Source organism: Anoxybacillus sp. FSL W8-1294, from assembly GCF_037965005.1.
Lineage (GTDB): Bacteria > Bacillota > Bacilli > Bacillales > Anoxybacillaceae > Anoxybacillus > Anoxybacillus flavithermus_G.
The window spans coordinates 1,680,073-1,737,743 of sequence record NZ_CP150179.1 but is presented as its reverse complement, the minus strand read 5'-3'; the positions used below and the strand labels follow the sequence as shown (position 1 = coordinate 1,737,743).

General features: G+C 42.0%; 61 protein-coding genes (2 of these 61 only partly in view). All 61 read left to right on the top strand.

Annotation, left to right across the window (positions count from 1 at the left end; genetic code table 11):
* A protein-coding gene (locus tag NSQ23_RS09220) for a flagellar hook-length control protein FliK (protein WP_339170349.1) crosses the window boundary here: on the top strand, positions 1–1,106 show its 3' portion. The gene continues 247 nt to the left of window position 1, outside the view; 1,106 of the gene's 1,353 nt are visible here — the last part of the coding sequence; its start codon lies off the left edge, out of view; its stop codon occupies positions 1,104–1,106.
* Between the two features lie 10 nt (positions 1,107–1,116).
* Entirely contained in the window at positions 1,117–1,584 is a 468-nt protein-coding gene (gene flgD, locus NSQ23_RS09215) for a flagellar hook assembly protein FlgD (protein ID WP_339170347.1), read from the top strand.
* 13 nt (positions 1,585–1,597) lie between these two features.
* On the top strand, positions 1,598–1,960 hold the full coding sequence (locus NSQ23_RS09210) for a TIGR02530 family flagellar biosynthesis protein (RefSeq protein WP_339170344.1): 363 nt from the start codon (positions 1,598–1,600) through the stop codon (positions 1,958–1,960).
* 76 nt (positions 1,961–2,036) lie between these two features.
* Positions 2,037–3,347 carry a flagellar hook-basal body complex protein gene (locus NSQ23_RS09205; protein WP_339170342.1) on the top strand — a complete coding sequence of 437 codons (1,311 nt, stop codon included), beginning with the start codon at positions 2,037–2,039 and terminating at the stop codon, positions 3,345–3,347.
* 45 nt (positions 3,348–3,392) lie between these two features.
* The gene (locus NSQ23_RS09200; RefSeq protein WP_004891058.1) at positions 3,393–3,620 is read left to right on the top strand and encodes a flagellar FlbD family protein; all 228 of its coding nucleotides are present in this window, start codon (positions 3,393–3,395) and stop codon (positions 3,618–3,620) included.
* Position 3,621: 1 nt separating this feature from the next.
* Positions 3,622–4,035, top strand: a complete 414-nt coding sequence (fliL, locus tag NSQ23_RS09195; RefSeq protein ID WP_004891056.1) for a flagellar basal body-associated protein FliL — start codon at positions 3,622–3,624, stop codon at positions 4,033–4,035.
* Positions 4,036–4,066: 31 nt separating this feature from the next.
* Positions 4,067–5,065: a flagellar motor switch protein FliM gene (gene fliM / locus NSQ23_RS09190; protein ID WP_339170339.1), complete on the top strand. Its 999-nt coding sequence runs from the start codon at positions 4,067–4,069 to the stop codon at positions 5,063–5,065.
* Entirely contained in the window at positions 5,055–6,206 is a 1,152-nt protein-coding gene (gene fliY / locus NSQ23_RS09185; protein WP_339170336.1) for a flagellar motor switch phosphatase FliY, read from the top strand. The genes fliM and fliY overlap by 11 nt, the downstream gene beginning before the upstream one ends.
* 19 nt (positions 6,207–6,225) lie before the next feature.
* Positions 6,226–6,585: a response regulator gene (locus tag NSQ23_RS09180; RefSeq protein WP_003394872.1), complete on the top strand. Its 360-nt coding sequence runs from the start codon at positions 6,226–6,228 to the stop codon at positions 6,583–6,585.
* Between the two features lie 12 nt (positions 6,586–6,597).
* On the top strand, positions 6,598–7,224 hold the full coding sequence (gene fliZ / locus NSQ23_RS09175) for a flagella biosynthesis regulatory protein FliZ (protein WP_339170335.1): 627 nt from the start codon (positions 6,598–6,600) through the stop codon (positions 7,222–7,224).
* Positions 7,217–7,882, top strand: a complete 666-nt coding sequence (gene fliP, locus NSQ23_RS09170) for a flagellar type III secretion system pore protein FliP (protein WP_339170333.1) — start codon at positions 7,217–7,219, stop codon at positions 7,880–7,882. Before fliZ ends, fliP begins: the two co-directional genes overlap by 8 nt.
* 14 nt (positions 7,883–7,896) lie before the next feature.
* Complete coding sequence (gene fliQ, locus NSQ23_RS09165; RefSeq protein ID WP_035018732.1) at positions 7,897–8,166, top strand: flagellar biosynthesis protein FliQ; 270 nt, start codon at positions 7,897–7,899, stop codon at positions 8,164–8,166.
* Positions 8,163–8,942: a flagellar biosynthetic protein FliR gene (gene fliR, locus NSQ23_RS09160; RefSeq protein WP_339170332.1), complete on the top strand. Its 780-nt coding sequence runs from the start codon at positions 8,163–8,165 to the stop codon at positions 8,940–8,942. The genes fliQ and fliR overlap by 4 nt, the downstream gene beginning before the upstream one ends.
* Before the next feature lies 1 nt (position 8,943).
* Positions 8,944–10,026, top strand: a complete 1,083-nt coding sequence (flhB, locus tag NSQ23_RS09155) for a flagellar biosynthesis protein FlhB (RefSeq protein ID WP_339170330.1) — start codon at positions 8,944–8,946, stop codon at positions 10,024–10,026.
* Positions 10,027–10,058: 32 nt separating this feature from the next.
* A complete protein-coding gene (gene flhA, locus NSQ23_RS09150) occupies positions 10,059–12,095 on the top strand; it encodes a flagellar biosynthesis protein FlhA (RefSeq protein ID WP_339170328.1) in 2,037 nt (678 codons plus the stop codon).
* Complete coding sequence (gene flhF / locus NSQ23_RS09145) at positions 12,092–13,198, top strand: flagellar biosynthesis protein FlhF (RefSeq protein WP_339170325.1); 1,107 nt, start codon at positions 12,092–12,094, stop codon at positions 13,196–13,198. The genes flhA and flhF overlap by 4 nt, the downstream gene beginning before the upstream one ends.
* Positions 13,195–14,064 (top strand): MinD/ParA family protein, encoded by an 870-nt coding sequence (locus NSQ23_RS09140; protein ID WP_064214588.1) that lies wholly within the window; start codon positions 13,195–13,197, stop codon positions 14,062–14,064. The genes flhF and NSQ23_RS09140 overlap by 4 nt, the downstream gene beginning before the upstream one ends.
* Before the next feature lie 12 nt (positions 14,065–14,076).
* On the top strand, positions 14,077–15,147 hold the full coding sequence (locus tag NSQ23_RS09135; protein WP_339170322.1) for a chemotaxis response regulator protein-glutamate methylesterase: 1,071 nt from the start codon (positions 14,077–14,079) through the stop codon (positions 15,145–15,147).
* 14 nt (positions 15,148–15,161) lie between these two features.
* Positions 15,162–17,171 carry a chemotaxis protein CheA gene (locus NSQ23_RS09130; protein WP_339170319.1) on the top strand — a complete coding sequence of 670 codons (2,010 nt, stop codon included), beginning with the start codon at positions 15,162–15,164 and terminating at the stop codon, positions 17,169–17,171.
* Between the two features lie 25 nt (positions 17,172–17,196).
* Complete coding sequence (locus NSQ23_RS09125) at positions 17,197–17,628, top strand: chemotaxis protein CheW (RefSeq protein ID WP_077429643.1); 432 nt, start codon at positions 17,197–17,199, stop codon at positions 17,626–17,628.
* A gap of 7 nt (positions 17,629–17,635) precedes the next feature.
* Positions 17,636–18,271, top strand: a complete 636-nt coding sequence (locus NSQ23_RS09120) for a chemotaxis protein CheC (RefSeq protein WP_171699795.1) — start codon at positions 17,636–17,638, stop codon at positions 18,269–18,271.
* The gene (locus NSQ23_RS09115; RefSeq protein WP_077429645.1) at positions 18,264–18,764 is read left to right on the top strand and encodes a chemotaxis protein CheD; all 501 of its coding nucleotides are present in this window, start codon (positions 18,264–18,266) and stop codon (positions 18,762–18,764) included. The genes NSQ23_RS09120 and NSQ23_RS09115 overlap by 8 nt, the downstream gene beginning before the upstream one ends.
* On the top strand, positions 18,764–19,078 hold the full coding sequence (locus tag NSQ23_RS09110; protein WP_339170315.1) for a hypothetical protein: 315 nt from the start codon (positions 18,764–18,766) through the stop codon (positions 19,076–19,078). Before NSQ23_RS09115 ends, NSQ23_RS09110 begins: the two co-directional genes overlap by 1 nt.
* 59 nt (positions 19,079–19,137) lie before the next feature.
* Positions 19,138–19,878: a FliA/WhiG family RNA polymerase sigma factor gene (locus tag NSQ23_RS09105; protein ID WP_339170313.1), complete on the top strand. Its 741-nt coding sequence runs from the start codon at positions 19,138–19,140 to the stop codon at positions 19,876–19,878.
* Between the two features lie 37 nt (positions 19,879–19,915).
* On the top strand, positions 19,916–20,173 hold the full coding sequence (locus NSQ23_RS09100; RefSeq protein ID WP_339170311.1) for a hypothetical protein: 258 nt from the start codon (positions 19,916–19,918) through the stop codon (positions 20,171–20,173).
* A gap of 10 nt (positions 20,174–20,183) precedes the next feature.
* Positions 20,184–20,639, top strand: coding sequence for a hypothetical protein (locus NSQ23_RS09095; protein ID WP_339170309.1), 456 nt, complete (start codon positions 20,184–20,186; stop codon positions 20,637–20,639).
* A 139-nt stretch (positions 20,640–20,778) separates the two neighbouring features.
* The gene (gene rpsB / locus NSQ23_RS09090) at positions 20,779–21,486 is read left to right on the top strand and encodes a 30S ribosomal protein S2 (protein ID WP_004891029.1); all 708 of its coding nucleotides are present in this window, start codon (positions 20,779–20,781) and stop codon (positions 21,484–21,486) included.
* 125 nt (positions 21,487–21,611) lie between these two features.
* The gene (gene tsf, locus NSQ23_RS09085) at positions 21,612–22,493 is read left to right on the top strand and encodes a translation elongation factor Ts (RefSeq protein ID WP_339170306.1); all 882 of its coding nucleotides are present in this window, start codon (positions 21,612–21,614) and stop codon (positions 22,491–22,493) included.
* A 62-nt stretch (positions 22,494–22,555) separates the two neighbouring features.
* On the top strand, positions 22,556–23,278 hold the full coding sequence (pyrH, locus tag NSQ23_RS09080) for a UMP kinase (protein WP_088223349.1): 723 nt from the start codon (positions 22,556–22,558) through the stop codon (positions 23,276–23,278).
* A 1-nt stretch (position 23,279) separates the two neighbouring features.
* Positions 23,280–23,831 (top strand): ribosome recycling factor, encoded by a 552-nt coding sequence (gene frr / locus NSQ23_RS09075; protein ID WP_006322344.1) that lies wholly within the window; start codon positions 23,280–23,282, stop codon positions 23,829–23,831.
* 93 nt (positions 23,832–23,924) lie between these two features.
* Complete coding sequence (locus NSQ23_RS09070; protein WP_339170303.1) at positions 23,925–24,689, top strand: isoprenyl transferase; 765 nt, start codon at positions 23,925–23,927, stop codon at positions 24,687–24,689.
* Positions 24,690–24,695: 6 nt separating this feature from the next.
* Positions 24,696–25,463: a phosphatidate cytidylyltransferase gene (locus NSQ23_RS09065; protein WP_339170300.1), complete on the top strand. Its 768-nt coding sequence runs from the start codon at positions 24,696–24,698 to the stop codon at positions 25,461–25,463.
* Between the two features lie 6 nt (positions 25,464–25,469).
* Positions 25,470–26,624 (top strand): 1-deoxy-D-xylulose-5-phosphate reductoisomerase, encoded by a 1,155-nt coding sequence (gene dxr / locus NSQ23_RS09060; protein WP_339170297.1) that lies wholly within the window; start codon positions 25,470–25,472, stop codon positions 26,622–26,624.
* Between the two features lie 15 nt (positions 26,625–26,639).
* Positions 26,640–27,896 (top strand): RIP metalloprotease RseP, encoded by a 1,257-nt coding sequence (rseP, locus tag NSQ23_RS09055; RefSeq protein ID WP_004891020.1) that lies wholly within the window; start codon positions 26,640–26,642, stop codon positions 27,894–27,896.
* A 25-nt stretch (positions 27,897–27,921) separates the two neighbouring features.
* Complete coding sequence (locus NSQ23_RS09050; protein WP_064220592.1) at positions 27,922–29,616, top strand: proline--tRNA ligase; 1,695 nt, start codon at positions 27,922–27,924, stop codon at positions 29,614–29,616.
* 83 nt (positions 29,617–29,699) lie between these two features.
* The gene (locus tag NSQ23_RS09045; protein WP_339170292.1) at positions 29,700–33,992 is read left to right on the top strand and encodes a PolC-type DNA polymerase III; all 4,293 of its coding nucleotides are present in this window, start codon (positions 29,700–29,702) and stop codon (positions 33,990–33,992) included.
* 148 nt (positions 33,993–34,140) lie between these two features.
* On the top strand, positions 34,141–34,611 hold the full coding sequence (rimP, locus tag NSQ23_RS09040; RefSeq protein WP_339170289.1) for a ribosome maturation factor RimP: 471 nt from the start codon (positions 34,141–34,143) through the stop codon (positions 34,609–34,611).
* Between the two features lie 27 nt (positions 34,612–34,638).
* The gene (gene nusA / locus NSQ23_RS09035; protein ID WP_004891014.1) at positions 34,639–35,742 is read left to right on the top strand and encodes a transcription termination factor NusA; all 1,104 of its coding nucleotides are present in this window, start codon (positions 34,639–34,641) and stop codon (positions 35,740–35,742) included.
* 1 nt (position 35,743) lies between these two features.
* A complete protein-coding gene (locus tag NSQ23_RS09030) occupies positions 35,744–36,028 on the top strand; it encodes a YlxR family protein (RefSeq protein WP_004891012.1) in 285 nt (94 codons plus the stop codon).
* Entirely contained in the window at positions 36,018–36,317 is a 300-nt protein-coding gene (locus NSQ23_RS09025) for a YlxQ family RNA-binding protein (protein WP_004891011.1), read from the top strand. Before NSQ23_RS09030 ends, NSQ23_RS09025 begins: the two co-directional genes overlap by 11 nt.
* An 18-nt stretch (positions 36,318–36,335) precedes the next feature.
* Entirely contained in the window at positions 36,336–38,519 is a 2,184-nt protein-coding gene (gene infB, locus NSQ23_RS09020; RefSeq protein ID WP_339170285.1) for a translation initiation factor IF-2, read from the top strand.
* Positions 38,516–38,794, top strand: a complete 279-nt coding sequence (locus NSQ23_RS09015) for a DUF503 domain-containing protein (RefSeq protein ID WP_004891008.1) — start codon at positions 38,516–38,518, stop codon at positions 38,792–38,794. Before infB ends, NSQ23_RS09015 begins: the two co-directional genes overlap by 4 nt.
* Before the next feature lie 14 nt (positions 38,795–38,808).
* On the top strand, positions 38,809–39,168 hold the full coding sequence (gene rbfA, locus NSQ23_RS09010; protein ID WP_003394813.1) for a 30S ribosome-binding factor RbfA: 360 nt from the start codon (positions 38,809–38,811) through the stop codon (positions 39,166–39,168).
* 47 nt (positions 39,169–39,215) lie between these two features.
* Complete coding sequence (gene truB, locus NSQ23_RS09005) at positions 39,216–40,112, top strand: tRNA pseudouridine(55) synthase TruB (protein WP_339170282.1); 897 nt, start codon at positions 39,216–39,218, stop codon at positions 40,110–40,112.
* Between the two features lie 9 nt (positions 40,113–40,121).
* Positions 40,122–41,093: a bifunctional riboflavin kinase/FAD synthetase gene (gene ribF, locus NSQ23_RS09000; protein ID WP_004891006.1), complete on the top strand. Its 972-nt coding sequence runs from the start codon at positions 40,122–40,124 to the stop codon at positions 41,091–41,093.
* Positions 41,094–41,175: 82 nt separating this feature from the next.
* Entirely contained in the window at positions 41,176–41,445 is a 270-nt protein-coding gene (gene rpsO / locus NSQ23_RS08995) for a 30S ribosomal protein S15 (RefSeq protein WP_004891005.1), read from the top strand.
* 109 nt (positions 41,446–41,554) lie between these two features.
* Entirely contained in the window at positions 41,555–43,663 is a 2,109-nt protein-coding gene (gene pnp / locus NSQ23_RS08990) for a polyribonucleotide nucleotidyltransferase (RefSeq protein WP_004891003.1), read from the top strand.
* Between the two features lie 120 nt (positions 43,664–43,783).
* On the top strand, positions 43,784–44,746 hold the full coding sequence (locus tag NSQ23_RS08985; RefSeq protein ID WP_339170280.1) for a polysaccharide deacetylase family protein: 963 nt from the start codon (positions 43,784–43,786) through the stop codon (positions 44,744–44,746).
* Complete coding sequence (locus NSQ23_RS08980; protein ID WP_004891001.1) at positions 44,739–45,980, top strand: pitrilysin family protein; 1,242 nt, start codon at positions 44,739–44,741, stop codon at positions 45,978–45,980. Before NSQ23_RS08985 ends, NSQ23_RS08980 begins: the two co-directional genes overlap by 8 nt.
* Positions 45,981–46,038: 58 nt before the next feature.
* Positions 46,039–46,275, top strand: coding sequence for a YlmC/YmxH family sporulation protein (locus tag NSQ23_RS08975; protein WP_004891000.1), 237 nt, complete (start codon positions 46,039–46,041; stop codon positions 46,273–46,275).
* Positions 46,276–46,389: 114 nt separating this feature from the next.
* A complete protein-coding gene (gene dpaA / locus NSQ23_RS08970) occupies positions 46,390–47,292 on the top strand; it encodes a dipicolinic acid synthetase subunit A (protein ID WP_004890998.1) in 903 nt (300 codons plus the stop codon).
* Complete coding sequence (dpaB, locus tag NSQ23_RS08965; protein WP_004890997.1) at positions 47,289–47,882, top strand: dipicolinate synthase subunit B; 594 nt, start codon at positions 47,289–47,291, stop codon at positions 47,880–47,882. The genes dpaA and dpaB overlap by 4 nt, the downstream gene beginning before the upstream one ends.
* Positions 47,883–47,987: 105 nt before the next feature.
* The gene (gene asd, locus NSQ23_RS08960; protein ID WP_339170279.1) at positions 47,988–49,037 is read left to right on the top strand and encodes an aspartate-semialdehyde dehydrogenase; all 1,050 of its coding nucleotides are present in this window, start codon (positions 47,988–47,990) and stop codon (positions 49,035–49,037) included.
* Between the two features lie 22 nt (positions 49,038–49,059).
* Positions 49,060–50,289, top strand: coding sequence for an aspartate kinase (gene dapG, locus NSQ23_RS08955; protein ID WP_339170278.1), 1,230 nt, complete (start codon positions 49,060–49,062; stop codon positions 50,287–50,289).
* Between the two features lie 12 nt (positions 50,290–50,301).
* Positions 50,302–51,171: a 4-hydroxy-tetrahydrodipicolinate synthase gene (gene dapA, locus NSQ23_RS08950; RefSeq protein WP_339170275.1), complete on the top strand. Its 870-nt coding sequence runs from the start codon at positions 50,302–50,304 to the stop codon at positions 51,169–51,171.
* A 102-nt stretch (positions 51,172–51,273) separates the two neighbouring features.
* Positions 51,274–52,935 (top strand): ribonuclease J, encoded by a 1,662-nt coding sequence (locus tag NSQ23_RS08945; RefSeq protein ID WP_339170273.1) that lies wholly within the window; start codon positions 51,274–51,276, stop codon positions 52,933–52,935.
* Between the two features lie 112 nt (positions 52,936–53,047).
* Complete coding sequence (locus NSQ23_RS08940) at positions 53,048–53,761, top strand: ClpP family protease (protein ID WP_339170270.1); 714 nt, start codon at positions 53,048–53,050, stop codon at positions 53,759–53,761.
* Positions 53,758–53,982 (top strand): YlzJ-like family protein, encoded by a 225-nt coding sequence (locus NSQ23_RS08935; protein WP_004890988.1) that lies wholly within the window; start codon positions 53,758–53,760, stop codon positions 53,980–53,982. The genes NSQ23_RS08940 and NSQ23_RS08935 overlap by 4 nt, the downstream gene beginning before the upstream one ends.
* 64 nt (positions 53,983–54,046) lie before the next feature.
* Complete coding sequence (locus tag NSQ23_RS08930) at positions 54,047–56,281, top strand: DNA translocase FtsK (RefSeq protein ID WP_339170267.1); 2,235 nt, start codon at positions 54,047–54,049, stop codon at positions 56,279–56,281.
* Between the two features lie 201 nt (positions 56,282–56,482).
* A complete protein-coding gene (locus NSQ23_RS08925) occupies positions 56,483–57,208 on the top strand; it encodes a GntR family transcriptional regulator (protein ID WP_006322278.1) in 726 nt (241 codons plus the stop codon).
* Positions 57,209–57,320: 112 nt separating this feature from the next.
* Positions 57,321–57,671: the 5' portion of a BMP family protein gene (locus NSQ23_RS08920; protein WP_339170264.1), read on the top strand. The gene runs 723 nt beyond the window's last position; only the first 351 of its 1,074 coding nucleotides appear in the window; the start codon lies at positions 57,321–57,323; the stop codon falls past the right edge of the window.

Genomic DNA, 57,671 nt, shown 5'->3' with positions numbered 1-57,671 from the left:
TGATTCAATCGTTTCTTTCTCTTTTACCAGAAGAAACGAAAGAACAAATCGTTCAACAATTTTCAGCCGAACAGCCGTTTGAAACGATGTTTTCATCACAGGATGATCATGATGAAAAAGATGAACTGATGCTCATCATTGCTTTGTTTCAACTTGAACAAAAGCAATGGACGATTCCAGAGCCGATCATTGAATATGCGCGCGCAACGTTACGCCATTTGTTTGAGGCACATGATGAGCGAAGTGGAACAATTACAACGATGATTCAAACGATGATAGACAGCCAAAAACGATTAGTCAACGAGTTTCGAACGGATAGCGATCAAAGCAAAGCGGTCCAATTGATGCCGGAAACAACGATAGACAGCCAAAAACGATGGGAAACGAATGAAAACATACAACATGGTGAAACATGGAAATCACTTTTATTTGCTCGTGAGCGGTTAGCTCCAAATGTCGAACAACGTTTAACAGATGGAAACGTAAACGATGAAGCGTTGCAAAAATATTCAGTACGTTCTTATGCGCAATCAACAAATACACGTTTCCAAACAGAACAATCACCTGATTCTGTACAGAAGAAAGTTGTACAATTGCCACAAGAGCGCAAACAATGGACGAGTCAGTTGTCTCATTTGGTGCACGCTGTTCAACAATCAGATGATAAACATGTACCGTTTGAACTACGAACAATTGATATGACAAATGAAACACCGTTTGTCGCACAGTTTGAGCGAATTGTTCGTTCAAGTCAATTCACGCGATGGAAAAACGGCAATGCACAAATGCTTATTCGCCTTCATCCTGAACATTTAGGATATATAACAATTAAGCTTATTCAACAAAAAGGAAAGCTAACGGCAAAAATGATTACATCGACCGAAGCGGCGAAACAGCTAGTGGAACAACATATTCATCAGCTTGCGCATATTGCCGATCACATTACGGTTGAACAATTTAACGTATTTGATCAAGCGAAATTTCGCGATCATTCATTCCAGCAACAAAAGCAGCAACAGCAACAACAAGAGCAACAAAGAGAAGAGAAAAGTGAGCGTGATCAATCGTTTGATGAGTGGTTAAAAGAGTGGTTTGACTTTGAATAGAGGTGATCATATGACTGCGATCGATCCAAGTTTGCTTTTATCGCAACGCCAAGTCGCGCAGCGTGAAACAGGGAAAAGCTCGCTAGGAAAAGACGATTTTTTAAAAATTTTAATTGCGCAATTGCAACACCAAGATCCGTTAAATCCGATGGAAGACCGGGAATTTATTTCACAAATGGCAAACTTCTCATCGCTTGAGCAAATGGTCAATATGTCAAATATGATGAGCAAGTTTATTGAGACACAAACGGGTACATCGGAAAAACTTACAGGCACATTAGATGCATTGCAAAAGCTTATCCAGCAACAGTCTGCGCCGTCGCTTGCTCAATATAGTGAATGGATCGGCAAGACGGTAACATGGGATGAAAAAAGCGGTGTTGTTCAAGCGGTCGTTCAAAAAGGAACGGATATATGGTTAGAGCTTGAACAAGGAGAAACGGTGTTAGCCTCTCGCGTCACAAAAGTGTCGCAATAAAGGAGGTGAGAAAATGAATCGCATTCAGTTTTTTCCGCACACCCCATTGATTCCGGCGAAAAAGCAGACGGTTGTTTCAACGGAGCGGCAATCGTTTCGCGATGCGCTTGCTGAAGCAGGACAAGCATTAAAAATAAGCAAACATGCGCAGCAGCGGTTGCAAGAACGAAATATTCACATTAACGATGAACAATGGGCGGTCATCGGGCAAAAAATTGTAGAAGCAAAACAAAAAGGTGTGCGCGACTCGCTCGTCATTACAGATGAAGCTGCCTTAATTGTGAGCGCTGCTAATCAAACGGTTATTACGGCGATGCATCGTGAAGAAGCACAGAGCCAATTGTTTACAAACATTAACGGAGCCATTATTATATAAGGCTGGACCTTTATCGGAAGCCTTCGAGCGTGCGGAATGACAGAAGCCGCTCAAACAACGAAAAGGAGAGGATTATATGTTACGTTCAATGTTTACTGGCATTGGTGGCATTCGCAACTTTCAATATAAATTAGACGTCATTGGTAACAATATTTCTAACGTCAACACGTATGGCTACAAAAAAGCGCGCGTCACATTTAAAGATCTCGTTTCGCAACAAATTTCAGCTGCGACATCATCAACAGGGACACGCGGGGGAATTAACGGAAAACAAATCGGATTAGGAAGTGGACTTGGTTCGATCGAAACAATTCATACGCAAGGCTCGACGCAAACGACGGCACGTCCGCTCGATTTGGCGATCGGTGGCGACGGCTTTTTCGTCGTTGGATCGATTAATGATGTGACGTTAATTAGTATGGATGGACCGGCTGGAAAGCTCGGAACGAATAAAGTGAATACAGGTGTGCCGATCGACCGCGTGTTTAACTTAAGCTTTACACGTGCAGGTAACTTTTATTTAGATGAATACGGTTATATTGTAAACTCGGACGGGCAATATTTAATCGGGGAAGCAGCAATTAAGACATTACCTTCTGCCACAAACCTTAATCAAGTTAACACTTTAAGAAATCAACTCGATAACTTTGTAAACGGGTCTGGGGGGCTAGTTAATTTCGTTCAGAATTGGAAAAATAATTTCGATCCTCCTTCTAGCTTTAATACTTTTATCAATAATTTTAATACACAAATTAATACTATGAATACGAATATAGGTAACTTTAATAATAATGTTTCTCCAAAAGCAAGCATTAATAACATGACAACAATTCCAACTAGTGGATGGCCGAATACGTTAGATCAGGCCGAAAAAATGATGGGACCGTACTTAGAGCAAATTAGCGGTTTTGTTGAAAGCGTCCAGCAAGTATTACAAGATTATAGTGAGCCAAAATACGGAAATGTGACTAGCTTTGAGCCAGGACTCATTCAAATTCCAAAAACAGCGAAAAGCTTCGGGATTACAGCGGATGGAAAAGTGACGTTCATCGATAGCAACGGACAATTGAAAATTGCGGGACAAATTTTATTGGCGCAATTTCCGAATCCAACAGGGTTAGAGAAAATGGGCGGTAATGCATTTAAAGAAACGAATAACTCAGGTAAGCTTGATCGAAACGCAAACGGCTTGACCCTTGATGAGTTAACACGCCCAGGTTTAAACGGTGCCGGTGAAATTATTTCTGGTGCGCTTGAAATGTCGAACGTTGATCTTTCTGAAGAGTTTACAGAAATGATCGTTGCGCAACGCGGATTCCAAGCAAACACGCGCATTATTACAACATCGGACGAGATTTTACAAGAATTAGTTAACTTAAAGAAATAATAAGGGAGGGGAGGGCACTAGGCTCTGTCTAGTGCCCGCATACATATGATTACATTAACGCGGTTAAATGGAAAACAATTCACACTAAACGCGATATACATAGAGCAAGTTGAAGCGTTCCCAGACACGACCATTACGTTAACGAATGGCAAAAAGTTTGTCGTGCGGGAGTCTGTAGAAGATGTTATGTCATTAGTAGAAACGTTTTATCGTAACATTTCTGTTCTCGGATTAAGGAGAGAGGCGGAGGGATCCGACGTTGAAAGACAATAAAATGTTAAAAATGATGCTAATTATTATGGGAGTGATTACGCTTGTTAGCGTCGTTGCCCTTGTTGTCGTTATGAAATTTATGGGGAATGATGAACCGAAAGAGCCGTCGGTCGATGAAATTGTTGCAAGCTCGTTTGACGTGCCCGAAATGATGACGAATTTAATGGATGGAAGCTTTATTAAAATCGCGTTTAAAATTCAAACAGATAGCGAAAAGGCAAAAGAAGAAGCAGAAAAACGAGATTTTCAAATTAAAAGTATCATTATTGAAGAGCTGTCAGAAATGACGGCGGAGCAGTTTAAAGGAAAGCAAGGAAAACTTCTTTTAGAGAAAAAACTTCGCGAACGCATAAACGAGCTTATGCAAGAAGGAAAAGTTGAGAAAATTTATATAACCTCCTTTATTCTCCAGTAAATAAAATGAATAGGAGTAGGAGGTGAGAACAGTGTCAGGAGAAGTTTTATCGCAAAGTGAAATAGACGCCCTGCTTGCAGCGCTATCCGCGGGAGAAATGAGCGCTGATGAACTGAAAAAAGAAGAAGCAGAAAAAAAAGTGAAAGTGTACGACTTTAAACGGGCGTTGCGGTTTTCAAAAGACCAAATTCGCAGTTTGACGCGCATCCATGAAAACTTTGCTCGGCTATTAACGACGTTTTTTTCCGCACAACTGCGTACGTATGTGCAAATTTCTGTCGCATCGGCTGACCAATTGCCATATGAAGAATTTATTCGCTCCATTCCGAAAATGACGATTTTAACAGTATTTGAAGTCCCGCCTCTTGATGGGCGCGTACTGTTAGAAGTCAATCCTAATATCGCCTATGCGATGCTTGATCGCGTACTAGGTGGCAGAGGTGTGAGTTTAAATAAAATTGAAAATTTAACAGAAATTGAAACGAAAATTATGTCCAATTTGTTTGAAAAAGCGTTTAGCAATTTGCGAGAAGCGTGGGAGTCCGTCGCAGACATCGACCCGATGCTGATAGATTTCGAAGTCAATCCACAATTTTTACAAATGGTATCACCAAATGAGACGGTTGTCGTTATTTCGTTAAATACACAAATTGGTGATACGAGCGGAATGATTAACATTTGTATTCCGCACGTTGTGTTAGAACCAATCATTCCGAAATTATCTGTTCATTACTGGATGCAAACGCAAAAAAAGGCTCGTGAACCTGAAGAAGTTGCGACGTTGCAAAAGCGATTAAAGAAAACGAAAGTGCCAATGATCGCAGAGCTCGGTACATCGACGATCTCCATTCAAGAATTTTTGCAACTCTCTGTTGGTGATGTCATTCAACTCGATCAAACGGTACGTGATCCACTCGTGATTAAAGTAGGAGATGTGCCGAAATTTATCGGGCAGCCAGGAAAAATGAATAAACGATTAGCTATACAAATTTTAGATGTGATAAAGGGGGAAGACGGCGATGATGAGTGACGATATGTTATCTCAAGATGAGATTGATGCGTTGTTGCGAGGAATTGACGAAGACCCGATGCCGTCTAGCACAATGTCGATCGATGAAGTATTAACACCAATCGAGCAAGATGCGCTTGGTGAAATTGGAAATATTTCGTTTGGTAGTTCAGCGACAGCGTTATCGATGTTATTAAATCAAAAAGTTGAAATTACGACGCCGAGCGTTTCACTCATCGAACGTGCGCGCGTAGCAGAAGAGTTTCCGCATCCGTACGTTGCGATTCAGGTCAGCTATACCGAAGGATTTTTAGGAACAAATTTACTTGTCATTAAACAATCTGACGCTGCGATTATCGCAGATTTAATGATGGGGGGAGATGGCACAAATCCACCCGATTTTATGGATGAAATTCAATTGAGTGCTGTACAAGAAGCGATGAACCAAATGATGGGTTCGGCTGCGACGTCGATGTCGACGATCTTTAGCAAGAAAGTTGATATTTCGCCACCAAGTTTACACTTACTTGATTTATCGGAAGGCGAAGGATTTGAATATTTACCGCCGGACGATGTATTTGTTAAAGTATCGTTCCGTTTAAAAGTAGGCAATTTAATTGATTCGAATATTATGCAACTGTTGCCAATTCATTTTGCGAAAGAATTAGTCGAAAATTTATTAAATCCGTCTAGTACAAAGACCGAAACATCAGCTACAATAAATACGAACGAGCCACATCAAACCGCGCCATCCGCACAGACGAAACCAGCGCCTTCATCGGCTCAACAAACGCAAAAAGAAGCTCCTCAACATTTTGGGACGGGAGCTGTGCAGCAGCCTGTCAACGTCCAGCCTGTTGCTTTTGCAAGTTTTGAACCAGCGCCATTGCCAGAAGCGGAATCACGCAATCTTGATATGTTGCTTGATATTCCGTTGCAAGTGACGGTGGAACTCGGGCGAACGAAGCGCTCTGTGCAAGATATTTTAAGTTTATCATCAGGCTCCATCATTGAACTTGATAAGCTGGCTGGTGAACCGGTTGACATTTTAGTCAATAACAAATTGATCGCGAAAGGTGAAGTTGTCGTCATCGATGAAAATTTCGGCGTGCGTGTGACGAGCATTATTAGCCAAAGCGATCGGTTAAACAAATTACGATAATTCGGGAGGTTTTTGGAGAATGGCGAGAATTTTAATTGTTGATGATGCAGCATTTATGAGAATGATGATTAAAGATATTTTAACGAAAAATGGGCACGAAGTCGTCGCGGAAGCAGCTGATGGGGCGCAAGCGGTCGAAAAATATAAAGAGTTTCGCCCAGACTTAGTCACAATGGACATTACGATGCCAGAGATGGATGGCATTACGGCGCTGAAAGAAATTAAAAAAATTGACAGCAACGCCAAAGTCATTATGTGTTCAGCCATGGGGCAACAAGCGATGGTTATTGATGCGATTCAAGCAGGAGCAAAAGATTTTATTGTCAAACCGTTCCAAGCAGATCGCGTCATTGAAGCGATTAATAAAACGCTCGGTTAGAGGTGGAATTCATTGCGCTATATTCGCATCATCATGTTGTGCGCGTTCGTTGTTCTGCAAGCAGTTTCCCCTGCTTTTGCAGAACAAACGAACAGCGTAAAAGAATGTGTAGAACATCCAGAAAAGTGTAAAGAACAACAAACAAATGAGGCAACTCAAACGGCAACAGTTTCGGAATCGACTCCGATTACTGTTTGGGATTTCGTTAAACTGATTGGTGCAACTGCTTTTGTTATATTTTTGTTATATGCGCTTTTAAAATGGTTAAATAAACAAAACCGATTTTATGAGCGAAAAGGGCTCATTCAACATTTAGGTGGGACAAGTTTAGGTACAAACCGAACGATTCAAATTGTAAAAGTCGGTCGGCGTGTGTTAGTTGTTGGTGTAGGTGAATCGATTCACTTATTAAAGGAAATTACGGATGAGCAAGAAATTGAGGAGTTGCTTAAGCAACATGAAGCGCGTCTTGATTCGTTGCTTGATACGAGCGTATGGAAATCGCTCCAATCGCTTTTGCAACGAAAAACGAGCGAATCCCGTTTTCGCCAGTTGTTCGATCGGGAGTTACAACAGTTGGCGGATGAGCGAAAAAAAGCGATGAGAGCGCTAGAAAAAGAAAGGGATCGACATGAATGAAGTGATGCAATTTTTTAACAATAGCGCCCCCGAAAATGTAGCGACATCTGTGAAGCTGTTATTGTTGTTAACCGTCTTATCGATTGCGCCAGGCATTTTAATTATGGTGACATCGTTTACGCGCATCGCGATCGTCTTATCGTTTGTCAGAACAGCGCTCGGCACGCAACAAATGCCGCCGAACCAAGTCATTATCGGGCTATCTTTATTTTTAACATTTTTTATTATGGCACCGACATTTCAACAAATTAATCGTGATGCCTTGCAGCCGCTGTTTGATGAAAAAATTAATTTAGAGCAAGCATATGAACGAGCCGAAGCACCATTAAAAGAGTTCATGAGCAAACATACGCGACAAAAAGATTTAGCTTTATTTTTAAGCTACGCAGGGGCTGAACAGCCAAAAACAGTACAAGATATTCCGATGTCAGCGCTCGTCCCTGCTTTTGCGATTAGCGAATTAAAAACAGCGTTTCAAATCGGTTTCATGCTATTCATTCCGTTTTTAGTCATTGATATGATTGTGGCAAGCGTATTAATGTCGATGGGAATGATGATGTTACCGCCGGTCATGATTTCGTTGCCGTTTAAAATTTTACTGTTTGTTCTTGTGGATGGTTGGTATTTAGTTGTGAAATCATTATTAGAAAGCTTTTAAAGTAGGTGGGAAAAATGAGTCCCGATTTTGTCATTCAAGTTGCGGAACGCGGTGTGTACATGGTGCTTGTCGTATGCGGACCGCTCATGTTGCTTGCGCTTGCGGTCGGACTATTGATTAGCATTTTGCAAGCGACGACGCAAATTCAAGAACAAACGTTAGCGTTTGTTCCTAAAATTGTTGCCGTGTTACTCGGTCTTGTGTTTTTCGGACCGTGGATGCTTTCGCGCATGGTGTCATATGCATACAATATTTTTAGCAACTTAAGTAAATTTGTAGGATGAAGCGTATGGAGCTATACACGTATGTACCAACTTTTTTACTTATTTTTGCGCGCGTCGCTTCATTCTTTGTGACGATGCCGCTTTTCTCATATCGAAACGTGCCAAACGTTCATAAAATCGGTTTTGCCTTTTTTATTAGTTGGCTCATGTTTTTTTCGCTTGACCCAAAGCCATTGGATATTGACGGGACGTATATGATGTTGTTAATTAAAGAAGTGCTTGTCGGGTTATTGATTGGGCTTGTCGCATTTATCATTATGTCGGCTATTCAAATTGCGGGCGGATTCATCGATTTTCAAATGGGGTTTGCGATTGCAAACGTCATCGATCCGCAAACAGGCGCCCAAAGCCCATTAATGGGACAATATTTATACACGATCGCTTTGTTTTTTTTACTCGCCGTCAATGGACATCATATGTTGCTAGACGGTATTTTTTATAGCTATCAATTCATTCCGCTCGATCATCTCGTTTCGTTTGGAAATGAACAAGTCGCAGAACAAGTTGTTCGTTTATTTCAAGCGATGTTCGTCATTGCTTTACAAATGGCTATTCCGATTGTTGGATGTTTGTTTTTAGTCGATGTAGCCCTTGGCATTGTCGCGCGAACTGTTCCACAAATGAACATTTTTGTGATCGGTCTTCCTGTAAAAATTATCGTTAGTTTTGTGCTCTTTGTCATCGTATTTTCAAGTATGTTTGCTGTCACAAAGCAATTGTTTGAATTCGCTTTTATGTCGATGCGCGGCATGATGAAATTGTTAGGGGGGGCGTAGCGTGAGTTGGTTGTCGGTCGATCTGCAGTTTTTTGCAGGAGAAAAAACAGAAAAAGCGACGCCAAGAAAACGGCAAGAAGTGCGTAAAAAGGGACAAGTAGCAAAAAGTGCAGATGTAACAGCTGCCTTTTTAATGCTTATCGTTTTTCTCGTCCTCTCTTTTTCTTCCGGTATGTGGGGAGATGCAATCGTTCGATTATTTCGCCAATCGTTTCAACATTATTTTTTCATGGATGTGACGATTGACTCTGTACAGCTCATTTTCGTTGATCTCCTACAGCAACTTGCATTGCTCGTTGGAACTATTTTTTTAGCGGCAATTGCGGCGGCGTTATTTGCTAATTTTGTGCAAGTTGGTTTTTTATTCACAACGGAACCGCTGCAAATGAAGTTAAGTAAACTCGATCCGATTCAAGGGTTTAAGCGCATCTTTTCGCTTCGTGCCCTTGTAGAATTGCTAAAATCGATTTTAAAAGTATTATTTGTTAGTATTGTCACATTTTCTGTTTTATGGTTGCACATCGATGATATTTTATCGTTGTCGCATAAATCGATTGGGGCAATTGCCGCGACGCTTGGACGTTTAACGATTCAAATGGGGCTTGTTGCTTCTGTCGCTTTATTATTTCTTGCGCTGTTCGATTATTTGTATCAACGGTATGATTTTGAAAAAAATATTCGTATGTCAAAACAAGATATTAAAGACGAATACAAAAAGACAGAAGGAGACCCGTTAATTAAATCACGCATTAAGCAAAAGCAACGAGAAATGGCGATGCGCCGCATGATGCAAGAAGTGCCGAAAGCAGATGTCGTCATTACAAACCCGACGCATTTTGCTGTGGCGTTAAAGTACGATGAACAGCAAGCAGACGCTCCGATCGTTGTTGCGAAAGGAGCAGATTATATGGCACAAAAAATAAAAGATATCGCGAAAAAAAATGACGTCATGATCGTTGAAAATCGGACGCTTGCACGTGCATTATATGATCAAACAGATATCGGAATGGTCATTCCAGAAGCTTTTTTCAAAGCAGTAGCAGAAATTTTGGCGTACGTTTATAAAACGAAAAATAAGCTTTAATATTTTATGTGTGCGAACAGGAGAGAACGTTTATGTCGGCAAGGGACTTATCTGTATTAATTATGGTTGTATTAATTGTAGCGATGCTCATCATTCCTCTACCATCATGGTTGCTTAGTGTCCTCATTATTATGAACATTTCTGTTGCGTTGCTCGTTCTCTTAACGTCGATGAATATGCGCGAACCGCTCCAATTTTCGATCTTCCCTTCGCTCCTCCTTTTGCTTACCTTATTCCGTCTCGGTTTAAACGTTTCAACGACCCGCTCAATTTTAAGCAAAGGAGAAGCAGGAGGGGTTGTTGAAACGTTCGGAACGTTTGTCATTGGTGGTAATGTTGTTGTCGGTTTCGTTGTGTTTTTAATTTTAATTATTATCCAATTCGTTGTTATCACAAAAGGGGCAGAGCGCGTATCAGAAGTGGCTGCACGTTTTACGCTTGATGCGATGCCAGGAAAACAAATGAGCATTGACGCCGATTTAAATGCTGGCATCATTTCCGAACAACAAGCGAGAGAACGACGTGAAAAAATCGCGCAAGAAGCGGATTTTTACGGTGCAATGGACGGAGCAAGTAAATTCGTGAAAGGTGATGCCATCGCAGGAATTATCATCGTATTAATTAATATGTTATTTGGCATGGTCATTGGGATTGTACAACAAGGTATGGATATAGGTGAAGCAGCGAAACGATATACGTTGTTAACGGTTGGTGATGGGATTGTGAGCCAAATTCCTGCATTATTAATTTCAACTGCAACAGGAATTGTCGTTACACGCGCCGCTTCGGATGACAACTTAGGCGCCGATATTATGCGGCAATTGTTTGCGTACCCAAAAATGTTATACGTTACAGCAGGAACGATTTTTTTACTCGGGTTGTTGACCCCGATTAACGACTTGTTAACGATCCCAATTGCTGCTTTGCTCGCGTTTGGTGCACATCAATTTACAAAACAAGCAAACGTGCCACAAACCGCAACAGAAGAGACAGAAGAAGAAATAGAAATGGATCAAATGAAAAGCCCAGAAAGCGTCGTTAGTTTATTAAGCGTCGATCCGATTGAGTTTGAATTTGGATACGGGTTAATTCCGCTTGCTGATGCGAATCAAGGCGGAGATTTATTAGACCGCATCGTCATGATTCGTCGACAACTCGCTTTAGAGCTCGGCATCGTTATTCCCGTTGTCCGCATTCGCGATAACATTCAGCTGCAACCAAATGAGTACCGATTAAAAATTAAAGGCAATGAAGTGGCGCGTGGCGAGTTGTTACTTGATCATTATTTAGCGATGAGCCCTGGCATTGATGACGATGCCATTGAGGGAATTGATACAGTAGAACCAGCGTTCGGATTACCAGCAAAATGGATTTCTGAAGATATGAAGGAACGGGCTGAAATGTTCGGATATACAGTCGTTGACCCGCCGTCCGTCGTATCAACGCACATAACGGAGCTGCTAAAAGCGCATGCCCATGAATTGCTCGGCCGTCAAGAAACGAAGCAGTTAATCGATCATGTGAAAGAATCGTATCCGATTTTAGTCGAAGAAGTGACACCAAATCCGTTATCGGTTGGTGATATTCAAAAAGTACTTGCAAATTTATTGCGCGAAAAAGTATCGATTCGCAATTTGCCGGTCATTTTTGAAACGCTTGCGGATTTCGGTCGAATGACGACAGATCCAGATCTTTTAACGGAATACGTTCGTCAGGCGCTCGCTCGTCAAATTACGAGCCAATATGTTGTTGAAGGTCAGCCGTTGCGCGTTATCACATTGTCAGGGAAAGTTGAAAAAATGATTGCTGAAGGTGTACAGCAAACTGAACACGGCAATTATTTAGCGCTCGATCCGGTCGTTTCCCAATCTATTATCGAAGCAATTGCCGTGCAAATTGAACAATTCCCGTTTCAAGATCAATCGCCAATTTTGCTTTGTTCCCCTGCTGTGCGCATGTATGTGAGACAATTGACTGAACGATATTTCCGTCACGTTCCCGTGTTGTCGTATAATGAACTTGAAGCAAACGTGGAAGTTCAAAGTGTTGGGGTGGTGAATGTGGAATGAAAGTAAAAAAGTTTGTCGCTTCGTCTATGCCAGAAGCGATGAAAATGATTCGAGCGGAACTTGGCAATGACGCCGTTATTTTAAATTCGAAAGTTGTGCAAAAAAAAGGTTTTCTTGGGCTATTTTCCCGAAAAAATATTGAAGTGATCGCTGCTGTTGATCCAAAACCAGCCACTCCGCCCGTTCAAAAAATAAAAGAAAAACGAAAAGAGCGCACAGAATCGATGCGTGATGAACAGTTATTAAAGGAAATCCATGAATTAAAAGCAACGATTCGTCAATTATCGCAAGGGGGAGGAGTTGAGCATTATCCTACTCCATTAAAAGCAATCGATGCGCATTTAATCGACCAAGAAATAAGCGACGATGTGCGAGCGATGTTCATGTCTGCATTGTTGCAACGATGGTATACGTCCGGGGCGAACGCTTCAGACGACGAAGTGAAAAAATGGCTTCACGATGATATCGTCAAAACATTATCGTCCTTTTCGTTTGGTGGGATTTCATTTCAAAAAAAATACGTCAACGTTGTTGGACCAACGGGGGTTGGCAAAACGACGACGCTTGCGAAAATGGCCGCTGATTGCGTCATTACACATCGGAAAAAAGTGGCATTTATCACGACAGATACGTATCGTATTGCCGCGATTGACCAATTGAAAACATACGCAAAAATTTTAAACGTTCCTCTTGAAGTATGTTACAATCTCGACGATTTTCGTCAAGCGAAAGAGAAGTTAGCATCGTATGACATTGTATTTATTGATACGGCAGGACGAAATTTCCGAAACGTCCAATATGTAAATGATTTAAAAGAAATGATCGACTTTAATGAGGAAATGGAAACATTTCTCGTCCTATCGTTAACGGCAAAATGGCGAGATATGAAAGACATTTATACACAGTTTTCACTCATTCCGATTCATAAATTTATTTTTACGAAAGTAGATGAAACAAGCCGACACGGTGCGATGTTAAATATGATGATTCAATGCCGTATCGGCGCAGCGTACATGACGCACGGACAAAACGTGCCAGATGATATTGTTGAAGCTACTCCACAGCTTGTTGCAAATATGGTTACCGGGGTCGAGCTACGATGATGAGAGATCAGGCTGAAAGTTTACGTTTACGCGTGAAAAAAATGCAGCACGGAACAGAAACGAAAACGATTGCTGTACTAAGCGGCAAAGGCGGAGTTGGAAAATCGAACGTTTCGTTAAACTTTTCATTGGCGTTACGCCAACGCGAAAAACATGTATTGCTGTTTGATATGGATATTGGTATGGGGAATATCGATATTTTACTTGGACAATCGTCATCTTATACAATGATCGATATTTTTCGTCCAAACGTTACCATTCATGATACTATAAAGACAGGACCTGAACAGTTATCGTTTATTGCTGGCGGAACAGGGTTCACAGAAATTTTTCATATGGACGAACAAAAAGTCGAGTATTTTATTGAACAATTGCAACTCGTTTCCGAGCAATACGATTATCTTATTTTCGATATGGGAGCAGGGATGTCCGAAGATCGTCTGCAGCTGCTCAAAGCGGTTGATGATATTTTTATCATAACAACTCCGGAACCAACCGCTTTGACAGATGCATATGCAACGGTGAAATACATTCACTTAGCAGATCCGCAACTCCCGATTTATGTGTTAGTCAATCGCGCACGTTCGGATAAAGAAGGAGTAGAGACACTCCAGCGTTTAAAACAAGTGGCAAAACGTTTTTTAGGAAAAGAATTACACGCATTAGGATATGTACCTGAAGACCGAACGGTAAGTAACGCTGTCATTCGTCAAACGCCTTTCCTTTTATTTGATCCGAGTGCAAAAGCAAGCAAGGCGCTTATGCGAATGACTGATCGCTACTTAGCGAACGGGGAACACGAGGAGCAAACGAAACGTCCGTTTCACTTTTTTGCAAAGCTTCGCCAATACTTTTTAGAAAGGTAGGTTATCATCGCTATGAATAAGGTGAAAGTGCTCGTCGTTGATGACTCTGCTTTTATGCGAAAATTAATTAGCGATTTTTTGTCAGAACATCCGCGTTTGCACGTCGTAGGTACAGCGCGCGACGGACAAGAAGCGTTGCAAAAAATTGAGCAACTCAATCCGGATGTCGTGACGTTAGATGTTGAGATGCCTGTCATGAACGGGCTTGAGACGTTAAAACATATTATGCAAAAACACCCGCTTCCTGTCGTCATGATTTCAAGTACGACGACAGAAGGAGCGGAAAATACAATTTTAGCGTTGCAATACGGGGCGGTTGACTTTATTGCGAAGCCTTCAGGAGCCATCTCACTAGATTTATATAAAATTAAAGATAAGATGATCGAAAAAGTGCTCTTAGCAAGCGAAGCGAATTTGCGAACAGTCAAAATAAAGCAAAAAATGTCTATGTTGCCACAAAAGCAATATAGTAAAATAGGAGTAAGCGAACGGAACAACGCAATCGGAAAGAAAAAAATTATCGCCATTGGCACATCAACAGGAGGACCACGCGCGCTTCAACACGTATTAACGAAATTTCCAGCGACCATTGACGCGCCGATTTTAATCGTCCAACATATGCCGAAAGGGTTTACAAAATCGTTAGCGACAAGACTTGATTCGTTGTGCAACATTCGTGTCAAAGAAGCAGAAGATGGAGAAGTGATTCAAAAAGGGACAGCATATATCGCCCCAGGTGGGAATCATTTATATGTGAAACGCGTGGGTACATCGCTTGCGATTCATCTCGATGAAGCAGCGCCGCGCAATGGGCATCGACCTTCTGTTGACGTGATGTTTGAATCGTTAAGCGCTTTAACAGATTACGAAAAAGTAGCTGTCATTATGACAGGCATGGGGTCAGACGGTACGGCAGGATTAAAACAGTTAAAGGCATCTGGCAACACGTTTGTCGTTGCAGAATCTGCTGAATCTTCCGTTGTGTTTGGTATGCCTAAGTCAGCCATTGCTGCAAACGTTGTTGATGAAATCGTTCACGTTGACGATATTGCTGAAGCGGTAATGAGACACGTACAAGTTTGAGGGGGATAGGAACAATGGACATGAGCCAATACCTCGAAGTGTTTATTGATGAAAGTAGAGAACATTTACAAACGATTAACGAACAATTGTTAGAGCTTGAAAAAAATCCAGATGATGTGTCGATCGTTAATGAAATTTTCCGCTCTGCCCATACGCTAAAAGGAATGTCAGCAACGATGGGATTTGAGGACTTAGCAAATTTAACGCATCAAATGGAAAATGTACTTGATGCCATTCGCAATGAGAAAATTTCGGTCACACCTGAACTGCTTGATGTCATTTTTCGCGCTGTCGATGATTTAGAAGCGATGGTCGTCTCTATTTCAGAAGGTGGAGACGGAAAGCGTGACGTCACCGAAGTCGTTGCGCAGTTAAAGCAAATTGAAAAAGGAGATGTTGTTGCAGTCCGTCAAAAAAGCAACTCAACGTATGAACAAACGTATGATGAATTTGAATATACCATTTTAAAGCAGTCCGCTGAACAAGGATTCCACAGTTATGAAGTCACGATCAAACTACGTTCTGACTGTCTATTAAAAGCTGCTCGTGTGTTTATGATTTTTGAAGTGATTGAACAAATTGGAGAAGTGATTAAATCTGTTCCGACCGTTGAGATGCTAGAAGCAGAACAGTTCGATGATCAATTTGTCGTGACCGTCGTGACAAAAGTGTCACAAGATGAATTACAAAAGCGCATTATGAAAGTGTCGGAAGTGGAGCAAGTTATCGTTCAACGAGTGAACTTACATCGATCTACAGAAGAAGAAAAAACGACGGAAACAAAACACGAACAAAAAGAAGAACAGCAAGCAGTAGAGCAAGCGGTTGAGAAAAAACAAGAAGCACAAGAAGAAAAAGCAACTGGAAAACAAGTAAGCAACAAGACGATTCGCGTCAACATTGAACGTTTAGACGTACTAATGAACTTGTTTGAAGAGCTTGTTATTGATCGCGGACGATTGGAGCAAATTTCGCGCGAACTGAACAATCCAGAATTACACGAAACGGTTGAACGGATGTCACGCATTTCCGGAGACTTGCAAAACATTATTTTAAATATGCGCATGGTACCGGTCGAAACGGTATTTAACCGCTTTCCGCGCATGGTACGGCAATTAGCTCGCGATTTAGGAAAGAAAATTAATCTTGAAATTATTGGAGCAGAAACGGAGCTTGACCGCACAGTCATCGACGAAATTGGCGATCCGCTCGTTCACTTGTTGCGCAACGCCATCGATCACGGCATAGAAACGCCAGATGTACGTCGCGCAAAAGGAAAACCGGAAGAGGGAACAGTCAAATTAAAAGCATATCATAGTGGCAATCATGTATTTATTGAAATTGAAGACGACGGCGCAGGCATTAGTCGCGAAAAAGTGCTGAAAAAAGCCATTAGTAAAGGCATTATTTCTGAACAAAATGCGGCGAACTTAACGGATAAACAAGTATATGAGCTTATTTTTGCTTCAGGTTTTTCTACAGCGGATAAAGTATCCGATATTTCAGGCCGTGGTGTCGGATTAGACGTTGTAAAAAGTACAATTGAGTCGCTAGGTGGATCCGTGTCGATTGATTCAGAGGAAGGAGTCGGCTCGATCTTTTCGATTCAACTACCGCTTACACTATCCATTATTTCTGTTATGCTCGTTGAAATTCAACATGAAAAATATGCGATTCCGTTGTCATCGATCATCGAGACGGCCATCGTGAAAAAAGAAGACATTTTACATGCCCATAACCAAAAAGTCATTGATTTCCGTGGAAAAGTTGTTCCGCTCTTATTTTTGAAAGATATTTTTGAAGTACCTGTTGTGAAGGAAGACGATGATTTCTTGTCCGTTGTTATTGTGCGGAAAGGTGAAAAAATGGCTGGACTTGTCGTTGACTCGTTTATAGGTCAACAAGAAGTGGTGTTAAAATCGCTTGGCAACTACTTAACGTCTGTGTTTGCCATTTCTGGCGCGACCATTTTAGGAGATGGACAAGTGGCGCTCATTGTTGATTGCAACGCGCTAATTAAGTAGGGACAAGCGAGAGGGGGAATTTGATGTGGCTGAGCTGAAAGTAATTGTGTTTCAATTAAAAGACGAAGAATATGCGATTCCAGTGCAACAAGTGCGCTCCATCGAAAAAATTCAGCATATTACGCGCGTTCCTCGCGTTCCGAAATATGTGAAAGGCGTTATCAATTTGCGTGGAGTCGTTACGCCAATTATCGACTTGCGTATGCGTTTCGGGTTAGAAGAAGCGCAATTTTCCGATCATACGCGCGTCATTATTGTGGCGCTTGATGACATTGAAGTCGGCTTAATTGTTGATGCTGCGAACGACGTCGTTGATATTTCGACAGAAGCGATCGAACCGCCACCAGAAGTAGTTGATGCAACAACCGCAGATTATATTAACGGTGTTGTAAAAATTGAAAAAAGACTTTTCATTTTATTAAACTTAGAAAAAGTACTAAAAACAGAGAAAGGATAAATCGTCCATGTCATATTTTGAACGGATGGATGCCGTCCATATGGACATACTAAAAGAGATTGGAAATATTGGTGCGGGTCACGCAGCAACAGCGTTATCAAAGCTGTTAAATAAAAGAATTGAAATGACGATTCCGGATGTGCGCATCATTTCATTTGATGAAATGATGGACATTGTCGGAGGAGCTGACAATGTCGTTGCTGCTGTTTTTTTGCGCATTGAAGGGGATGCGCCTGGCAATATGTTTTTTGTATTATCGATCGAGCAAGCGGAACGATTTATCCAACAAATGATTGGTGACGAACAATTTAAATTAGAACAAGATTGTTCGGAATTATCGTTGTCCGCATTGCAAGAGCTGGGTAACATTTTAGCAGGCTCGTATTTATCATCTTTATCAGACTTTACGCGTTTAAATTTATATCCATCTGTTCCGGCACTCAGCATCGATATGATCGGCGCAATTTTAAGCTATGGATTAATAGAAATGTCACGTGTCGGTGACCATGTCATCGTCGTTGATACGGCAATTCATGAGGAGCATCAGCCGAATGATCGAGTAAATGGCCACTTTTTCTTGCTTCCCGACCCTGAATCATTTCATATCATCTTTCGCGCTTTAGGTGTGGACCGTGATGAATGAAGTTGTTCAAGTTGTAAAAGTCGGCATTGCTGATATGAACGTTGTAAAGGCACCGCATGTCATTCGCACATGCGGACTCGGCTCGTGCGTCGGTGTTGTTGTATATGATTTAGTGAAAGAAGTGGCTGGCATGGCGCACGTGATGTTGCCAGATTCATCGTTAGCAAAATCCGAAACAATGAATGTAGCGAAATATGCCGATACCGCAGTAGAAGAATTGGTTCGGCGCGTGATTGGGGCAGGAGGAAGAAACGGTCATTTGAAAGCAAAAATGGCTGGTGGTGCACAAATGTTCCAATTTCGTACAGGGACGACGGATATGATGCGTATCGGGCCACGCAACGTTGAAGCTGTTCGTGAGCAGCTTCAGCGCTTTCGCATTCCGATTGTCGCCGAAGATGTCGGGGGAAATAGCGGACGAACGATTGAATTTCATCCAAAAACAGGCATGTTGCTCATTCGAACAGTAAATCAAGGGGTACGGGAAATGTAATGGCTGGTACATGGAAATTTAACGTTAGCTTTGCTTTATTCGGCTGTATGATCGCCTTTTTTTCTTCGTTGTTGCGAAATAGTATATGGACGTCTATCGAGCGTGCCTTTCTCACATTTGCTATTTTCTTTATTTTTGCTTTTGTCATTCGCTGGATGGTCGCCTTTATTCAAAAAGATGAATCCACTCCAGACGTTTCACGGAAGGAACGAAATGATGAACATGTAGAGCAAATGATTGAAGGCTTGAGCGAAGAAGAGCAACAAGAAGTGGCGCAATATATTCGTCAACTGTTAAGCCATGAAGAAAAATAAATTTGAACATACGGTAGCGTCAAATGTTGTAGGCTACCTTTTCACCTAGGGGGGATGATATGATTGAACAATGCTGGCAAAAGTGGATAGACGCTCGCGATCGAGAAGCGGGCGATCAACTCATTGAAAAATATATGCCGCTTGTTGATTATCATGTCCAACGTATCGCTTCATCCCTTCCAAAAAGCGTAAAAAAAGAAGACTTGAAAAGCTTAGCGTTACTCGGCTTGTACGATGCGTTAGAAAAATTTGATCCTTCACGTGATTTGAAGTTTGACACGTATGCTTCATTTCGTATTCGTGGTGCCATTTTAGATGGATTGCGCAAAGAAGATTGGCTTCCGCGCAGCGTACGAGAAAAAGCAAAAAAAATCGAAGCGACGATCGAGCGGTTGCAACAAATGCATATGCGTGACGTGAGCGCCAAAGAAGTGGCGGATGCGTTAAATATATCAGAAGATGAAGTGTATGCGGTCATGAATGAACAGTTTTTCGCGAATGTTTTATCGCTTGATGAACGGCCGTTTGACGATGATGATGATCAACCGTCGTTTACGATACGCGACGATCACTCACCGTCACCCGAAGAACATATGTTACGGGAAGAACAAATTGCCCAATTGGCTCAAGTCATCCAACAATTGAATGAAAAAGAACAGTTAGTGATTAGTTTGTTTTACAAAGAGGAACTGACGTTCACAGAAATTGGGCATATTATGGGACTGTCGACGTCACGAATTTCCCAAATTCATGCAAAAGCGTTGTTTAAAATGCGCAAACTGATTGAGCAAGCAGTATGACAGTCCTTCATCAATCTTTATGAAGGAAGTGAAACCGATGAGTTTAAAGTTAATCGAGTTACAAGTAGCGTTACCGAAAACGCATGAGCTCGGAAAATGGCAAGAACATATACAACAGTACGGACAGCTTGCTCAACAACAGCTTGCAGCAGAAATGAAAAAACAAGACGAGCGCATTCGGCAACAAGTGACGAAAGCTGAACAAAGCGAGCGTGCTAAATGGAAAAAACAATCTGAGCAAAAAGAAAAAAGCAAACACCCTTACAAAGGAATGCATATTGATTTTATCGGATAAGAGGGATGATATGACGACGTTTTTATGGTTTGCTAGCTTCGTTTTGCACGGTATTTCGCTCTTTCTTATTATTCTTTTGTCTTTAAAATGGGTAAAAATTAAAGAGACGGAAAGAGAGCAAGCGGAGCTTATTCGTGAGATGGAAACGATGATGACAACGTATTTAATGCAATTTAAAGAGGAAAATGAGCGTTTTGTTAAACAAATCACATCATCGGCTGTTCGTCAAAAGAAAAGAGAAACTCCGCCTTCGCTTCGAGAAGAACAACCGTCGCTTCCGATTGACGACGTTGTCGACCGCATCGAGTTATCAACAACTACACCAAAGGGAGAGGAATCGCTCGACTCGCTCGTTTCGGAAGCATTAAAACTGCAACAACAAGGAAAAACGATCGATGAAATCGCAAAAATACTAAAACGCGGGAAGACAGAAATGGAGCTTTTGCTTAAATTTCACCAAAAGTAGTTGAATGTGTTTTTTAATTATGATATAGTTCTACTTGGTGTGAATACACACGCTCATCGATTTAAGCAACGGTGCTGCATCGCAGTCTTGCTTAAAAATGACATGAGCGGAGGAAAAAAACCGTGTAGGAGGATGAAAAATGTCTGTTATTTCAATGAAGCAGTTGCTTGAAGCAGGGGTTCACTTCGGGCATCAAACACGTCGTTGGAACCCAAAAATGAAAAAGTATATTTTCACTGAGCGCAATGGTATTTATATCATTGATTTGCAAAAAACGGTGAAAAAAGTAGAAGAAGCGTATAACTTCGTCAAAGAACTTGCGGCAAACGGCGGCAAAATTTTATTCGTTGGTACGAAAAAACAAGCGCAAGATTCTGTGAAAGAAGAAGCAGAACGTTCTGGCATGTTTTACGTGAACCAACGTTGGTTAGGTGGAACGTTAACAAACTTTGCAACAATTCAAAAGCGTATTAAACGTTTAAAAGAAATCGAAAGAATGGCTGAAGATGGCACATTCGATGTATTGCCTAAAAAAGAAGTGGTGAAACTAAAGAAAGAATTAGAGCGTCTTGAAAAGTTTTTAGGCGGTATTAAAGAGATGAAAGAATTGCCAGATGCATTGTTTGTCATCGATCCACGCAAAGAGCGCATTGCCGTTGCGGAAGCTCGTAAATTAAACATTCCGATCATCGGAATCGTGGATACAAACTGTGATCCAGACGAAATCGACTACGTCATTCCTGCAAACGACGATGCGATTCGTGCTGTGAAACTTCTTACTTCTAAAATTGCCGATGCGATTTTAGAAGCAAAGCAAGGCGAAGAAGCTGTTGTCACAGCTGAGTAAGCATGCGAAAGGTGATAAGAGGGGGAGCCTTTTATCACCTTTTTTTAAGAAAGTTGGGCATACTAAGCCTGCGAACCGTTTCGGTTTGTATACATACGAGGCACATAAAAAGGAGGATGTTTAACATGGCAATTACTGCTCAAATGGTAAAAGAATTGCGCGAAAAAACTGGCGCAGGAATGATGGACTGCAAAAAAGCGTTAACAGAAACAAACGGCGATATGGAAAAAGCGATCGACTGGCTTCGTGAAAAAGGAATGGCGAAGGCAGCGAAAAAGGCAGATCGCATTGCAGCTGAAGGAACAACATTAATCGAAGTTGACGGAAATGTAGCAGTCATTTTAGAAGTAAACTCTGAAACAGACTTCGTTGCGAAAAACGAAGGATTTAAAACATTAGTCAAAGAATTAGCAGATCATTTATTAAAACATAAACCTGCAACAGTAGAAGAAGCGTTACAACAAAAAATGGACAACGGTGCAACAGTAGAAGAGCACATCAACGCGGCGATTGCTAAAATCGGTGAAAAAATTACGTTGCGTCGCTTTGCTGTTGTAGAAAAAGGCGACAACGCAGCGTTCGGTGCATATTTACACATGGGTGGTCGCATTGCTGTATTAACAGTATTAGAAGGTACAACAAATAGCGACATTGCAAAAGATGTAGCGATGCACATTGCTGCTATTAATCCAAAATACGTTTCTCGCGATGAAGTATCTGCAGACGAAATCGCTCGTGAGCGCGAAGTATTAAAACAACAAGCATTAAATGAAGGAAAACCAGAAAATATCGTCGAAAAAATGGTTGAAGGTCGTTTAGGCAAATTCTTTGAGGACATTTGCTTACTTGAGCAAAACTTTGTAAAAAATCCTGATGTGAAAGTGCGTCAATTTGTAGAATCTAATGGTGCAACTGTAAAAAGCTTCATCCGTTACGAAGTAGGCGAAGGCATTGAAAAGCGTCAAGATAACTTCGCTGAAGAAGTTATGAGCCAAGTTCGTAAGTAATGAAGACAAATAGGGAACACATATGTGTTCCCTATTTTTAAAGAACGGTATGGAGGTTTAAAATGGAAAGCCCAAAGTATAAACGTGTCGTTTTAAAATTAAGCGGTGAAGCGTTAGCTGGTGATCAAGGATTTGGCATTAATCCGTCTGTCATTAAATCGATTGCTCAACAAGTAAAAGAAGTAGCGGAACTTGGAGTTGAAGTTGCTGTCGTTGTTGGCGGCGGGAACATTTGGCGTGGAAAAATCGGCAGTGAAATGGGCATGGATCGCGCCACAGCTGATTATATGGGTATGTTAGCGACGGTGATGAATTCGCTCGCTTTGCAAGACAGCCTCGAGCAACTTGGGGTACAAACGCGCGTACAAACGTCGATTGAAATGCGCCAAGTGGCAGAACCGTACATTCGTCGACGGGCGATTCGTCACTTAGAGAAAAAACGCGTCGTCATTTTTGCGGCAGGAACAGGAAATCCGTACTTTTCAACAGATACGACAGCTGCGCTTCGTGCTGCCGAAATTGAAGCAGACGTCATTTTAATGGCGAAAAACAACGTAGATGGCGTATATAGTGCCGATCCGAAAGTAGATAAAAATGCAGTCAAATATGACGAGCTATCTTATTTAGAGGTTATTAAACAAGGGTTGGGCGTCATGGATTCGACCGCCTCATCGTTATGTATGGATAACGATATTCCGCTTATCGTTTTCTCGATTATGGAAGAAGGAAATATTAAACGTGCTGTATTAGGCGAAAATATTGGAACAATTGTAAGGGGGAAATAAGATGCAAGTATTAACGAACGCAAAAGAAAAAATGGATAAAGCTGTTCAAGCTTTTTCGCGTGAACTGGCAACCATTCGTGCAGGTCGTGCCAATCCTGCGTTGTTAGAAAAGATTACAGTAGATTACTACGGCATGCCAACACCAATCATTCAATTAGCAGGCATTCAAGTGCCAGAAGCGCGTCTTCTTGTCATTCAGCCGTATGACAAGTCGGTATTAAAAGAGATTGAAAAAGCGATTTTAGCATCCGATTTAGGTTTAACACCTTCAAACGACGGTTCAGTTATTCGCATCTCTATTCCGCCACTAACGGAAGAGCGTCGTCGCGAGCTTGTTAAACTTGTAAAAAAATATGCTGAAGAAGCGAAAGTTGCTGTGCGCAACATTCGTCGCGATGCAAACGACGAGTTGAAAAAACTCGAAAAAAATGGCGAAATTACAGAAGATGAGTTGCGTGGTTATACAGAGGATATCCAAAAATTGACGGATGATCATATCGCAAAAATTGATGCGATTACGAAAGAAAAAGAGAAAGAAGTCATGGAAGTATAAGTCCCTCTATGTTTATAGAGGGTTTTTTGCTATAATTACGAAATAGGGCGCACAGCCTAATCATGTTGGATCAAAGCTGGAGGATACGCGCTAATGTTTGAAAAAATGAAAAGATGGAAAAACAAAGAAGAAGGACGTGGAAAAGAAACGATTTTACAAGGTCCGATCCCTGCGCATGTGGCAATCATTATGGATGGAAACGGACGTTGGGCGAAAAAGCGTGCATTGCCACGCATGGCTGGGCATTATGAAGGGATGCAAACGGTTCGGAAAATTACGCGCTTTGCGAATGAACTCGGCGTGAAAGTGTTAACGTTATACGCATTTTCAACAGAAAATTGGAAACGACCAAAAACAGAGGTCGATTATTTAATGCAGTTGCCGGAACAATTTTTGAACACATTTTTGCCAGAGTTAATCGAGGAAAACGTGCAAGTACGCGTGATGGGGCATAAAGATGAACTACCTTTACATACGTTACGTGCAGTTGAAAAAGCGATCGAAGAAACGAAGCAAAATGCAGGTTTAATTTTAAACTTTGCTCTAAACTACGGAAGTCGCGCAGAAATTGTACATGCGGTACAAAAGCTCGTTACTGATATTCAAAGCGGAACGATTGAAGTAAACGATGTCGATGAGCAGTTGTTCCATTCGTATTTGATGACAAACGGTTTGCCTGATCCGGATTTACTCATTCGTACAAGCGGGGAAATTCGGTTAAGTAATTTTATGCTTTGGCAGTTAGCTTATACGGAGTTTTGGTTTACAGATGTATTATGGCCAGATTTTACAGAGCAACATTTTTTACAGGCGGTACATGCATTCCAGCAACGAAGCCGTCGATTTGGAGGCGTATAATTTCGTATGAAACAAAGAATTGTAACAGCGATCATTGCAGCTTCAATCTTTTTACCAATCGTCATATATGGCGGATGGCCGTTTTTCGTTTTAACGTATGTACTAGCTACAGTTGGTTTATTTGAGCTCATTCGTATGAAACACATATCGCTCTTTTCGTTTCCGAGCGTTGTCAGTTTTCTCGTTTTATGGCTCTTTTTATATCCATATGAACATATGATAAACATATGGATGCTCATCATCGGGTTTTTATTGTTGCTTATTTATACGGTTATATCTAAAAATGCGTTTACGTTCGATGACGCCGGTTTTATGATTGCTTCTTTGTTATATGTAGGCGTCGGATTTTATTCCTTTTTACAAGTGCGAGAAGCAGGATTGTCTTATATTTTTTATGCTCTATTTTTAATTTGGGCAACAGATAGCGGAGCGTATTTTATCGGTCGAGCGTTTGGGAAGCGTAAATTATGGGAGCATATTAGTCCGAATAAAACGGTAGAAGGTGCAATAGGCGGTGTGTTATGTGCGCTTCTTGCTGTGAGCGTTTATGAGTGGCTATCGCCGTTTGCCCCATCGTTTCTTTTGTTGCTTATTGCAACGGTCGTCTTATCAATTTTCGGTCAGTTAGGTGATTTAGTTGAGTCAGCGTTTAAACGCCACTATGGAGTAAAAGATTCGGGGGCCATTTTACCGGGGCATGGTGGCATTCTAGACCGTTTTGATAGTTTGTTATTTATTTTGCCGATTTTACATTTGTTTTACCTTATTGCTTAAAAAGGAGTGGACAGTTTGCGAGCAATTAGTTTATTAGGAGCGACTGGCTCGATCGGCATGCAAACGTTAGATGTTATTCGCGCTCATTCTAATGCGTTTCGTCTCATTGCTTTTTCAGCCGGACGAAATATTGAACAAGCAAGAATCATTATTGAGCAATTTTCTCCGAAAGTTATATGTGTCGCTCAAAAAGAAGATGCTGAACGGTTACAAAGCGAATATAAGGGACGAGTACGCATCGTTTTCGGTGAAGACGGGCTCATTGAAGTAGCAACAGTTCAAGAAGCGGATATTGTCGTTAATGCGGTTGTAGGAAGCGTCGGACTAGTGCCTACGTTAAAAGCGATAGAGGCGGGAAAAACAATCGCATTAGCGAACAAAGAAACGTTAGTTACTGCGGGTCATCTCGTCATGAAGCACGCCGCTGCCTATGGTGTCTCGATTTTGCCGATAGATAGTGAACATTCCGCGATTTTTCAATGTTTACAAGGGGAAAAACAGAAAAACGTTGAATGTATTATTTTGACCGCATCCGGAGGTAGTTTTCGCGATCGTACGCGCGAACAACTACAGCATGTTACGGTGGAAGAGGCGTTAAAACATCCGAATTGGTCGATGGGAGCGAAAATTACAATTGATTCTGCGACGATGATGAACAAAGGACTCGAAGTGATCGAAGCACACTGGTTGTTCCACTTACCGTATGAGCAAATTCATGTGCTCTTACATAAAGAAAGCATTATTCATTCCATGGTACAGTTTCATGATGGAAGCGTCATTGCCCAACTTGGAACGCCAGATATGCGCGTGCCCATTCAATATGCATTAACATATCCAGATCGCTTTCCGCTCCATATTGAGCGACTAAACTTAGCAGAAGTGGCCACGTTACATTTTCAAAAAGTGGACATGAACCGGTTTCGTTGTTTACAATTTGCTTATGAGGCAGGAAAAATAGGCGGGACGATGCCGACCGTATTAAATGCGGCCAACGAAGAAGCGGTGTCGGCCTTTTTAACTGGACGAATATCGTTTTTAGCGATTGAACAATACATTGAACAAGCAATGAATTGGCACGTACCGATCGCTCATCCGGATTTGGAAACGATTCGTACAGTTGATCGCGAAACGCGACAATATGTAAAATCACTATACATGTAAAAGGTGGTTGAAACGTTGGAAACGGTTATTTCTTTTATTGTTATTTTTGGTGCGCTTGTATTTTTTCATGAATTAGGACATTTCATTTTTGCTAAGCGTGCAGGTATTTTATGCCGTGAGTTTGCGATCGGATTTGGTCCAAAAGTGTTTTCGATGAAAAAAGGGGAAACGACGTACACCATTCGTTTACTTCCACTCGGTGGTTTTGTGCGCATGGCTGGCGAAGACCCTGAGATGATTGACGTTAAGCGCGGTCAAGTTGTCGGATTATTGTTTGACTCGGAAGGCAAAGTGAAAAAAGTCATCGTCAATCATAAAGATGAATATCGAGATGCCAAAATCATTGAAGTAGAACGCGCTGACTTTGAACATGAGCTATATATTGAAGGCTATGAAGGTGATGATGATCACTTACAACGTTTTGAATTAAGCGATCCAGCTTACATCGTTATTGATCGGGAAGAAGTGCAAATTGCACCGTATCATCGTCAGTTTGGTTCAAAAACGCTCGGACAGCGAGCGATGGCCATTTTCGCTGGTCCGCTTATGAATTTCGTTCTAGCGCTTGTCATCTTCATTGTTATTGGACTATTACAAGGCTATCCTGTTGACAAACCGATCATTGGCGAGTTAACCGAAGACGGTGCAGCACGTGAAGCTGGGTTAAAGCAAGGGGATGTTGTCGTTTCCATCGATGGACAGTCCATGTCTTCGTGGACGGATGTGGTGACAATGATTCGGAAAAGCCCAGAAAAACCGCTCCAGTTTCAAATCAATCGCAACGGTGAAATGATCGATCTTACCGTTACACCGGAAAAGAAAACGATTGAAGGAGAAACAATTGGACTAATTGGCGTGTATGGACCGATGGAAAAATCGGTTGTTGGTGCTATAAAGCAGGGCGCGCTAGAAACGTACTATTGGACAAAAGAAATTATCGTTGGGCTAGGTCATTTATTGACAGGGAAATTTTCATTTGATATGTTATCTGGACCTGTTGGTATTGCGGTTTCGACTCATAAAGTCGCCCAATCTGGCGTGTATTACTTAATGAAATGGGGAGCTATTTTAAGCATTAACTTAGGGATTATTAACTTGCTTCCACTTCCGGCGCTCGATGGCGGACGATTAACGTTTTTTGCAATTGAGGCGTTACGTGGAAAACCAATTGATCGCCAAAAAGAAGGCATTGTACATTTTATCGGTTTTGCTCTTCTCATGTTGCTTATGCTTGTTGTTACATGGAACGATATTCAAAAATTTTTCTTATAAATCAATGAAGTAAGAGGTGCAAGAGATGAAACAAAGTATGTCATTTATTCCTACGTTGCGTGAAGTACCAGCAGATGCGGAAATTAAAAGCCATCAGCTATTGCTTCGCGCCGGCTTCATTCGCCAAAATGCGAGCGGAGTATATAGCTTCTTACCGCTTGGTAAACGTGTATTACAAAAAATTGAAGCGATCATTCGTGAAGAAATGGAACGGGCAGGTGCGGTAGAGCTACTAATGCCAGCGCTTCAACAAGCAGAGTTGTGGCAAGAATCAGGCCGTTGGTATTCATACGGACCGGAATTAATGCGTTTAAAAGATCGCCATGATCGCGACTTTGCGCTTGGGGCAACTCATGAAGAAGTCATTACGGCACTTGTGCGCGATGAAGTGAAGTCATATAAACGTTTGCCGCTTACGCTTTATCAAATTCAAACAAAGTTTCGTGACGAAAAGCGTCCACGTTTCGGTTTGCTTCGTGGTCGTGAGTTTATTATGAAAGATGCATATTCATTTCACGCTTCACACGAAAGTTTAGATGAAGTATACAATAAAATGTACGAAGCTTATGCCAATGTGTTCCGTCGTTGCGGATTAAATTTCCGCGCTGTCATTGCCGATTCTGGGGCGATGGGTGGAAAAGATACACACGAATTTATGGTTTTATCCGACATCGGTGAAGATACAATTGCATATTCAGACTCGTCTGACTATGCTGCGAACATTGAAATGGCTCCTGTCATTACGACATATGAGCGGAGCGATGAACCGCAAGCATCGCTTGAAAAAGTGCATACACCAGAACAACGTACAATTGAAGAAGTAAGTCAATTCCTTCAAGTGCCAAAAGAAAAATGCATTAAGTCGCTATTATTTAAAGTAGATGATCGCTATGTGCTCGTTCTTGTGCGTGGTGACCATGAAGTAAATGATGTAAAAGTAAAAAATATATTAGAAGCAACAGTGGTGGAGCTGGCGACACCAGAAGAAACGAAACAAGTGATGAATTGCGAAATCGGTTCACTTGGCCCAATCGGTGTCCGAAACGATGTGCTTGTTTTGGCAGACCACGCGGTAAAAGCGATTGTCAACGGTGTATGCGGGGCAAATGAAGCACACTATCATTATAAAGGGGTCAATCCGGATCGTGATTTTGTTGCGCAATACGCGGATGTTCGTTTCATTCAAGAAGGAGATCCATCACCAGATGGAAAAGGAACGATTCGCTTTGCGCGCGGAATTGAAGTAGGGCATGTATTTAAACTCGGCACGCGTTACAGTGAAGCGATGAATGCAACATACTTAGATGAAAATGGACGTACGCAACCGATGATTATGGGTTGCTATGGTATTGGTGTCTCTCGCACGCTTGCAGCGATTGCTGAACAATATAATGATGAGCATGGACTTATTTGGCCGACAGCTGTTGCTCCGTTCCACGTCCACCTCATTTCTGTCAATCCGAAAGTGGACGAGCAACGAGAACTTGCTGATGAATGGTACGTACGTTTGCAACAAGAAGGATTTGAAGTGTTGTATGACGATCGTGCCGAGCGTCCAGGTGTGAAATTCGCTGACAGCGATTTAATCGGCTTACCTGTGCGTGTAACAGTCGGAAAACGTGCAAGTGAAGGAATTGTCGAAGTAAAAGTTCGCAAAACAGGTGAAACAGAAGAAGTACATGTGTCGCAATTAGTGGAGACTTTGCGCCGATATTTGTAAAAGGCAGAGAGGGGGATCCCCCTCTTTCTGTCGTCTATCACTCCCAACCAACGTACAAAAAAAGGGAGGTTTAACGAACAACGATGAGAGAAGAACAAAAAGAGCGATTTTCTATTTTACTACAACAACTACAGCTCACTTCTTCGAGTATAGCAAACGACTTAGCACACGGACGGATTAACAAAGTTGTTGTTAATAAACAAACGAAATGTTGGCATTTTTATTTTCAATTTCCTACGATTTTACGAGCGAATGTATATGCCGAATTTCGTAAACGATTAATCGAACAATTTCGTCATATCGCTCACGTGCAATGTACCATTGAAGCAGAGGATCAAACGTTTACCGCTGAAGACGTCATATCGTATTGGCCGATGTTTGTGGAGACGATTCAACAAAGCTCGCCTCTTCTTTCACTACTGACAGAGCAACAACCGCACGTCAAAGGAACGAAAGTAATTGTCCAAGCACGCAATGAAGCAGAAGCGATTGCTTTAAAAAAACGATTTGCGGAAATATTTGCCGAGACGTATGCTTCATTCGGCTTTCCGCATTTACAATTAGAAGCTGATGTGAAGCATGATGAACAACAATTTGAACAATTTTTAGCTCAAAAACAAAAAGAAGATGAAGAACGAGCGTTAGCCGCATTTATGGAAGCGATGCCGAAACAAGAAGAGACAAATGTAACTGAAGCAAGCGGCCCGCTTGTAATTGGCTATCAAATTAAAGATGAAGAACATATTCGTTCGCTCGATCAAATTGTGGAAGAAGAACGTCGTGTCGTCGTACAAGGATACGTCTTTGATGCCGAGGCAAAAGAACTAAAAAGTGGCCGTACGTTATTGACGTTAAAAATGACGGACTATACAAACTCTATTCTTGTGAAAATGTTTTCACGCGATAAAGAAGATGCGGAATTAATGCAACGTGTAAAAAAAGGTATGTGGGTTAAAGTGCGCGGTAGCGTGCAAAACGATACGTTTGTACGCGATCTTGTGCTCATTGCGAACGACTTAAATGAAATAAAGCCGAACGAGCGACAAGATACAGCCGAGGAAAAACGTGTGGAATTGCACGTCCACACACAAATGAGTCAAATGGATGCGGTCGCTTCGATTACAAAACTCGTTGAACAAGCGAAAAAATGGGGACATGAGGCGATTGCTGTGACGGACCATGCCGTTGTTCAGTCATTTCCGGAAGCGTATAGTGCGGGAAAAAAATATGGTGTGAAAATTTTATATGGACTAGAGGCTAATATTGTTGATGACGGGGTACCGATCGCTTACAATGAAGCGCATCGACGGCTCATGGACGATACGTTTGTCGTGTTTGACGTGGAAACGACAGGACTGTCGGCCGTATACGATACAATTATTGAATTAGCAGCGGTCAAAGTCAAAAACGGAGAAATTATCGACCGTTTTGAGTCGTTTGCTAACCCGCATCATCCGCTTTCTGCGACAACTATTGAATTAACGAAAATTACAGATGATATGTTAAAAGATGCACCAGACGTCGAAGAAGTATTAGAAAAATTTTATCATTGGATCGATGACTGCGTGCTCGTTGCCCATAATGCAACGTTTGATATTGGCTTTTTAAATGCAGGATTTAAAAAAATCAATCGTGGCAAAGTAACTAATCCAGTGATTGACACACTTGAACTTGCTCGTTACTTATATCCAGAGCTAAAAAACCATCGTTTAAACACGCTTTGTAAAAAATTCAATATTGAATTAACCCAACACCATCGTGCCATTTATGACGCAGAAGCGACAGGGTATTTACTCATTCATTTGTTGAAAGAACTTGATGAAAAAGGAATTCAATACATTGATCAGTTAAACGAAGCATCAAAAGAACAAGGAGCGTTTCAACGATCTCGGCCGTTTCATGCCACGTTGCTTGTCCAAAATGAAGTGGGGTTAAAAAATTTATTTAAACTCGTATCGCTTTCACATGTGAACTATTTTTATCGTGTTCCCCGTATTCCGCGTTCCGTCTTGCAACAACATCGTGAGGGTATTTTAGTCGGATCAGGATGCGATAAAGGGGAACTATTTGAAGCGATGATGCAAAAAGGGATCGAAGAAGCAGAGACGATTGCCCCGTTTTATGATTTCCTTGAAGTGCATCCGCCAGAAGTATACGCTCCGCTTATTGAAATGGAATATGTACGCGACGAAGAAGCCGTAAAAGAAATTATTACAAACATTGTACAGCTTGGCGAACGGCTCGGCATTCCGGTTGTTGCGACAGGAAACGTGCATTACATGAACCAAGAAGATAAAATTTATCGCAAAATTTTGATTCATTCACAATCCGGTGGCAATCCGTTAAATCGTCATGAACTGCCAAACGTTCACTTCCGTACAACAAACGAAATGTTAGAAGCATTTTCGTTTCTTGGTGAACAAAAAGCAAAAGAAATTGTCGTTACGAATACAAAAAAAATTGCCGATCTCATTGGGGAAGTAAAACCGATTAAAGATGAGTTGTACACCCCAAAAATTGAAGGAGCGGACGAAGAAATTCGCCGAATGAGTTACGAGCGAGCGAAGAGCATTTATGGTGATCCACTTCCGGACATCGTTGAGAAACGGTTAGAAAAAGAGTTGAAAAGCATTATTGGTCATGGCTTTGCAGTCATTTATTTAATCTCTCATAAACTCGTAAAAAAATCGCTTGATGACGGCTATCTTGTCGGTTCACGTGGTTCAGTTGGCTCATCGTTTGTTGCGACGATGACCGAAATTACAGAGGTGAACCCGCTTCCGCCGCATTACGTTTGTCCGAACTGCAAACACTCTGAGTTTTTCGATGATGGTTCGGTCGGCTCGGGATTTGACTTGCCTGATAAAGACTGTCCAAAATGTGGCGCACGGTACAATAAAGATGGGCACGATATTCCGTTCGAGACGTTTTTAGGATTCAAAGGTGATAAAGTACCAGATATTGACTTAAACTTCTCAGGTGAGTATCAACCGCGAGCGCATAACTATACGAAAGTGCTATTCGGTGAAGATAACGTATATCGTGCTGGAACGATTGGTACAGTTGCTGATAAAACAGCGTACGGATTTGTCAAAGGGTATATAAGCGATAAAAATCTTCATGTACGTGCGGCAGAAATCGATCGTTTAGCTGCTGGATGTACGGGAGTGAAACGAACGACAGGGCAACATCCAGGAGGTATTATCGTCGTTCCAGATTACATGGACATTTATGATTTTACGCCAATTCAATATCCAGCCGACGATACAGAAGCAGAATGGCGGACGACGCACTTTGATTTCCACTCTATTCACGACAATTTATTAAAACTCGATATTCTTGGACACGATGATCCGACAGTCATTCGGATGTTACAAGATTTGAGTGGAATTGATCCGAAGACGATTCCAACAGATGATCCTGAAGTGATGAAAATTTTTAGTAGCACAGAATCGCTCGGGGTGACACCGGAACAAATTATGTGTAACACAGGAACGCTCGGTATCCCAGAGTTCGGTACGCGCTTCGTTCGTCAAATGTTAGAAGAAACAAAGCCAAAAACGTTTTCCGAGCTTGTGCAAATTTCGGGCTTATCGCACGGGACGGACGTTTGGCTTGGTAACGCGCAAGAGCTTATTCAAAACGGCACATGTACGCTATCAGAAGTGATTGGATGTCGTGACGACATTATGGTGTATTTAATTTACCGCGGTTTAGAACCGTCATTAGCATTTAAAATTATGGAATCCGTTCGTAAAGGAAAAGGATTGACGGCAGAATTTGAAGAAGAAATGCGCAGACATGACGTACCAGAATGGTATATTGAATCATGTAAAAAAATTAAGTATATGTTCCCGAAAGCGCATGCAGCAGCCTACGTTCTCATGGCGGTACGCATTGCGTACTTTAAAGTACATCATCCGCTCCTTTACTATGCATCTTATTTTACCGTACGTGCAGAAGATTTTGATTTAGATGTCATGATTCAAGGATCTGCGGCGATTCGTCGACGCATTGAGGAAATTCAAGCGAAAGGGCTTGACGCTTCCGCAAAAGAAAAAAACTTATTGACGGTGCTTGAAATTGCCCTCGAAATGTGTGAACGAGGATTTTCATTCAAAAATATCGACTTGTATCGTTCACAAGCAACCGAGTTTATTATTGATGGCAATTCGCTTATTCCGCCGTTTAATGCCATTCCGGGACTTGGGACGAACGTAGCGCATAGCATCGTACGTGCTCGTGAGGAAGGCGAGTTTTTATCGAAAGAAGATTTGCAACAACGCGGTAAAGTATCAAAAACGATTTTAGAATATCTCGAAAGTCGCGGCTGTTTGCAGTCGCTACCAGATCAAAACCAATTGTCGCTCTTTTAAATGAGTTGCAATTTTTTTGCCAATATGTTATAGTTCTAGTGGAAATGGTAAAGATAATGTACAAAAAGAGTGGGGAAACCCACTCTTTCGTATTGATTCGAGATTCCTTGCCGTTGCAAGGGATTTTCTTGCAGTTAGGAGGACCAAGATGAAAAAAGTGACGCACATTGTTGAAGAGCTCGTCACCCCGATTTTGACAGAGATCGGATTAGAGCTTGTCGATATTGAATATGTGAAAGAGGGAAAGAACTGGTTTTTACGCGTCTTTATCGATTCCCCAACGGGAGTTGATATCGATCAATGCGGTGTCGTAAGTGAGCGGTTAAGCGAAAAACTTGATGAAATCGACCCTATTCCCCACAATTATTTTTTAGAAGTATCATCACCAGGGGCGGAGCGTCCGCTCAAAAAGATGAAAGACTTCGAACGCGCTGTCGGAAAAAACGTTTATGTGAAAACGTATGAACCGATTGATGGCCAAAAAGAGTTCGAAGGGTTGTTGACCGCGTTTGATGGGCAAACCGTGACGGTAGAAGTGAAAGTGAAAACAAAGAAAAAAACAATCAAGATTCCATATGAAAAAGTAGCTAGTGCACGGCTAGCTGTCATCTTTTCTTAATTCACGTTAGAGGGGGACGACCGGTTCATGAATACAGAGTTGTTAGATGCTTTAACGGCGCTTGAGCGCGATAAAGGCATTAGTAAACAAGTGTTAATTGAAGCGATAGAGGCGGCGATTGTGTCCGCTTATAAGCGCAATTTTAATCAAGCCCAAAACGTTCGCGTTGATTTTAATCAAGAAACGGGAACGATTCGCGTGTTTGCTCGCAAAGAAGTCGTTGATGAAGTGTACGATTCACGTTTAGAAATTTCGCTTGATGAGGCGAAGCGAATCAATCCGAATTATCAAGTAGGCGACGTTGTTGAAATTGAAGTGACGCCGAAAAACTTCGGACGTATCGCTGCCCAAACAGCAAAACAAGTCGTCACGCAGCGTGTTCGCGAAGCAGAACGAGGCGTCATTTATGCCGAGTTTGTTGATCGTGAAGAAGACATTATGACGGGAATTGTACAGCGGACGGACTCAAAATTTATTTACGTCAGCCTTGGCAAAATCGAGGCGTTGCTTCCGGTGAGCGAACAAATGCCGAATGAAACATATAAGCCGCATGATCGCATTAAAGTGTACATTACAAAAGTAGAGAAAACGACAAAAGGACCACAAATTTACGTATCGCGCACACATCCAGGACTACTAAAACGATTGTTTGAATTAGAAGTGCCGGAGATTTATGACGGGACGGTCGAAATTAAGTCCGTTGCACGCGAAGCAGGAGATCGCTCGAAAATTTCCGTTCATTCGGATAACCCAGAAGTCGATCCGGTTGGTGCATGTGTTGGACCAAAGGGACAACGAGTGCAAGCGATTGTAAACGAGTTAAAGGGCGAAAAAATCGATATCGTTCGTTGGTCAGCCGATCCAGTTGAATTTGTGGCCAATGCGTTAAGTCCATCTAAAGTGCTTGATGTCATCGTGAATGAAGAAGAGAAAGCGACGACGGTCATTGTGCCGGATTATCAATTATCGCTTGCGATCGGAAAACGTGGTCAAAATGCTCGTTTAGCGGCAAAATTAACAAATTGGAAAATTGATATTAAAAGTCAATCGGAAGCGGAACAATTAGGTATTTACCCTCGTTCTTCATCATCGTTCGAAGTTGACGAAGAGGAGATTAGTGAGGTGGAATAACATGCCAAAAAAAATTCCGATGCGTAAATGTGTAGTCACAGGGGAAATGAAACCGAAAAAAGAGCTCATTCGCATCGTTCGTTCGAAAGAAGGCGATGTGTCGATTGATCCTACAGGAAAAAAAGCCGGGCGCGGTGCGTACATTACGTTAAGTAAAGAATGTATTTTGCTTGCGAAAAAGAAAAATACACTTGCGCATCATTTAAAAGCGACTATTGACGATTCGATTTACGAACAGCTATTACAGCTTGCCGAGAAGGAGAACAGAGAAACAAATGAATCATAAACCGTGGGTCTCTTTTCTCGGACTGGCGAATCGGGCGCGCAAAGTCATTTCGGGAGAAGAGCTTGTTGTAAAAGAAATTCAGCGTAAACGCGCGAAGCTTGTCATTTTATCGGAAGATGCGTCAGAAAATACAAGAAAAAAAATTTTCGACAAATGCGCGTTTTATCGCGTTCCGCTTTGTTACGTAGATAATCGCCATGAATTAGGTGGGGCGATTGGAAAAGGAGCACGAGTCGTTGTAGCGATTACAGATGAAGGATTCGCACAAAAGCTGAAAACGATGCTCTAACATTTTGGGGGTGAATGTATGTCAAAAATGCGTGTATACCAATATGCGAAAAAGCATAATGTGTCAAGTAAAGATGTCATCCATAAATTAAAAGAAATGAACATCGACGTATCCAATCATATGACGATGATTGAAGCCGATGTTGTCGAAATGTTAGATCGTTCATTTAAACCAACACAAGAGCAAGAACGAAAACAACAAATGACAAAAGAAGAAAAGAAGCAACCAGCAAAGAAACCTGTTTTAGAACAATTTGAAGAAGATGACGATACAGTTATTCAAAAGAAAGTGCCAATTAAAAAACCAGTAGTAAAAAATCGCGAAGGGAAAAAACACGACTTGCAAATCCAACAAAAAGAAAAGAAAATTTTCAATAACAAAAAAAATAAAAAACAAAAGCCTCAGCCAGCTCCACAGCCAGAAGTGCAAAAGAAAAAAGAAAAAGAGCTTCCGAAAAAAATTACATTTGAAGGTTCATTAACGGTCGCTGAGCTAGCGAAAAAACTAGGTAAAGAGCCTTCAGAAATTATTAAAAAGTTATTTATGCTCGGCATTATTGCAACAATTAACAAAGATTTGGATAAAGATGCGATCGAGTTAATCTGCTCCGATTACGGCGTGGAAGTAGAAGAAAAAGTAACGATTGATGAAACAGAATTTGAGACAATTGAAATTGTCGATAACCCAGAAGATTTAGTCGAACGTCCGCCAGTTGTTACGATTATGGGGCACGTTGACCACGGCAAAACAACGTTACTTGACTCGATTCGTCAAACGAAAGTGACAGAACAAGAGGCGGGCGGTATTACACAACATATCGGTGCGTACCAAGTCGTGGTGAACGGCAAAAAAATTACGTTTTTAGATACACCGGGTCATGAGGCGTTCACAACGATGCGCGCGCGTGGAGCGCAAGTAACGGATATCGTCATCCTTGTTGTTGCAGCCGATGATGGTGTAATGCCACAAACTGTTGAAGCGATTAACCATGCGAAGGCGGCAAAAGTTCCAATCATCGTCGCAGTCAATAAAATCGACAAACCAACAGCGAACCCTGATCGCGTCATGCAGGAGTTAATGGAATACGAACTCGTTCCAGAAGAATGGGGCGGAGATACAATTTATTGTAAATTATCGGCGTTAACGGGTGAAGGAATTGACAACTTGCTCGAAATGATTTTGCTTGTGAGTGAAATGGAAGAATTAAAAGCAAATCCAAACCGCCGTGCGACAGGAACGGTCATTGAAGCAAAATTAGATAAAGGTCGCGGTCCGGTTGCAACGCTTCTCGTTCAATCGGGTACGTTGCGTGTTGGTGATCCAATTGTTGTTGGTTATACGTACGGACGCGTGCGGGCAATGACAAACGATCTTGGTCGTCGCGTGAAAGAGGCAGGTCCATCTACCCCTGTTGAAATTACGGGATTAAACGAAGTACCGCAAGCAGGCGATCGCTTTATGGTATTCGAAGATGAGAAAAAAGCGCGTCAAATTGGCGAAGCGCGTGCGCAAAAACAAATTGCTCAACAACGAAGTGTAAAAGCGCGTGTCAGCCTAGACGACTTGTTTGAAAAAATTAAGCAAGGCGAAATGAAAGAGTTAAACATTATCGTCAAAGCGGATGTACAAGGTTCCGTCGAAGCGCTCGTTGCCGCATTGCAAAAAATCGAAGTCGAAGGTGTGCGAGTGAAAATTATTCACTCTGGTGTTGGGGCAGTAACAGAGTACGACATTATGCTTGCCTCGGCATCGAATGCGATTGTTATCGGCTTTAACGTTCGTCCGGATGCGAACGCCAAACGTGTCGCAGAAGCAGAAAAAGTAGACATTCGTCTCCACCGCATCATTTACAAAGTCATCGAAGAAATTGAAGCGGCGATGAAAGGGATGCTTGATCCGGAGTATGAAGAAAAAGTCATCGGCCAAGCAGAAGTTCGTCAAACGTTTAAAGTATCGAAAGTTGGTACAATTGCAGGATGCTATGTAACAGATGGGAAAATTACGCGCGATAGTAGCGTTCGCCTCATTCGTCAAGGCATCGTCGTTTATGAAGGACAAATCGATACGTTAAAACGTTACAAAGACGATGTAAAAGAAGTGGCACAAGGATACGAGTGCGGAATAACGATTAAAAACTTTAACGATATTAAAGAAGGCGACGTTATCGAAGCGTATGTCATGCAAGAAGTGGTACGTAAATGATCGGATACGTCGAATGTGAATGCATCATTTACGACGTCCAATCATTAAAAGAAAAGCGAGCCGTGTTGCAACGCATTGTCACACGGCTCAAACAAAAATATAATATATCAGTAGCTGAAGTCGATTATCAAGACGTATGGCAACGAACGAAGCTCGGAATTGTAGCTATTACGGCCGAACGAGCTGCGACAGAACAAGAGCTTCAACGTACGTTGCAATTCATTGATTCGTTTCCAGAAATCGAACGAACAGTTACAACATTCGAGTGGTTTTAATCGAGGTGATGATCATGAGTTTGCGAGCCACACGTGTAGGCGAACAAATGAAAAAAGAGTTAAGTGATATTATCGGTCGCAAACTAAAAGACCCACGCATTGGCTTCGTTACTGTAACAGATGTTCGAGTAACGGGCGATTTGCAACAAGCAAAAGTGTACATTTCTGTTCTTGGAGATGAAGAACAAAAGAAAAATACGCTCAAAGGATTAGCAAAAGCAACTGGATTTATTCGTTCGGAAATCGGTCAGCGTATTCGTTTGCGCAAGACTCCAGAAATTTACTTTGAAATTGATGAAACGATCGATTACGGACAACGCATTGAAAGTTTAATTAAACAAATTTCCGAAGAAAAAGAACATAAAGAAGAATAATGGATAGACATGCGTCTATCCATTTCCGCTATTTTAGAGGTGAAGCGATGGACGGAGTGTTATTGTTACATAAACCTGCGGGCATGACGTCGCACGACTGCGTCATGCGCATTCGTAAGCTATTTCAAACAAAAAAAGTTGGTCATACAGGAACGCTCGATCCTGACGTGCGTGGTGTGTTGCCCATTTGCATTGGCAAAGCAACAAAAATTGTTGAGCTATTAACAGCGGAGAAAAAAACGTATGAAGGAGAAGTGACGTTAGGGATAGCAACGACAACAGAAGACGCATCGGGCGATGTTGTTTCAATCAAACCGATAGAGCGGTCGATCGCTCGCCATGAAATTGAACATGTATTGGCTAAGCTGACAGGGGAAATTGAACAAACTCCACCGATGTATTCTGCAGTAAAGGTAAATGGAAAAAAATTATATGAGTATGCGCGTGCAGGGATTGATGTCGAACGACCGAAACGACATGTACATATTTACGAGTTGCAACTCCTTGATGACAGGCAAGTATTTACAGGTGAGCGTATATCGTTTCGTTTTCGGGTGACGTGTAGTAAAGGGACATATGTGCGTACACTTGCGGTTCAAATAGGCGAACAACTTGGATACCCAGCGCATATGTCCCGCCTTGTTCGTACAGCGTCCGGATCGTTTCCGCTTGATCAATGTGTGACATTTGCTGACATCGAACAACACTTGTCGGCTGGTACTGCACATATGTTACTTTTACCGATTAAACGAGCGTTAGCCCATTTGCCGACATATGTACTGAATGATGAAGAAGAGAGAAAAGTAAAAAACGGAGCGCTTTTGCCAGCCCTGTCTGACATGCCTGCGCGTCTATTGATGATAAATAAGCAAGGTGAAGCATTAGCGATTTACATGCCTCATCCGACAAAGCAAGGCTGTATGAAACCTTTAAAAGTATTGTAGGTGAAAACAATGAAAACGATTTGGCTTTCCCATCCGTTAAACGAAAAAAACAATGGTCCGCTTGTCATGGCACTCGGATATTTTGACGGTGTTCATCTTGGGCACCAAAAAGTGATTCAGACAGCGAAGCGAATTGCGGACGATCATCAATATAAAAGTGCGGTTATGACGTTTCATCCGCATCCGTCTGTCGTGCTAGGGCGCTCGAAACAACATGTTCGTTTTATTACGCCATTAAAAGAAAAAGAAAAACAAATAGCTAAACTCGGTGTCGATTATTTATACGTCGTTGAATTTACACCGGCATTTGCCCATTTGTTGCCACAACAATTTGTCGATGAATATATCATCGGACTCGGTGTGAAACACGTTGTGGCAGGGTTTGACTTTACGTACGGTCGCTTAGGAAAAGGAACGATGGAAACGTTGCCTTTTCATTCTCGACAGCAATTTACACAAACGGTAATCCCGAAACAGACTTTTGGCGAAGAGAAAATTAGTTCGACATATATTCGCCAGTGTTTAGCTGAAGGGGACGTTGAGCAACTTCCGCATTTGCTTGGGCGATTATATGAAGTGACGGGCACAGTTGTTCATGGGGATAAACGCGGGCGTACAATTGGATTTCCAACGGCGAACGTTGCGCTTGACGATGATTACATCATTCCGCGTATCGGGGTATATGCGGTAACGGTCACGATCGACGGTAACACGTGGACGGGAGTATGTAACGTTGGGTATAAGCCGACATTTCATACGGAACAGCCGAAAGAGCCAACGATTGAAGTGCATGTATTCGATTTCTCAGCAGACGTTTACGGTGCGAGCGTATCGATCCAATGGCATAAACGATTGCGTGATGAACGAGCGTTTTCTTCTGTTCAAGAGTTGATTGAACAAATTCATCGCGATGCGCAAGCGGCACGCGAATATTTTCAAAACCCCCTTGCATTTTATCGGAAAAACATGTATTCTATTTAATGTATGTTAACCATTGCTGGGCGATACGAGTCACCGCCGTTTGCTCGGTAATTGGGGCTGAAAAAAGAGGAGGTGAACAAGGATGGCATTAACACAAGAGCGTAAAAACGAGATCATCAACCAGTTTAAAATTCACGAAACTGACACAGGTTCTCCTGAAGTACAAGTTGCTATCCTTACAGAGCAAATTAACAACTTGAACGATCATTTACGCGTTCATCGTAAAGACCATCATTCTCGTCGTGGTCTTTTGAAAATGGTTGGTCGTCGTCGTAACTTACTTACGTACTTACGCAACAAAGACATCAACCGTTATCGTGAATTGATCAACAAACTCGGATTACGCCGATAAGTAAAAAGCGGGAGCATTCCCGCTTTTTATTAGTATTTGCACCGATATTTGATTATACTAAAACAAATACGATTTTTCATTTGTACATAGAGAGGGGTACTCGGTTTATATGGAACAAGAAAAACATGTGTTTTCGATCGACTGGGCAGGTCGGCCGCTAACTGTTGAAATTGGCGAATTAGCCAAGCAAGCAAACGGCGCTGTGTTAGTGCGTTACGGCGATACGGTCGTATTGAGCACAGCAACAGCATCGAAAGAACCAAAAAGCGTAGATTTTTTTCCGTTAACGGTGAACTATGAAGAACGGTTATACGCTGTCGGTAAAATTCCAGGGGGATTTATTAAGCGCGAGGGGCGTCCGAGTGAAAAAGCGATTTTAGCGAGCCGTCTCATTGACCGCCCGATCCGTCCATTGTTTGCGGAAGGATTTCGAAACGAAGTGCAAGTTGTCAGCATGGTCATGAGCGTTGATCAAGACTGCTCACCGGAAATGGCAGCCATGTTTGGGTCTTCCCTTGCGTTAACGATTTCCGATATTCCGTTTGAAGGACCGATTGCAGGAGTGACAGTTGGTCGCGTCAATGGGGAGTTTGTCATTAACCCGTCTGTCGCGCAAATGGAACAAAGCGATATGCACCTTATTGTTGCAGGGACAAAAGACGCAATTAACATGGTTGAAGCAGGAGCTAATGAAGTACCAGAGGAAGTTATGCTTGAAGCGATCATGTTTGGTCATGAAGAAATTAAGCGTCTTATCGCCTTTCAAGAAGATATCGCAGCAAAAGTCGGCAAAGAGAAAATGGAAGTTGTTCTCTATGAACTTGACGCTCAGCTAGAAGCAGAGATTCGTGCGCGCGTGGAAGGGGAAGTGAAACGCGTTGTTCAAGTACCTGAGAAATTGGCGCGTGAGGCAGCGATTGAACAATTAAAAGCGGAAGTTGTTGCTGCGTACGAAGAACAAGAAGCGGACGAAGAAACGATTAAACAAGTAAAAGAAATTTTATATAAACTTGTGAAAGAAGAAGTGCGTCGCTTAATTACAGAAGAAAAAGTGCGCCCGGATGGACGAAAAGTTGATGAAATTCGCCCGCTTTCGTCAGCTGTGGGACTTTTGCCACGTACGCACGGATCTGGTTTGTTTACGCGAGGGCAGACGCAAGCACTTAGCGTATGTACGCTCGGAGCGCTTGGTGATGTACAAATTTTAGATGGGCTTGGCATTGAAGAAACGAAACGGTTTATGCATCATTACAATTTCCCGCCATTCTCCGTTGGAGAAACAGGAGCGATGCGTGGACCAGGCCGTCGTGAAATCGGGCATGGTGCGCTTGGTGAGCGCGCACTTGAGCCAGTCATCCCATCTGAAAAAGAGTTCCCATATACGATTCGTCTCGTGTCTGAAGTGTTAGAATCAAACGGTTCCACGTCTCAAGCAAGCATTTGTGCAAGTACGCTTGCCATGATGGATGCGGGAGTGCCGATTAAAGCACCTGTTGCAGGTATTGCGATGGGGCTTGTGAAAAGCGGTGAACATTATACGATTTTAACAGATATTCAAGGTATGGAAGACCATCTTGGCGACATGGACTTTAAAGTGGCCGGTACAGAACAAGGGGTCACCGCCTTGCAAATGGATATTAAAATTAAAGGATTGTCTCGTGAAATTTTAGAAGAAGCGTTGCAACAAGCGCGCAAAGGTCGTCTCGAAATTTTAAAACATATGATGCAAACGATTAGCGGACCGCGTAAAGAGCTATCGCCATATGCACCAAAAATTTTAACGATGCAAATTAATCCTGATAAAATTCGTGATGTGATCGGTCCAAGCGGAAAGCAAATTAACAAAATTATTGAAGAAACAGGCGTAAAAATTGATATCGAACAAGATGGAACGATCTTCATTTCATCAGTAAATGAAGAAATGAACAAAAAAGCGAAAAAGATCATTGAAGATATCGTTCGTGAAGTGGAAGTTGGACAAGTATATTTAGGCAAAGTGAAACGGATTGAAAAATTTGGAGCGTTTGTCGAATTGTTTAGTGGAAAAGATGGTCTTGTACACATTTCAGAATTAGCGGAGGAACGCGTCGGAAAGGTAGAAGATGTTGTTTCCATCGGCGATGAAATTTTAGTGAAAGTAACAGAAATTGATAAACAAGGTCGCGTAAACTTGTCGCGCAAGGCCGTATTACGCGATCAAAAAGAAGCCGAGCAATAAAATTGGAGCCTTGGGTTCGCATCCCCTTGGCTTCTTTGCTATGTGTAAAATTTTTTCATGCTCGTTCTACCTTGTCCCTCTTACACATACCCTCTTTATTAGAAAAGGAGGGGACGAAGCGTGCGGCGAGCGTTTTTCTTAACGATGATCATATGTATGGCGGTTATGATTGTACAAAACCCATGGACGACAACGTACATCCACGAGTTACGGCATGTGACGGTGGCAAAACAAAGCGATCCGCTATACATTCAAATTACGGAGCGAGCAGAGCAGTATAATATTCCTGCGCAAAATGCGAAAATAGATGCTGTATGGAAAGCCATTCCTGGATATAATGGGCTAGTCGTAGATGTTGAGGCATCATATAAGCAAATGAAGCAAAATGGGACATTTTCTGAACAACAGCTTGTATATAAACAAGTATCGCCGTCTATTCACCTATCTGATTTGCCCCCATCGCCTATTTATCGGGGACATCCAGACAAACCAATGGTCTCTTTTTTGATTAATGTTGCATGGGGAAGCGAACATATCCCAAGTATGTTACATATTCTTGAAAAATACAACGTACGTGCAACGTTTTTTTTAGAAGGGCGTTGGGTAAAAGAAAATCCACAACTAGCGAAAATGATTGCAGATGCCGGGCATGAAATTGGCAATCATTCATACAATCATCCAGATATGAAAACGATGAGTAAACAAGCCATTCGGGAACAAATTGTCAAAACAAATGATGCAATTGAGGCGGCAACAGGAATAAAACCTCGTCTATTTGCTCCGCCAAGCGGCAGTTATCGTGATGATGTCGTATACATTGCCCATGAGCTTGGCATGTATACGATTTTATGGACGGTCGATACAATTGATTGGCAAAAACCATCACCTTCTGTTATAGTGGAACGAGTAACATCAAAAGTGCATAACGGAGCGATGATTTTAATGCATCCGACCGTATCAACGGTAAAGGCGTTAGAGCCGTTAATTCAATCATTACAAAAACAAGAATACGCAATTGACAATGTGTCCACATTATTAAGTGAGGAAAGAATTGTAAAAAGTAGGAGGAAGGGACTTGATTAAAACATATACATGTCAAAACGGGGTAAGAGTTGTACTCGAACACATTCCAACGGTTCGATCCGTGGCGATCGGCATTTGGATTGGCACCGGATCACGCAATGAAAATGAACAAAACAACGGTATTTCACACTTTCTTGAACATATGTTTTTTAAAGGAACGAAAACGCGCACAGCGCGCGATATTGCGGAATCGTTCGACCGCATTGGCGGTCAAGTCAATGCGTTTACGTCAAAAGAGTACACGTGCTATTATGCCAAAGTGTTAGATACACATGCGTCATTTGCTTTAGACATACTAGCCGATATGTTCTTCCATTCGACGTTTGTAGACGAAGAATTACAAAAAGAAAAAAATGTTGTATTCGAAGAAATTAAAATGTATGAAGATACACCAGATGATCTCGTTCATGATCTATTGAGTAAGGCAAGTTACGGCAACCACCCTCTCGGCTACCCGATTTTAGGAACGGAGCAAACGTTAGCGACATTTACAGGCGATACGTTGCGGCAATACATGTACGAAACGTATACTCCAGATCGGGTCGTCATTTCGATCGCAGGGAATGTCGATGAATCGTTTATTCAACAAGTAGAAGCTTACTTTGGTTCGTTTACGAGACAAAAAGGGAACGACGTGTATGTAGCACCATCGTTTTACCCGAATAAAATCGCGCGCAAAAAAGAGACAGAGCAAGCGCACGTATGCATTGGATTTAATGGGTTACCAATTGGTCATGAAGATGTTTATAGCTTAATTATTTTAAACAATATTTTAGGTGGAAGCATGAGCAGCCGACTGTTTCAAGAAGTGCGCGAACAACGTGGATTAGCTTATTCCATTTTCTCATACCATTCCGCATATCGCGACGGAGGAATGGTAACAATTTATGGTGGGACAGGAAGCCAACAACTTGATCTTTTATTCGATACGATTCAACAAACAATTGAACAATTAAAACAAGATGGCATTACGGAAAAAGAGCTAGAAAATAGTAAAGAGCAAATGAAAGGGAACTTAATGCTTAGCCTAGAAAGTACAAACGGCCGTATGAGCCGAAATGGAAAAAATGAACTTCTGCTTGGCCGTCACCGCTCGCTTGACGAAATTATTGAAAGCATTGATCGCGTAACAAAAGAAAGCGTTGACCGCATGGCGCAAACGATTTTTACAGATGACTTCTCTGTTGCGCTAATCAGCCCGGAAGGAACATTGCCAAAAAGCCTGCAACAATGAACTTGCAGGCATTTTTTTATGCCCTTTTTTCTACAATGATAAAGAAAGGGGGCATCATATGCGATTAAGTGAATTAAGCGGAAAAGAAATTGTTGATATGAAGCGAGCAGAGCGGCTCGGTATTTTAGGACAGACTGATTTAGAAATTAATGAACGAACAGGTCAAATTCAAGCACTTTTAATTCCAACAACAAAATGGTTTGGCTTTCGGAAAGATGGAACAGATATACGCGTACCATGGAGCCGTGTAAAAAAGATCGGCTCAGATATGATTTTAATTGATGTCGATGATTAGACACCTCAAGGGGTGTCTTTTTTCATTTTCCGCTCACCGTTTGATGACTGACATCATAAGATGTGAAAGTAACGACGGGCAAAAAACTAGATGTATAAGAGGGTGAATGAACTCATGCTGACAGGAATGCACGTTGCGATCATCGGTGGGGACGCTCGGCAGCTTGAAGTCATTCGGAAATTGATGGAACTTGACGCAAAATTGTCGCTCGTTGGCTTCGATCAATTAGACCATGGCTTTGCTGGAGTAACGAAAATGAAAATTCACGAAGTCGATTTTCACGAAGTAGACGCCATTATTTTACCTGTTCACGGAACGAGCATGGACGGTGAAATTCAAACGGTATTTTCAAACGAAAAAATGACGTTTACTGAAGAATTGCTTCGTCAAACCCCGGCGCGTTGCACCGTTTATTCAGGAATTACAAATGACTATTTAGACCACGTCGTCAAATCCGTTGGTCGAAAACATGTGCAACTATTTGAGCGAGACGATGTCGCCATTTATAACTCGATTCCAACGGCAGAAGGAACGGTCATGATGGTCATTCAACATACAGATGTGACGATTCATGGATCACGCGTTGCTGTTTTAGGTTTGGGACGTGTAGGGATGACGGTCGCTCGAACGTTTGCAGCTTTAGGCGCAAAAGTAAAAGTGGGAGCCCGCCGCTCCGAACATTTAGCGCGCATTGCAGAGATGGCGTTAGAGCCGTTTCATTTAAACGATTTAGAACAACACGTGGAAGATATTGACGTTTGTATTAATACGATCCCATATCCTGTTGTAACCGCAAGCGTCATTGCGAAAATGCCTGCTCATACGCTTATTGTTGACTTGGCATCAAAACCTGGTGGCACGGATTTTCGATATGCGGAAAAGCGCGGCATTCAAGCGCTATTAGCCCCGGGACTTCCCGGCATTGTCGCGCCAAAAACAGCGGGGCAAATTGTCGCAAATGTATTGGCGCAACTTCTTTCTGCAGATTTGAAAAAACGAAAGGAGAATAAAAAATGAACGTACAAGGAAAGCGCATTGGTTTTGGTTTAACAGGCTCTCATTGCACATATGATGCGGTAATGCCGGAAATTGAAAAATTAATTGCGAAAGGGGCAGACGTCATCCCGATTGTTTCGTATACGGTGCAATCGACAAATACCCGATTCGGTAAAGGAGAAGAATGGGTGAAAAAGCTTGAAGAGATGACAGGTCATCAAGTCATTGATACAATTGTAAAAGCGGAACCATTAGGACCGAAATTACCGCTTGATTGCATGGTTATTGCGCCACTAACCGGAAATTCGATGAGCAAATTAGCGAACGCGCTGACGGATTCGCCTGTATTAATGGCTGCAAAAGCAACGATGCGCAATCATCGTCCCGTTGTTGTTGGCATTTCGACAAACGATGCGCTCGGTTTAAACGGTGTTAATTTAATGCGATTAATGGCAGCAAAAAATATTTACTTCATCCCATTTGGGCAAGATGATCCGTTCAAAAAACCGAATTCGATGGTTGCTCATATGCCGTTGTTGCTTGATACGGTAGAAGCGGCGCTCGAAGGTCGGCAAATTCAACCAGTCATCGTTGAATATCGTCGCTCATAAATAAACGGTTGAAAGAAAATTTATAAAAAACGTCTCTCCTTTACGAATGAATGTGCTAAAATAAATGATATTAAAATTGCCTATGAGTTGGAAGGAGAAGAAGAGATGGAACAAAAAGGATTACATGTCGCCGTCGTTGGTGCGACAGGAGCTGTCGGACAACAAATGATTCAAACGTTAGAAAAAAGAAATTTCCCAATTGCAAAACTATCTTTACTTTCATCGGAGCGTTCAGCTGGAAAAAAAGTCGTATTTAAAGGTGAAGAAATTGAAGTGCAAGTAGCAAAACCGGAAAGTTTTGAAGGTGTGCATATCGCGCTATTTAGCGCAGGTGGATCTGTATCAAAGCAACTTGCTCCCGAGGCGGTGAAACGCGGAGCGGTCGTTGTTGATAATACGAGTGCATTTCGCATGGACGAAAACGTACCGCTTGTCGTCCCTGAAGTAAACGAAGCAGATTTACATTGGCATAACGGAATTATCGCAAATCCAAACTGCTCAACGATCCAGATGGTTGTGGCGCTCGAACCGATTCGTCAAGCGTTCGGATTAAAGCGCGTCATCGTCTCGACATATCAAGCGGTGTCAGGCGCAGGAGCACAAGCGGTAGAAGAGTTAAAAACGCAAGCAGCGCACATGTTAAACGGCGAAGAAGTGACGCCGGAAATTTTACCGGTAAAATCGGATCGCAAACATTATCCGATTGCATTTAACGCCATTCCACAGATTGATAAGTTTCAAGACAATGGATTTACATTTGAAGAAATGAAAATGATTAACGAAACGAAAAAAATTATGCATATGCCTGAGTTGGAAGTAGCGGCAACATGCGTGCGCATTCCGGTGATGGTAGGGCATTCGGAATCTGTTTACATTGAAGTAGAAAAAGAGGGAGTAACGGTCGCACAAATCCAGTCGCTCCTAAAAGAGGCACCGGGCGTCGTCTTACAAGACGATCCAAGCGAGCAGCTTTATCCGATGCCGCTGTATGCAACAGGACAAAATGACGTATTCGTTGGTCGCATTCGCAAAGATTTACATCGCGACACAGCATTCCATTTATGGATCGTTTCTGATAACTTGTTAAAGGGAGCGGCGTGGAACTCTGTTCAAATCGCTGAAAGTCTTTTAAAATTAGGGCTTGTAAAAGCGTAAAATCAGCATCGAGGTGTTGACGTTGAAAATTATCGTTCAAAAGTTTGGTGGTACGTCCGTTCGTGATGAACACGGCCGGAATTTAGCGCGCAAACATATTGAAAAAGCGTTGCAAGACGGTTATAAAGTCGTTGTCGTCGTTTCTGCGATGGGGAGAAAAGGGGATCCATATGCAACAGATACGCTCCTTAGCCTTATTGACGGAGCCAATGCACATGTGACAAACCGTGAAAAAGATTTGTTGATGGCGTGCGGGGAAATTATTTCAAGCGTCGTTTTTACAAACATGTTAAATAAACATGGGATCAAAGCGACAGCCTTTACAGGAGCGCAAGCTGGTTTTCGCACAAACAACGACCATACGAATGCAAAAATTATTGATATGCGTTGTGAACGGTTGTTGCGTGCGCTAAAAGAGCATGATGTTGTCGTTGTCGCTGGTTTTCAAGGTGCTGCTGAAAACGGAGATGTGACAACGATCGGGCGCGGCGGAAGCGACACGTCAGCTGCTGCGCTTGGGGCTGCACTCGGTGCAGAATGGGTTGACATTTTCACTGACGTCGAAGGTGTAATGACGGCGGATCCGCGCATCGTAGAAAATGCGCGACCGCTTGATGTTGTAACATATACAGAAATTTGCAATATGGCATATCAAGGGGCAAAAGTCATCCATCCGCGTGCGGTCGAAATTGCGATGCAAGCGAAAGTGCCTTTGCGCATTCGCTCGACGTATTCTGATTCACCAGGAACGCTCGTTACATCGATTGGAAAAAAAGGAAGCGATGTAAAAGAACGATTAGTGACAGGAATTGCCCACGTTTCAAACATTACGCAAATTAAAGTGCCTGCAAAAGAGGGACATTACGATTTACAAGCAGAAGTATTTAAAGCGATGGCGAATGAAGGAATTAGCGTTGATTTCATTAACATATCACCGAACGGGGTCGTATATACCGTATCGAGCGACGTGGCAGATCGAGCGATTACGACGTTGCAAAAGCTTGGCTATGAGCCAACCGTCACGCGCGGTTGCGCGAAAGTATCGACTGTCGGAGCGGGTATTGCTGGCGTTCCGGGAGTAACCGCAAAAATTGTGACAGCACTATCTGAACGAGGCATTCAAATTTTGCAGTCGGCTGATAGCCACACAACCATTTGGGTACTTGTGAAAGAGGAGCATTTAAAAGAAGCAGTGAATGCGCTTCATGATGCATTTCAACTTGCGGAACAAAAACAATATGATTTCAGTTAGGAGTGAAACATTGTGGTTCAATTTGGTCAAATTGCCACAGCGATGGTCACCCCATTTGACAATAAAGGGAACATCGATTTTGCGAAAACAACGCAATTAGTGAACTATTTAATTGAAAACGGTACAGATTCACTCGTTGTTGCTGGAACAACAGGAGAATCTCCAACGTTAACGACAGAAGAAAAGTTGGCGCTTTTCCGTCACGTTGTCGACGTTGTTGATGGACGTGTCCCTGTTATTGCTGGAACAGGGAGCAACAATACGCGCGCATCGATTGAACTGACAAAAAAAGCAGAACAAATCGGTGTCGATGCGGTGATGATCGTCGCGCCGTATTACAACAAACCGAACCAAGAAGGAATTTACCAACATTATAAAGCGATTGCTGAAAGCACGTCGTTGCCTGTCATGGTGTACAACATTCCAGGGCGAGCTGTCGTCAATATTTCCGTTGAAACAATCGTTCGCCTCTCCGAAATTCCAAACATTGTAGCTGTCAAAGATGCAAGCGGAAATTTAGATGCGATGACGGAAATTATAGCAAAAACGCGCGATGATTTTATGCTATATAGCGGAGATGATGGATTGACCCTTCCTGTATTAGCTATTGGTGGAAAAGGTGTCGTTTCCGTTGCCTCGCATATTATCGGCAACGAAATGAAAGAAATGATAGAAGCTTTCATGAGCGGAGACAATAAAAAAGCGGCAACGATACACCAAAAACTATTGCCGATCATGAAGGCGCTATTTGCTGCTCCAAGTCCTGTACCAGTAAAAACTGCTTTACAGTTGAAGGGATTAGATGTTGGTTCTGTTCGACTACCACTTGTACCGTTGACGGAACAAGAACGTTTGCAACTCATGCACGTGCTACAACGTTAAAAGAAAGGGAATTCATCCCTTTCTTTTTTATTGTTGAATCAGTTATAATGGATGTAAGTGACTTTGAGCGGGTAAGTTTGGTTGACTGTAGGAGGATTTAAGATGAAACAAGCAGAGAAAATTCGTGTGTTTGCTCTCGGTGGCGTGGGAGAGGTAGGCAAAAATATGTATGTCGTCGAGGTGGACGAAGACATTTTTATCCTTGATGCAGGACTTATGTTTCCAGAGGACGAGATGTTCGGCATTGATATGGTTATTCCTGATATTTCGTATTTAGTGGAACAACAAGAACGTATTCGTGGCATTTTTTTAACACACGGTCATGACGATCATATTGGCGCAATTGCATACGTGTTGCGGAAAATTACTGTACCTGTGTACGGGGCAAAATTGACGCTTGCGCTCATGGAAGAAAAATTAAAAGAACAAGGGATTACATCGAAAGCGAAGCGCATCGAAATACATGCTGACAGCGAAATTGTATTTGAAAAAGCGATCGTGTCGTTTTTTCAGACGAATCATAGCATCCCGGATTGTCTTGGTGTAAGCATTCAAACATCGCAAGGGGCTGTTGTGTACACAAGCGATTTTAAGTTTGATCAAACGCCTGTAGGAGTGTGTCGCACCGATTTTGGGAAGATGGCACAAATTGGGGCGCAAGGTGTACTTTGTTTACTATCCGATAGTACGAATGCAGAAAAACCGGGGTATACAGGCTCAGAGGCGATTGTTGGCCAAGAAATTTCCGATGTCATTTACAATGCGAGCGGACGCATTATTGTAGCGTGTTTTGCATCAAACATTACGCGCATTCAACAAGTGTTGCATGCTGCACGCGATCATAAACGAAAAGTCGTCATTATGAGCCGTCATATGCATAAAGTGATCGATATCGCAGTGCGCCTTGGATATTTAAAGTTTGATGAAAATATGATTATTCCGATGAATGAAGTTGATCGCTACAACGATCGTGACTTAGTCATTTTAACGACGGGCAATCAAGGGGAGCCGATGGCGGCGCTTGCCCGCATGGCGAAACAAGCACATAAATATATTAATATTAAAGAAGGGGATACAGTCATCGTCGCTTCTTCTCCAATGCCGGGACACGAACTGTTTATTGCCCGAACGATTGATGCGCTATATCGGGCAGGGGCGAACGTCGTGTACGGTCAACGTCGCGTACATGTATCCGGGCACGGTTATCAAGAAGAGTTAAAGTTAATGTTGAATTTTATGAAGCCGAAGTATTTTATTCCGGTGCATGGAGAGTTTCGTATGCAAAAGGCGCATGGGAAAATTGCCCAAGCGGTCGGCATTCGTCAAGATGCGATTTTTCTAATTGAAAAAGGGGAAGTTATCGAATTTCGCAACGGTCACGCCCGTCTTGGTGGCAAGGTGCCGAGCGGTCAAATTTTAATTGATGGGTTAGGCATTGGAGACGTAGGAAATATTGTGTTGCGTGATCGTCGCTTACTGTCACAAGATGGAATTATGATCGTTGTTGTAACGTTAAGTAAACAAGAGAAGCGCGTCGTTGCTGGGCCAGAAATGATTTCACGCGGATTTGTATATGTGCGTGAATCCGAAACACTTTTCGAAGAATCAATAAAAATTGTGAAAGAGATTGTGGAAAAAAGTATGGAAGATTACGTCATTGAATGGTCTTCATTAAAAACAAACATTCGTGATGCACTTAGCCAATATTTATTTGAAAAAACAAAACGGAAACCGATGATTTTACCGATTATTATGGAAGTATAAAACAACATGCTCAAAGTCAAGAAAACACCTGCGGCGCGCAGGTGTTTTTTGTATGAACATGTCGATGTTCACGCATACTAACGACATCACACGACAGAAAGGGGATTGTGTTATGGACGAGCATGATATATCTCAAGAGGAAACGAAGCCGTCTCCGACAGAAAATATTGTACAGCTCGGTCAAACGAATATTCCACAACTTCCTTCAGATTCAACAATCCATTGTTTAACGATTGTTGGACAAATTGAAGGGCATATTCAATTACCGCCACAAAACAAAACAACGAAATATGAACATCTTATTCCACAAATTGTAGCGATTGAGCAAAATCCGAATATTGAGGGTTTGCTCGTCGTATTAAATACAGTAGGTGGTGATGTGGAAGCAGGGTTAGCCATTGCAGAAATGTTAGCCTCGATGTCTAAGCCGACTGTTTCGATTGTGCTCGGCGGTGGACATTCGATTGGTGTGCCAATTGCGGTTTCGTGCGACTATTCGTTTATTGCAGAAACGGCGACGATGACGATTCATCCGATTCGCCTCACAGGTCTTGTTATTGGTGTGCCACAAACGTTTGAGTACTTAGATAAAATGCAAGAGCGCGTTGTCAATTTTGTTGTTAAACATTCAAACATTAGTGAAGAAAAATTTAAAGAACTTATGTTTTCGAAAGGTAATTTAACGCGCGATATCGGAACGAATGTGGTGGGAACAGATGCTGTGAAGTACGGTTTAATTGATGAAGTCGGGGGACTGTCACAAGCGATGCGCAAATTGTGCGAACTCATTGACCATTCACATCAGCAAGGAGCGATGTTACAATGATTTTACATACGATCGTTCCGGAGTTTATCGTTTTTCAAACGAACGAGGCGGAGTATAAAAAGCAACGCACCGTTCAATATAACGGAGTGACGTTACTTGTGCAACAAACAGAAATGAACGAGTATGAAATTGTGCGTGTATTAAGTAGCGATCCACAACATTATTTAACGTATGAACCGGGCACAAAACTTTATGCGACATCACTACAATTTATGGTATAATAAGAACAAGCAGCCACGCTTCTCTGTTGGCTGCTTTTTCATCTTATATGTTGGAGTGGGCGAAATGGGAAAGAAAAATAAGCGTCGCACAAACAAACAAGAACAATGGAAAAAAACGTTACGTTTTGAATTAATCGGTTTAACGATGTTAGCATGTACGGTCATTGCGATGGCAAACGTCGGAGCGGTCGGCCGTTCACTCGTTTTTACTACGCGCTTCTTTATGGGTGAATGGTATATTGTTGCGCTATTAGGGGCGCTTGTGACATCGCTATATGTCATTTGGAAGCGCGCATGGCCTCCATTTTTTCAACGCGTTCTCGTTGGGCTGTACTTGATTGTTCTTTCCTTATTGTTGTTTAGTCACGAAGCGTTATTTCATATTTTATCAAGAAATGGGAAATTAGCAAATCCAAGCATTATTCGAACGACATGGGAGTTATTTTGGGCAGATGTGCGCGGAGAAAACGGTTCTTTTTCGGATTTGGGCGGTGGGATGCTTGGCGCCCTGCTGTATACGATCAGTTATTATTTATTTGATCAATTAGGAACAAAATGGATTGCCTCATTATTGATGATCATTGGTGTATTACTTCTTACAGGAAAAACGTTACGTGATACAGCCGGCAAAGGAATTGAATGGTTCCTTTCGTTTATTCGAGCGCAAACGAAAGCAGTAATTGCGGACGCTCGTTCATTTTTAAGCCGTCCGAAAAAAGAAAAACAACAGCCAACTCATATTGAAGTGGTGACAGCGCTCGAGGAAAAAGAAGAAAATGAAATAGAAGAAATTGTTGTTGAAGGACCTGTTATTTCTAATTTTAATGAAGCTGTTGAAGAAGGAAAGCCGATATCATTTACGCAAAATCATGCGGCGGATTATGCATTGCCGCCAATTGATTTACTTTTCCCACCAAAAGCGGTCGATCAATCGCGGGAAAAAGAAAATATTTATGAAAATGCCCGCAAGCTTGAAAAAACGTTTCAAAGTTTCGGGGTAAAGGCAAAAGTAACGAAAGTGCATATTGGTCCAGCTGTCACGAGATATGAAGTATATCCAGACGTCGGTGTGAAAGTAAGTAAAATTGTAAGCTTAAGTGATGATTTAGCGCTTGCGTTAGCGGCGAAGGACATTCGCATCGAGGCACCGATTCCGGGAAAATCAGCAATTGGTATTGAAGTACCGAATGAAGAAATTGCGATGGTATCTCTACGCGAAGTGTTAGAAGCGAAAGAAGCAGATAAACCTGAAGCAAAACTGTTAATTGGACTTGGGCGTGACATATCGGGACAAGCGGTGCTTGCTGAATTAAATAAAATGCCGCACTTACTTGTTGCGGGTGCGACGGGAAGCGGGAAAAGCGTATGTATTAACGCCATTATCGTTAGTTTATTGATGCGCACGAAACCACATGAAGTAAAGATGATGATGATCGATCCGAAAATGGTTGAGTTAAGCGTGTACAACGGCATTCCACATTTACTTTCTCCTGTCGTCACCGATCCGAAAAAAGCGTCCCAAGCATTAAAAAAAGTCGTAAGCGAAATGGAACGGCGATATGAACTATTTTCGCATACGGGCACGCGTAATATTGAAGGATATAACGAATATATTGAGCGGCATAATGAGACTGCGGAAACGAAACAACCTCTTTTACCTTACATCGTTGTTATTGTGGATGAGCTAGCAGATTTAATGATGGTTGCCTCAAGCGATGTCGAAGATTCGATTACACGTCTTGCCCAAATGGCGCGGGCAGCAGGCATTCATTTAATTATCGCGACGCAACGTCCATCTGTTGATGTCATTACTGGGGTAATTAAGGCAAATATTCCATCCCGCATTGCGTTTAGTGTATCATCACAGACGGACTCACGGACGATTTTAGATATGGGTGGAGCTGAAAAATTGCTTGGACGTGGTGATATGCTCTTTTTGCCTGTTGGTGCGTCTAAACCTGTTCGTGTTCAAGGGGCGTTCGTGTCTGATCAAGAAGTGGAGACAGTTGTACAATATGTGATTTCACAACAACAAGCACAATATGAAGAAACGATGATCGCACAAGATGATGAACCACAAGAAGCGTTCGATGATGAGTTGTTTGAGGAAGCGGTTCAGCTCGTCATCGACATGCAAAGTGCATCTGTTTCGATGTTGCAACGACGATTCCGTATCGGTTATAACCGAGCTGCACGCCTAATTGATGCGATGGAAGCTCGTGGCATCGTTGGGCCTTATGAAGGAAGTAAACCGCGCGCTGTACTCGTATCGCCAAACGATCAAGCAAAAACGTCATGAAAGAGGCTAAAAACAAGCCTCTTTCTTGTATAAATGGGACATAATAATGATATATTATTACAATCGCTTACATATGATTTTATACGACTTTTTTCGACAAATTTTTTATTCGGTATTTATTTATGAATAAAAAAATGTTATATTATCAATAAGAAATTTGTCTAACATCAGATGTCTGATATCTAAGGTGGGGGATGGTGAATGTCTGTTAAAACAGATCATCGACATTTATATTTACAAGTGATTGATCGGATTAAGAAAGATATTGAGCAAGGGGTATACAAGGAAAAAGAAAAGCTTCCTTCTGAATTTGAACTAGCCAAACAATTAGGGGTTAGCCGGGCGACGTTGCGGGAAGCATTGCGGGTGTTAGAGGAAGAAAACGTCATCATCCGCCGCCACGGTGTCGGGACGTTCGTGAGTTCCCGGCCGATGTTTACGTCAGGAATTGAACAACTGAGTAGTGTGACGGAGATGATCCGTCAAGCCGGTCGAAAACCGGGGACGATTTTTTTATCTTCTTCCATACAGAAACCGACTGAAGATGATATAAAGCGTTTTCAATGTGATAAAGAGGAAGATTTACTTATTGTTGAGCGGGTGCGAACTGCAAATAATGAACCGGTCGTTTATTGTATCGATAAAGTTCCTTGTAAATATTTACCTAAAGGGATTGCTTATGAAAATGAGTCATTATTAGAGATATTACATAATGAAGCGAATCGATACATCGCCTATGCGGTTACCCACATTGAGCCGCTCGGCTACCATGAAAAGGTGTCGCCTATTTTGCAATGTGAGCCAGAAACAGCGCTTTTAGTTTTAAAGCAAATGCATTTTGATGAAAATGACGAGCCGATTTTGTACTCAATTGACTACTTTAAATCAGATAAGTTTAGCTTTCACGTGTTGCGAAAACGCGTGTAGCTTCTTATACAAGCGCTTATCCTGTTAAGGAGGTGACATTGGAGGGAGAAGGTTCGTTCACATTTCAAATGTTTTACTTATCCATATTTTTAAATTGAGGGGGTAATGATTGATGAAGAAAAAGCGTTTTGGATTGTCAATGTCTTTATTATTAACTGCCGGCCTGCTTCTTGGCGGTTGCGGACAAGCAAAAGAAGAGCCGAAAAAAGAAGAAGGAAAAGCGTCTGAATTTAGCGTAGCAATGGTTACAGACGTTGGTGGAATTGACGATAAGTCGTTCAACCAATCTGCATGGGAAGGGTTACAAAAATTCGGTGAAGAAAACGGCTTGAAAAAAGGAAAAGGCGGCTATGACTACTTACAGTCACAAAGTGATGCCGATTATGCAACAAACTTAAACAAACTTGTACGCAACGACTTTGATCTCATTTTTGGTATTGGGTTTTTAATGACGGATGCCATT

Bases quoted from the DNA above. Each gene is read 5' to 3' on its own strand.
- NSQ23_RS09205 (WP_339170342.1), top strand. From the start codon at position 2,037: ATGTTACGTTCAATGTTTACTGGCATTGGTGGCATTCGCAACTTTCAA.
- fliQ (WP_035018732.1), top strand. From the start codon at position 7,897: ATGAGTCCCGATTTTGTCATTCAAGTTGCGGAACGCGGTGTGTACATG.
- fliY (WP_339170336.1), top strand. From the start codon at position 5,055: ATGATGAGTGACGATATGTTATCTCAAGATGAGATTGATGCGTTGTTG.
- frr (WP_006322344.1), top strand. From the start codon at position 23,280: ATGCAAGTATTAACGAACGCAAAAGAAAAAATGGATAAAGCTGTTCAA.
- fliR (WP_339170332.1), top strand. From the start codon at position 8,163: ATGAAGCGTATGGAGCTATACACGTATGTACCAACTTTTTTACTTATT.
- dpaA (WP_004890998.1), top strand. From the start codon at position 46,390: ATGCTGACAGGAATGCACGTTGCGATCATCGGTGGGGACGCTCGGCAG.
- NSQ23_RS09140 (WP_064214588.1), top strand. From the start codon at position 13,195: ATGATGAGAGATCAGGCTGAAAGTTTACGTTTACGCGTGAAAAAAATG.
- NSQ23_RS09115 (WP_077429645.1), top strand. From the start codon at position 18,264: ATGAATGAAGTTGTTCAAGTTGTAAAAGTCGGCATTGCTGATATGAAC.
- dpaB (WP_004890997.1), top strand. From the start codon at position 47,289: ATGAACGTACAAGGAAAGCGCATTGGTTTTGGTTTAACAGGCTCTCAT.
- flhF (WP_339170325.1), top strand. From the start codon at position 12,092: ATGAAAGTAAAAAAGTTTGTCGCTTCGTCTATGCCAGAAGCGATGAAA.
- NSQ23_RS09065 (WP_339170300.1), top strand. From the start codon at position 24,696: ATGAAACAAAGAATTGTAACAGCGATCATTGCAGCTTCAATCTTTTTA.
- NSQ23_RS08935 (WP_004890988.1), top strand. From the start codon at position 53,758: ATGATTTTACATACGATCGTTCCGGAGTTTATCGTTTTTCAAACGAAC.
- NSQ23_RS09045 (WP_339170292.1), top strand. From the start codon at position 29,700: ATGAGAGAAGAACAAAAAGAGCGATTTTCTATTTTACTACAACAACTA.
- flgD (WP_339170347.1), top strand. From the start codon at position 1,117: ATGACTGCGATCGATCCAAGTTTGCTTTTATCGCAACGCCAAGTCGCG.
- NSQ23_RS08945 (WP_339170273.1), top strand. From the start codon at position 51,274: ATGAAACAAGCAGAGAAAATTCGTGTGTTTGCTCTCGGTGGCGTGGGA.
- rimP (WP_339170289.1), top strand. From the start codon at position 34,141: ATGAAAAAAGTGACGCACATTGTTGAAGAGCTCGTCACCCCGATTTTG.
- NSQ23_RS09105 (WP_339170313.1), top strand. From the start codon at position 19,138: ATGATTGAACAATGCTGGCAAAAGTGGATAGACGCTCGCGATCGAGAA.
- asd (WP_339170279.1), top strand. From the start codon at position 47,988: ATGGAACAAAAAGGATTACATGTCGCCGTCGTTGGTGCGACAGGAGCT.
- NSQ23_RS08940 (WP_339170270.1), top strand. From the start codon at position 53,048: ATGGACGAGCATGATATATCTCAAGAGGAAACGAAGCCGTCTCCGACA.
- NSQ23_RS09030 (WP_004891012.1), top strand. From the start codon at position 35,744: ATGCCAAAAAAAATTCCGATGCGTAAATGTGTAGTCACAGGGGAAATG.
- NSQ23_RS09110 (WP_339170315.1), top strand. From the start codon at position 18,764: ATGGCTGGTACATGGAAATTTAACGTTAGCTTTGCTTTATTCGGCTGT.
- tsf (WP_339170306.1), top strand. From the start codon at position 21,612: ATGGCAATTACTGCTCAAATGGTAAAAGAATTGCGCGAAAAAACTGGC.
- NSQ23_RS08930 (WP_339170267.1), top strand. From the start codon at position 54,047: ATGGGAAAGAAAAATAAGCGTCGCACAAACAAACAAGAACAATGGAAA.
- NSQ23_RS09120 (WP_171699795.1), top strand. From the start codon at position 17,636: ATGTCATATTTTGAACGGATGGATGCCGTCCATATGGACATACTAAAA.
- NSQ23_RS09050 (WP_064220592.1), top strand. From the start codon at position 27,922: ATGAAACAAAGTATGTCATTTATTCCTACGTTGCGTGAAGTACCAGCA.
- fliL (WP_004891056.1), top strand. From the start codon at position 3,622: ATGTTAAAAATGATGCTAATTATTATGGGAGTGATTACGCTTGTTAGC.
- truB (WP_339170282.1), top strand. From the start codon at position 39,216: ATGGACGGAGTGTTATTGTTACATAAACCTGCGGGCATGACGTCGCAC.
- NSQ23_RS09070 (WP_339170303.1), top strand. From the start codon at position 23,925: ATGTTTGAAAAAATGAAAAGATGGAAAAACAAAGAAGAAGGACGTGGA.
- rbfA (WP_003394813.1), top strand. From the start codon at position 38,809: ATGAGTTTGCGAGCCACACGTGTAGGCGAACAAATGAAAAAAGAGTTA.
- rpsO (WP_004891005.1), top strand. From the start codon at position 41,176: ATGGCATTAACACAAGAGCGTAAAAACGAGATCATCAACCAGTTTAAA.
- rpsB (WP_004891029.1), top strand. From the start codon at position 20,779: ATGTCTGTTATTTCAATGAAGCAGTTGCTTGAAGCAGGGGTTCACTTC.
- flhA (WP_339170328.1), top strand. From the start codon at position 10,059: ATGTCGGCAAGGGACTTATCTGTATTAATTATGGTTGTATTAATTGTA.
- pyrH (WP_088223349.1), top strand. From the start codon at position 22,556: ATGGAAAGCCCAAAGTATAAACGTGTCGTTTTAAAATTAAGCGGTGAA.
- NSQ23_RS09200 (WP_004891058.1), top strand. From the start codon at position 3,393: ATGATTACATTAACGCGGTTAAATGGAAAACAATTCACACTAAACGCG.
- NSQ23_RS09100 (WP_339170311.1), top strand. From the start codon at position 19,916: ATGAGTTTAAAGTTAATCGAGTTACAAGTAGCGTTACCGAAAACGCAT.
- NSQ23_RS09095 (WP_339170309.1), top strand. From the start codon at position 20,184: ATGACGACGTTTTTATGGTTTGCTAGCTTCGTTTTGCACGGTATTTCG.
- NSQ23_RS09180 (WP_003394872.1), top strand. From the start codon at position 6,226: ATGGCGAGAATTTTAATTGTTGATGATGCAGCATTTATGAGAATGATG.
- NSQ23_RS09210 (WP_339170344.1), top strand. From the start codon at position 1,598: ATGAATCGCATTCAGTTTTTTCCGCACACCCCATTGATTCCGGCGAAA.
- pnp (WP_004891003.1), top strand. From the start codon at position 41,555: ATGGAACAAGAAAAACATGTGTTTTCGATCGACTGGGCAGGTCGGCCG.
- ribF (WP_004891006.1), top strand. From the start codon at position 40,122: ATGAAAACGATTTGGCTTTCCCATCCGTTAAACGAAAAAAACAATGGT.
- NSQ23_RS09015 (WP_004891008.1), top strand. From the start codon at position 38,516: ATGATCGGATACGTCGAATGTGAATGCATCATTTACGACGTCCAATCA.
- NSQ23_RS08975 (WP_004891000.1), top strand. From the start codon at position 46,039: ATGCGATTAAGTGAATTAAGCGGAAAAGAAATTGTTGATATGAAGCGA.
- nusA (WP_004891014.1), top strand. From the start codon at position 34,639: ATGAATACAGAGTTGTTAGATGCTTTAACGGCGCTTGAGCGCGATAAA.
- fliP (WP_339170333.1), top strand. From the start codon at position 7,217: ATGAATGAAGTGATGCAATTTTTTAACAATAGCGCCCCCGAAAATGTA.
- NSQ23_RS08925 (WP_006322278.1), top strand. From the start codon at position 56,483: ATGTCTGTTAAAACAGATCATCGACATTTATATTTACAAGTGATTGAT.
- NSQ23_RS09135 (WP_339170322.1), top strand. From the start codon at position 14,077: ATGAATAAGGTGAAAGTGCTCGTCGTTGATGACTCTGCTTTTATGCGA.
- NSQ23_RS09130 (WP_339170319.1), top strand. From the start codon at position 15,162: ATGGACATGAGCCAATACCTCGAAGTGTTTATTGATGAAAGTAGAGAA.
- NSQ23_RS09025 (WP_004891011.1), top strand. From the start codon at position 36,018: ATGAATCATAAACCGTGGGTCTCTTTTCTCGGACTGGCGAATCGGGCG.
- infB (WP_339170285.1), top strand. From the start codon at position 36,336: ATGTCAAAAATGCGTGTATACCAATATGCGAAAAAGCATAATGTGTCA.